We start from the raw sequence: 55523 nt of genomic DNA on the forward strand, positions 1-55523 counted from the left end.
TCGATGACGTCCTCGAGGAACACCACCCCCACGACCGAGCCGTCGGCCGCGACGACCCGGGCCAGGTGCGAGCCGGTGGCCTGCATGACCCCCAGCACCATCTCGACCTCGTCGTCGCGGCGGACGTTGGCCATCCGGCGCACGCGCTTGGCCGGAACCGGCTCGCCCCGCTCCGACTCGTCGGCGTACAGCACGTCCTTGAGGTGCAGGTAGCCACCGAGGTCGCCCGCGTCGTCGCGCACCGGGAAGCGGGAGAACCCGTGCTTGGCCACGAGCCGCTCGATGTCGGCCGGGGTCGCCTCGGGGCCCACGGTCACCAACGACGACACGGGCACACCGACGTCGGCGGCATCCTTGTCGCTGAACTCCAGCGCAGCGCCGAGCCGCTCGTAGTGCTCGTCCTCGACCAGCCCTTCGTCGCGCGACTCGTTGAGGATGTGCGCGACCTCCTCGGCGGTGAAGGCCGTGGCCAGCTCGTCCTTGGGTTCGACGCCGAACAGCCGGATCAACGCCTTGGACAGCCAGTCCATCGCGTGGATGACCGGCGCGACGATCTTGGAGACCATCACCAACGGTGGCACCAGGGCCAGGGCGGAGCGCTCCGGGCGCGCGATCGAGATGTTCTTGGGGATCATCTCGCCGTAGACGACGTGCAGGAAGACGATGAGGCCGAGGGCCAGGCCGAGAGCCACGACGTCCGCGACGACCGGCGACAGACCGAGGCCGGTGAAGAGCGGCGTCAGCGCGTGGTGCAGCGCAGCCTCCGAGATGGCACCGAGCAGCACGGAGCACACGGTGATGCCGAGCTGGCACGTGGCGAGCAGGATGCCGGTGTGCTGCATGGCGTCCAGTGCCGTCTGTGCCCGCTTGCTCCCTGCCTCGGCGAGGGGCTCGAGCTGGCTGCGGCGGGCGGACATCGCGGCGAACTCGGCACCGACGAAGAAGGCGTTGGCGGCGAGCAGCGCCACGGTGAGCAGGATCGTGGTCACACTCATGCCGCACCCCCCGCGTGGGTGCGGGCGGCAGCGGAACCGCTGCGGACGGCATCCTCACCCGGTGGCACCACGGGTGGCGCCAGGCGAAGTCGGTCGACCCGGTGCCCGTCCATGTCGAGCACGCGAACGGTCCAGCCGTCGACGACGACCTCGTCACCCACCATGGGCACGCGGCCGAGCTCGGCCATGACCCACCCGCCGATGGTCTCGTAGGCCGCACCCTCGGGCACGGCGGCCCCGACCCGCGAGCGCACCTCGTCGGGGCGCCAGAGGCCGGGAACGGTCCACGACCCGTCCTTCAGGGCCCGCGCCGTGGTCTGGGAGCGGTCGTGCTCGTCGCTGACCTCACCGACGATCTCCTCGACGAGGTCCTCGAGCGTCACGATGCCCGACGTGCCGCCGTACTCGTCGACGACGACGGCGAGCTGCATGCCGCCCTCCCGAAGCTGGACGAGCAACGGGTCGAGGCGCAGCGTCTCGGGGACGAGCACGGGTGGGACCATCAGCGCCGAGACGGGCACGTCGCCGCGACGGTCGTACGGCACGGCGATGGCCTTCTTCACGTGCACGATGCCGTCGATGTCGTCCCAGTCCGACCCGACGACGGGGAAGCGGGAGTGGCCGGTGCGACGGGCCAGGGCCACCAGCTCAGCCGCGGTCGCCACCCGATCGATCGAGGTTCCCCGCGAGCGCGGCGTCATGACGTCGGCGGCGGTCTGATCGGCAAAACCGAGCGATGCCGTGACGAGCCTCGCGGTGCCGACGTCGAGCGTGCCCGCCTCGGCGGAGGACCGGATGAGCGATGCCAGCTCGGCAGGGCTGCGGGCGGCGGAGAGCTCTTCCTGCGGCTCGATGCCGAGCGCGCGCAGGGTGCGGTTCGCGACCCCGTTGAGCAGGGCGATCATCGGCTTCATCGAGATGCCGAACCACCGCACCGGCGCGGCGGAGATCTTCGCGGTCGCCAGCGGCAGGGAGATGGCGAGCGTCTTGGGCACCATCTCGCCGACGATCATCGAGAACAGCGTCGCCATGACCATGGCCAGCACCGAGGCCGTCGACGCGGCGACGGCCTCGCTGAGGCCGAGGCTGCTCAGCGGCCCGGTGAGCAGGGCACCGATGGACGGGCCCGCGATGAAGCCGAGGATGAGCGTGGTCAGCGTGATGCCGAGCTGGCACGCGGACAGCTGCGTGGAGAGCTGCCGGTGCGAGGTGAGGACGGACCGGGCCCCCTTCTCACCGGCGTCGACGGCCTTCTGCACGGTGGGCCGGTCGAGGGCGACGAGCGAGAACTCCGCCGCCACGAAGAAGGCGGTGCCGACCGTGAGGACGACGCCGAGGAGCAGCAGCAACCATTCGGTCATAGTCGCGCCATCGTAGGCGAGCAGGGACCCTCGCCCGGAATCCCGGGACACCGCTCCACCGCGAGGTGGACCCGGTTCCACCGCCGGGTTGACCCCCTCGCCACGTGAGCCTGACAGGATCGAGGCATGACACCACGAGTGCGCGGATGAGCGCCACCACCAGCGACGGTGCACGAATCGAGGTCCGGGGGCTCACGAAGCGCTTCGGGTCCTTCGTCGCCGTCGACGACCTCAGCTTCGACGTCGAGCCCGGCCGGATCACCGGCTTCCTCGGGCCCAACGGCGCCGGCAAGACCACCAGCCTGCGAATGATCCTCGGCCTCGTGAAGGCCACCAGCGGCACGGCCACGATCGACGGGCACCGGTACGTCGACCTGCCGAACCCCCTGGGCACCGTGGGGGCGGCGCTAGAGGCCACGAACTTCCACCCGGGCCGCAGCGGCCGCGACCACCTGCGCGTGCTGGCCGACGCCGGCTCGATCCCCCTCAAGCGCGTCGACGAGCTGCTCGAGCTCACCGGTATCCCCGCCGCGGCCCGCAAGCGCGCGGGTGAGTACAGCATGGGCATGCGCCAGCGCCTCGGCCTGGCAGCAGCGCTGCTCGGCGACCCGAAGGTGCTCGTCCTCGACGAGCCGTCCAACGGTCTGGACCCCGAGGGCATCCGCTGGCTGCGCGGGTTCCTGCGCCACCTCAGCAGCGAGGGCAAGACGATCCTCGTCTCCAGCCACCTGCTGACCGAGGTGCAGCAGACCGTCGACGAGGTCGTCATCATCGCCAACGGCCGGCTCGTCCGCTCGGGCTCGATCGCCGACCTCGAGGGCACCCCGGGCGCCGTCGTGAAGACCTCGGATGCCGGCCGGCTCGCCGGCGCGCTTCGCGTCGCCGACGTCACGAGCACCATCGACGCCGACGGGACGCTCCTCGCCGACACCACGGACCTGCGCCTCATCGGTGACGTCGCCCTGCGGGCCGGGTTGCCGATCTACGGTCTCCAGCCGAGCAAGGCCGACCTCGAGGCCCTGTTCTTCCAGCTCACCGAGGGCACCAACCGCAACGAGGTCCACGGGGTCGGTGCACCTGCCGAGCAGGATGCCGTCATCGGCCGGGAAGGGGCGAACCTATGATCCCCGCGATCCGCAGCGAGTTCCGCAAGTTCTTCACGACCCGTCTCTGGTGGGGCATGGCCGTCGGCATCTTCCTCGCCGGCGCCGCCTTCGCCGCCCTGTTCGGGTTCCTCCTGACGAGCGAGGCCGCGCTCGAGGGGACCCCCGGCGCCCCGACCGGCGACGCCACCCAGATCGCGAACTCGGTCTACCTGGGCGGACTGGGTGTCGGCTACCTGCTCCTGCTCACCATCGGCGTGCTGCAGATCGGTGGCGAGTACCGCCACAAGACGATCACGTCGACCCTGCTGTCCACACCCAAGCGCCTCAAGGCCATGCTCGCCAAGGTGGTGGCCCTGCTCGGCATCGGCGTCGTCTACGGCCTCATCAGCCTGCTCGGGTCGGTCAGCGTCGGCGCGATCATCCTCAACCTTCGAGGGCAGGACCCGTTCCCGTCGACGGCAGTGCTGCGGGCACTCGCCCTGAGCCTGCTCGTGCTCGGGTTGTGGGCGCTGATCGGGCTGGGGATCGGCATCCTCATCCCCAACCAGGTCGCGGCGCTGCTCATCGGCATCGGTGTCGCCTGGATCGTGGAGCCGTTGCTGAACTTCGCGATGACCTTCTGGGAGTTCGGCCGAGAGAACATCGTCCAGTACATGCCGACGTCCGCCACCAATGCCGTGGTCAACGCGGTGCAGTCATCACCCGACGAGGTCCGGCTCGAGTGGTGGGCAGCCGCGCTGGTGCTGGCCGGGTACGCCGCGCTCCTCTCCGGGTTCGGCATCTGGCGCACGACCCGGGCCGACATCAGCTGAGACCCGTCAGCACCGGTGCGACGGCCGGTATGCCGCCCGTGCGGCATACCGGCCGTCGCACGTGGTCAACCGCTCATCCTTTCGGGCCGCTGTCGCCCCGGGAGCGGGGATACCCTAGGCCGGACCACCCTCAGAGCCGAGCCCAGAAAGAGGCGCATCCTCCGTGGCCGAGCAGTCCCCGTCCAGCGACCCCCTCACGACCTTCGGACCCAACGAATGGCTGGTCGACGAGCTGTACGAGCAATACCAAAAGGACAAGAACAGCGTCGACCGAGCGTGGTGGGACTTCTTCAAGGACTACGCACCGGGTGAGGCCGCGCTGGGTCGGGGCGCCGCGGCCGCGGCCACCCGTGCCGCGCCGGCTGCTGCTGCTCCCGCTGCTCCGGCTGCCGCCGCACCGGCTCCTGCGGCCCCGCCCGCCGCACCGCCTGCCAACGGTTCGGCGCCGGCTGCCAAGGCCGCCACTCCCCCACCCGCAGCGGCGCCCGCGCCTGCAGCGGCAGCCGCGCCCGCGGCATCCGCGCCTGCCCCCGCGCCCGCCCGCAGCGAGCCCGCGCCTGCGGCATCCACGCCCAAGCCTCGCGAGGCGGCCGCGCCCCAGGCCTCGGGTCCACTCGGCGACGCGGCCCAGACCCCGATCCGCGGGGCGAGCGCCCGGGTCGTCACCAACATGGAGTCCTCGCTCGAGGTGCCCACCGCGACGTCGGTGCGAGCGGTCCCGGCGAAGCTGCTCATCGACAACCGCATCGTCATCAACAACCACCTCGCCCGCAGCCGCGGCGGCAAGGTGAGCTTCACCCACATCATCGGCTACGCACTCGTCAAGGCACTGGGCGTCATGCCCGCGATGAACAACGGCTTCGGCCACGACGGCGCGGGCAAGCCGGTGCTGATCACCCCGGCGCACGTCAACCTCGGTCTGGCCATCGACCTGGCCAAGCCCGACGGCACCCGCAGCCTGCTCGTGCCGTCGATCAAGGCCGCCGAGACGATGGACTTCGCCCACTTCTGGACCGCCTACGAGGAGATGGTCAAGAAGGCCCGTGCGGGCAAGCTGACGGTCGAGGACTTCCAGGGCACGTCGATCTCGCTGACCAACCCGGGCACCATCGGCACGGTGCACTCGGTGCCGCGGCTCATGCAGGGCCAGGGCACGATCATCGGCGTCGGTGCACTCGAGTACCCGGCCGAGTGGGCCGGCGCGAGCCTGGAGACGCTCAACCGCAACGCCGTGAGCAAGATCCTCACGCTGACCAGCACCTACGACCACCGCATCATCCAGGGCGCCCAGTCCGGCGACTTCCTGCGCATCGTGCACTCACTGCTGCTCGGCGAGCACGGCTTCTACGACGAGATCTTCGAGAGCCTGCGCATCCCCTACGAGCCGATCCGCTGGGTGCAGGACGTCGACACCTCGCACGACGACGACATCAACAAGGTCGCGCGCGTCCAGGAACTCATCCACGCCTACCGCGTGCGCGGCCACCTCATGGCCGACACCGACCCGCTGGAGTACAAGCAGCGCCGCCACGAGGACCTCGACGTCACGACCCACGGCCTGACGCTGTGGGATCTCGACCGCACTTTCGCGACCGGTGGCTTCGGCGGCCAGCCGTTCCTGAAGCTGCGCAAGATCCTGGGCATCCTGCGCGACTCGTACTGCCGCACCATCGGCGTGGAGTACATGCACATCCAGGACCCGGAGCAGCGCACGTGGATCCAGCAGAAGATCGAGGTGGGCTACGCCAAGACCACCCGTGAGGAGCAGCTGCGCATCCTTCGCCGCCTGAACGCGGCCGAGGCGTTCGAGACCTTCCTGCAGACCAAGTTCGTCGGGCAGAAGCGCTTCTCCCTCGAAGGTGGCGAGTCCGTCATCGCGCTGCTCGACCGGGTGCTCTCACGAGCCGCCGAGGACAAGCTGCACGAGGTCTGCATCGGGATGCCGCACCGCGGCCGCCTGAACGTCCTCGCCAACATCGCGGGCAAGTCCTACGGGCAGATCTTCCGTGAGTTCGAGGGCAAGCAGGACCCCCGCTCGGTGCAGGGTTCGGGTGACGTGAAGTACCACCTCGGCACCGAGGGCACCTTCACCGGCGAGGACGGCTCGACCACCAAGGTCTACCTCGCCGCCAACCCCTCCCACCTCGAGGCCGTCAACCCGGTGCTCGAAGGCATCGTGCGGGCCAAGCAGGACCGCCTCAACCTCGCGGGTGAGGACTTCACCGTCCTGCCGGTGCTCCTGCACGGTGACGCCGCCTTCGCTGGGCAGGGAGTCGTCGCCGAGACGCTCAACCTCTCGCAGCTGCGCGGCTACCGCACCGGCGGAACGGTGCACGTCGTCATCAACAACCAGGTCGGCTTCACCACCTCGCCGAGCTCGTCACGGTCCTCGACGTACTCCACCGACGTGGCCCGGATGATCCAGGCGCCGATCTTCCACGTCAACGGCGACGACCCCGAGGCCTGCGTGCGCGTGGCCGAGCTCGCCTACGAGTTCCGCAAGGAGTTCCGCAAGGACGTCGTCATCGACATGGTCTGCTACCGCCGCCGCGGTCACAACGAGGGCGACGACCCGTCGATGACCCAGCCGCTGATGTACAACCTCATCGAGGCCAAGCGCAGCGTCCGCAAGCTCTACACCGAGTCCCTCATCGGCCGTGGCGACATCACCGTCGAGGATGCCGGCGTGGTGCTGCGCGACTACCAGCAACAGCTCGAGCGGGTCTTCGTCGAGACCAAGGCGGCGCTGAAGGAAGCCGAGGCCGAGCCGGCCGACACGGCGTACTCGGGCACCGACGTCGAGGGCCACACCGGTCTGGAGCCGCCGGCGGCACAGACCCGCGGCGCCGACCGCACCAAGCACTCCTCGACGCACACCGCGATCAGCCCGGAGATGCTCACCCGCCTCGGCGACGCCTTCATCGACATCCCGGCCGGGTTCACCGTGCACCCCAAGCTCAAGCAGATGCTCGAGAAGCGCGCCACGAGCACCCGAGAGGGTGGGATCGACTGGGGCACCGGTGAGCTGCTCGCCTTCGGTTCCCTCCTCATCGACGGCACCCCCGTGCGCCTCGCTGGCCAGGACAGCCGCCGCGGCACCTTCGTCCAGCGCCACGCGGTGCTCATCGACAAGGAGAACGCCGCCGAGTGGACTCCGCTGCTCTACCTCGGTGAGGGCCAGGGCAAGTTCTGGGTCTACGACAGCCTGCTGTCGGAGTTCGCGGCAATGGGCTTCGAGTACGGCTACTCGGTCGAGCGGCCCGACGCCCTCGTGCTGTGGGAGGCCCAGTTCGGCGACTTCTTCAACGGCGCCCAGACCATCGTCGACGAGTTCATCTCGAGCTCGGAGCAGAAGTGGGGCCAGCGGTCCTCGGTGGTCCTGCTGCTCCCCCACGGCTACGAGGGACAGGGTCCGGACCACTCCTCGGCCCGCATCGAGCGCTTCCTCACGATGTGCGCCGAGGGCAACATGACGGTGGCCTACCCCTCGACCCCGGCGTCCTACTTCCACCTGCTGCGTCGTCAGGCCTACGCCCGCCCCCGCCGCCCGCTCATCGTCTTCACGCCGAAGTCGATGCTGCGCCTGAAGGCCGCGAGCTCGGCCCCGGAGGACTTCACCACCGGCGGCTTCCAGCCGGTCATGGCCGACCGGGAGGGCGCGACCTCCGGCGAGGTGACCCGCGTACTCATCGCCGCCGGCAAGGTCGTCTACGACCTGCTCGCCGAACGCGAGCAGCGCGGTGACACCTCGACAGCGATCCTGCGCCTGGAGCAGTACTACCCGCTGCCCGCCGCCGACCTCGCCGAGCAGTTGGCGAAGTACCCGAACGCCGAGATCGTCATCGTCCAGGACGAGCCGAAGAACCAGGGTGCCTGGCCGTTCCTCGCGCTCAACCTGCCCGAGGCCCTCCAGGCACTCGGTGAGAACCGGCTGCCCACGGTGGTGTGCCGCCCGGCATCCGCCTCTCCGGCGACCGGATCGACGAAGAAGCACCAGATCGAGCAGGCCGACCTGATCGCCCGCGCCTTCGACCGCTGAGGGTCGACACGCCGGATGCCGTGCGCCGCCCGGGCGCACGGCGTCCGGCTGCGGGCGGGTAACCTCACAGCGTGTACTTCACCGACCGTGGTATCGAGGAGCTCCAGACCCGGCGCGGCGACGAGGAGGTCACGTTCGACTGGCTGGCGGAGCAGTTGCGCACGTTCGTCGACCTCCACCCGGACTTCGAGGTGCCCGTGGAGCGGCTGGCCACCTGGCTGGCCCGACTGGACGATGAGGACGAGTGACCCGCTGATGTCGTACGAACTGCCCGACGAGGGCCAGGCCCCCATCGAGTTCCGGCCGAGCGCCGAGGCCCAGGTGGTCGCTGAAGGTCCGCGCGACCTCGCCCTGGTCTTCCTCGGTGGCTCGCTCGTCGCGGGTGTCGGGGACCCGAAGGGTCAGGGGTGGGTGACCCGGGTGGTCGGCCGCACGCAGCATCCCGACCTCGAGCTCACGGCCTACAACCTGGGGGTGCGCGGCGACACCTCCGCCGACGTCCTGCACCGGTGGACCACCGAGGTCCCGTCACGGTGGTCGGGTCGCAGCGAGCGGCGCATCGTCGTCTCCGTCGGCACCAACGACGTGCTCCAGGGCATCTCCCTCGCCCGGCACCGGCTCAACCTGGCGAACCTGCTCGATGACGCGGCGACCGCGGGGGTCGGCACGTTCGTCGTCAGCCCCCCGCCGACCGACGACGCCGACCTCAACTCCCGACTCGAGGTGCTCGTCGAGGCGCAGGCCGACGTGTGCGGTCGACGCGACGTCCCGTTCGTCGACTCGTTCACCCCGCTGGCCGGCCACGACCAGTGGCGAACCGACCTGGCTGCGAGCCGGGTCGCCCACCACCCGGGGCAGGCCGGTTACGGCCTCATCGCGTGGCTCGTGCTGCACCACGGCTGGGGCCCGTGGCTGCAGATCTCCTGACGCTCGCGCTCACGCAGGCAGGGTGACGAACTCGCGCACCAGGTCGGCGAACCGGTCGGGGTCGTCGAGGTGCGGGAAGTGCCCCGCCCCCTGGAACAGCTCGACCCGGCACTCGGGGATGGACGTCGTCGCCGATGCCGCGTGCCACGCGGGGATCATCCGGTCCTTGGTGCCCCAGACCACGAGGGTGGGCGTGGGGGCGACCTCAGGCAGGTAGTCGTGGGCCGTGACGCTCTGGCCACCGGGGTCGATGACCGCGCGGGTCGTGGCGAGGAAGGCCCGGCGGGTGTCAGCGTCACCGAGGGAGGTGAAGCCATGCCACACCTGGGTGATGTCGGAGCCCGGGTGCACCCCGACCTTCTGCAGGGCGCGGCCGGCCGAGGCCAGGCGGTCGCGCATCCACCCGGACGCGATGACCGGCAGCACGTACTCAGCGCCCGGGAGGGTGGCCGAGCGCAGCAGGGGGCTGACCTCGCGCCCGAGCCCACCACTGGCCACGAGCACGAGCCGATCGACCCGCTCGGGGAACAGGTAGGAGAACACCATGGCGATGCCGCCGCCCAGCGAGTGCCCGACGAGCGTCACCTGCTCGATCTCGAGGCGATCCAGAAGGTCGCGAAGGGTCGCAGCATGTGCCCCGAGGGAGTAGTCCCCCATCGGCTTTGCCGACTCACCGTGGCCGAACAGGTCCGGGACGATGACGCGGTGGTCCTCGTCGAGCCGGTCGACGAGGTGGGTCCACTGGCGCTGGCTCCCGAGCAGGCCGTGGATGAACAGCAGTGCCGGGCCGCTGCCGCTGTCGCTGTAGGAGAAGGTGTGCCCGTGCAGGGTCACCGTGTGCTCGGTGGACGTCGCGTTCACGATGGCTCCTGATGGCAGGCATGGGGTGGGAACGCCTCAGGTTACCGCTGAGTAGCCTCGCGTGTGACCGGGTGTGATCAGATCGTGAAGACGACCTTGCCGCTCACCCGCCCGGCCACCATCGCCTCGAAACCTTCCCGGGCATCCGCGAGCGGCAGCACGGAGTCCACGAGCGGCTCGATGCCGGCGTCGACGACGAACCGGGACAGCCGTTCGAGCTCGTCACGCGTGCCCATCGTCGACCCGACGACGCGGAGCTGCTTGAAGAAGATCTTGGTCAGCTCGGCCTTGGCCGGTGCGTCCCCCGAGGTCGCGCCGGAGATGACGATGGTGCCCCCGGGGCGCAGGCTGTTGACGGAGTGCGACCACGTCGCGGCGCCGACGGTCTCCATGACGGCGTCGACCCGCTCGGGGAGGCGGGCGCCGCTCGAGAACGCCTGGTCGGCACCCAGGGCGAGCGCCTGCTCACCGCGAGCCTCGTCGCGGCTGGTGACCCACATGCGCAGTCCGGCAGCCGAGCCCAGCTGCACCAGAGCGGTGGCCACGCCACCGGCGGCCCCCTGGACGAGCACGGTCGAACCGGGCTGGACGTCTGCGTTCGTGAACAGCATCCGGTAGGCCGTGAGCCACGCGGTGGGCAGGCAGGCCGCATGCTCCCAGGACAGCCCTGCGGGTTTTGGGACGAGGTTGCGGGCTGGCACCGCGACGACCTCCGCGAGCGTGCCGTCGTACACCTCGGAGAGCAGGCTGCGCCGCGGGTCGAGCGTCTCGTCGCCGGCCCACCCGGGGGAGGAGACGACCGCGTGCACGAGCACCTCGTTGCCGTCGGCGTCGACCCCCGCACCGTCACACCCGAGCACCATCGGCAGTCGGTCGGCAGGCAGCCCCACCCCGCGCAAGGACCACACGTCGTGGTGGTTGAGCGCCGCAGTGCGCAGCCGCACCGTGGTCCACCCGTCGGGGACACTCGGCTCGGGCCGTTCACCGACGGTCAGGCCGGTCAGGGGGTCGGACATCGACTGGCTGGTGCAGGTCACGGCGAGCATGACCTGACCCTACGACCCCGCCGCATCCTGCGCCCCGTTCCGGGTCACACGGAACGCGTTCTGGGCGCCAGGACCGTCGGGGCCGACCGGTGCAGGGCATCGCGCCAGTGCGGCAAGGGCTGCACGCCGGCCGTCTCCCACATGTCATGCGACAGCACGCTGTACGCCGGTCGCGGCGCCGGCAGCGGGAAGTCCTCGGTCGCGATCGGTGTCACCCGCTGCGGGTCCAGGCCGAGTTCCTCGAACACCGCACGCGCCAGGTCGAACCACGAGCACTCGCCGGACGACGTCCCGTGCCAGATGCCGAAGGGGGCGCCTGCGTCGACGATCCTCACGATGGCCTCAGCGAGGTCGACGGTCCACGTCGGTTGCCCGACCTGGTCGGCCACGACGGTCAGGGTCTCGCGCTCACCGGCCAGTCGCTGCATCGTCGCCGGGAAGTTCTTGCCGCCGGCGCCGTAGAGCCAGGCGGTGCGCACGATCCACGAGCGCGAGCAGTTCGCGCGAACCGCCCACTCCCCCGCGGCCTTGGTGCGGCCGTAGGCGGACGCCGGGGCGACGGGTGCGTCGGCGGCGTACGGTTCGTCGCCCGAACCGGCGACGACGTAGTCGGTCGAGATCTGGACCATGGCGGCGCCCGCCCGCTCGGCCGCGGTGGCGAGGTTCGCGGCACCGACCGCGTTGACGGCGAAGGCTCGGGCCTCGTCGCTCTCAGCGGCATCCACCGCGGTGTACGCGGCGCAGTTCACGACGACGTCGTGTCCGGCCACCTGCTCGGCACACTGGGCGGGGTCGAGGATGTCGAGGCCGGGGAGGTCACCTCGGGTGACCACGTGCCCGGCGTCCTCGAGGACCGCGCACAGGTCCTGACCGAGCATGCCTGCGGCACCGGCGACGAACCAGCGAGCCATCAGGGGGCCACGACCTTCTGGGTGCGGGCATACCTGGCCTCGGTGGCGTCCTTCTGCGGGCGCCACCACGCCTCGTTCTCGCGGTACCACTCGATCGTCGCGGCAAGACCGTCGCGGAAGCTCTCGTAGCGGGGCGACCAGCCGAGTTCGGAGCGCAGCCGACCCGCCTCGATGGCGTACCGCATGTCGTGCCCGGCCCGGTCGGTCACGTGGTCGTACGCGTCGGGCTCCTGGCCCATCAGCTCGAGGATCATCCGCACGACGTCGCGGTTGTTGACCTCACCGTCGGCCCCGATGAGGTAGGTCTCGCCGATGACGCCCTTGTCGATGATCGTCCAGACCGCCTCGTTGTGGTCGTCGACGTGGATCCAGTCGCGCACGTTGAGTCCGGCGCCGTAGAGCTTGGGCCGGACCCCGTCGAGGACGTTGGTGATCTGGCGCGGGATGAACTTCTCGACGTGCTGGCGCGGGCCGTAGTTGTTCGAGCAGTTCGAGATCGTCGCGCGCAGACCGAACGAGCGCACCCACGCCCGCACGAGCAGGTCGGAGCCGGCCTTGGTCGAGGAGTAGGGCGAGCTCGGGTTGTACGGGGTGTCCTCGGTGAACTTCTTCGGGTCATCGAGCTCGAGGTCGCCGTAGACCTCGTCGGTGGAGATGTGGTGGTAGCGCACGTCGTGCCGGCGGGCTGCCTCGAGCAAGGTGAAGGTGCCGATGAGGTTGGTGCGCACGAACGGGCTCGGGTCCTCGAGCGAGTTGTCGTTGTGCGACTCGGCGGCGAAGTGCACGACCACGTCGGCGTCGGCGACGAGCGGGTCGACGACAGCGGCATCCGCGACGTCCCCCTCGACGAACGTCACCCGGTCGCCGACCCCGGACAGCGAGTCCGTCGACCCGGCGTAGGTGAGGGCATCGAGCACCGTGACCTGCACGTCGGGACGGGTCGCGAGGGTGAGGTGGACGAAGTTGCTGCCGATGAACCCGGCGCCGCCGGTGACGAGGACCTTCATGGCGCCAAGGGTAGTGGCCCGCGCGCCGTCGGCCCCGCCGACTAGGCTCGGGCCCATGAAGGGCATCATCCTCGCCGGCGGCTCCGGCACGCGACTGCACCCGATCACCCGGGGCATCTCGAAACAGCTCATGCCGGTCTACGACAAGCCGATGGTGTACTACCCGCTGTCGACGCTGATGATGGCCGGGATCCGCGAGGTCCTGCTCATCACGACCCCGCAGGACCTCGAGCAGTTCCAGCGCCTCCTCGGCGACGGCAGCGCCTGGGGCATCGAGCTGTCGTACGCCGTGCAGCCGAGCCCCGACGGGCTCGCCCAGGCCTTCGTCATCGGCGCGGACTTCATCGGCAGCGACTCGGTCGCCCTCGTGCTCGGCGACAACATCTTCCACGGCACCGGCCTCGGCACCGCGCTGCGCTCGCTCACCGACGTGCGCGGGGGCCACATCTTCGCCTACCACGTGAGCGAGCCCTCGGCCTACGGCGTCGTCGAGTTCGCCACCGACGGAACCGTGCTCTCCATCGAGGAGAAGCCCGAGAACCCCCGCTCGGAGTACGCCGTGCCGGGCCTGTACTTCTACGACAACGACGTCGTCGAGATCGCGCGCAGCCTCAAGCCCAGCCCCCGAGGTGAGCTGGAGATCACTGCGGTCAACGAGACCTACCTGCGCCGCGGCGACCTCACCGTGACCGTGCTACCCCGCGGCACGGCGTGGTTCGACACCGGCACCTTCGAGGGCCTGATGGACGCCAGCCAGTTCGTCCACGTCGTCGAGGCCCGGCAGGGCTACAAGATCGGCTGCGTCGAGGAGATCGCCTGGCGGGCCGGCTGGATCGACGACGAGGCGTTCGCCGCCCTCGGTGACGACCTCCTGAAGTCGGGGTACGGGACCTACCTGCACGCCTGCCTCGCGCGGGGACGGTCGGGCTCCTGATGCACATCGAGCCGCTGTCCATCGCTGGCGCCTTCGTCGTCACCCCGCGGCAGTTCCCCGACGACCGGGGGGTCTTCCTCGAATCCTTCCGTGGCGACCGCCTCGCCGAGCACCTCGGGCACCGGCCGGACATCGTGCAGACCAACGTCTCGGTCTCGGCGCGGGGCACGGTCCGTGGCATCCACTTCGCCGACGTCCCCCCCGGGCAGGGCAAGTACGTGACGGCCCTGACCGGGTCCCTCGTCGACTACGTCATCGACGTGCGGGTGGGCTCCCCCACGTTCGGGCAGTGGGAAGCGGTCACCCTCGACACCACCGACCGGCGGGCGGTGTACCTCTCCGAGGGGCTGGGGCACGCGTTCTGCGCGCTCGAGGACGACACCACGGCCATGTACCTCTGCACGGCCACCTACAACCCGACCGGCGAGCACGGCATCCACCCGCTGGACGCCGAGGTCGGCCTCACCCTGCCCGACGGCATCGAGCCGCTGCTGTCGGCCAAGGACGAGGCGGCCCCGACCCTCGCCGACGCGGCGGCATCCGGCCTCCTCCCGACCTACGCCGCGTGCACGGCCTGGGCGGCCACCCTCGCCGAACGCCCCCGCTGACGGCGGACGGACGGCATCCCTGGTCCGGATGCCGTCCGCTCACCACCCGGGTCAGCTCACCTGCCGCTCCTGGCCAGGGCCACCACGGCTGAGGCAACGGAGTCGGTGACGCCCTCCTGGAACACCGAGGGCACGATGCACTCGGCACTCGGCTCCTCGACGAGGTCAGCGATCGCGTGGGCGGCCGCGAGCTTCATCGCCTCGGTGATCCGGGGGGCTCCGGAGTCCAGGGCGCCACGGAAGATCCCGGGGAAGGCCAGCACGTTGTTGATCTGGTTCGGGAAGTCCGAGCGGCCGGTGGCCACGATGGCCGCGTGCCGGTGCGCGACGTCCGGGTGCACCTCAGGCGTCGGGTTGGCGAGCGCGAAGATCATGCCGCCCGGCGCCATGAGAGCCACCTCGTCCTCCGGGACGGTGCCACCGGACACCCCGATGTAGACGTCGGCGCCGGTCAGGGCGGTGCTGATCCGGCCCGAGAGGCCGCGTGGGTTGGTCGAGGCCGCCAGCCGGCTCTTGTGGCCGGTGAGGTCCTGGCGGGACGGTGAGATGATGCCGCGCGAGTCACAGACGACGACGTCGCGCACGCCGGCACGCTGGAGCAGCTTGGTCACGGCGACCCCGGCCGCACCCGCCCCGGAGACGACGACCCGCTGCTCGGGCAGGCGACGGTCCAGCACTCGCACGGCGTTCAGCAGCCCCGCGAGGACGACGATCGCCGTGCCGTGCTGGTCGTCGTGGAAGACGGGGATGTCGAGGCGCTCCTTGAGTTGCTCCTCGATGTCGAAGCAGCGCGGGGCCGAGATGTCCTCGAGGTTGATGCCTCCGTATGACGGCGCGATGCGGGCGATGGCGTCGACGAGCTCGTCGACCGTGCCCGTCTCCATGACCACCGGCACCGCGTCGATGCCGGCGAAGTGCTTGAACAGCACCGCCTTGCCCTCCATGACCGGCATGGCCCCGAGCGGGCCGATGTCGCCGAGACCGAGCACCGCCGTGCCGTCGCTGATGACGGCCACGGTGTTGCCGCGTGCGGTGTACCGGCTCGACAGGGAGGGGTCGGCCGCGATGGCCAGCGACACCTCGGCGACGCCGGGCGTGTAGAGCAGCGAGAGGTCGTCCCGGTCGCGCAACGGCTTGGTCGCGTGTACCCCGAGCTTGCCGCCCTCGTGAGCACGAAAGACCGGGCTCTCCGGGTCGACGAAGGGGACGAGGGGCGACGCAGCCATGGGAGGCAGCTCCTTCGGGGCGACGCGTCAGAAGCAGACGCGCGGGGGGTGGAAGCGCCCACGACGACGGTGGGCGGCGCGGCATCCGGGGAAGGGGTGAGGTTCCGAACGGCTCGCAGGGCGCGGGGGTGGCTGCGCTGCGCGCCATCATGACACGCTCGCCGGGTCCAGCACAGGGTCCACGGTGTGACCCCCGTCGCGTCCCCGGACCACGGAATCCGTTGCGCATGTTGTTACCGAGGCGTGACGTGCGCAGGGCCCGGCGGTGGCAGTATCGCCCTCGTACCCCCGTGCCGCGTCGCACCCCTGCGGCACGCCCCCGTGAAAGGACGCACATGTTCCGCACCCGCGCGCTGGCCCTGGCCGCCGTCGCCTCGACCGCCCTCGCCCTGACCGCCTGTGGTTCCGACTCCCTCTCCGAGGGTGACGCGAGCGCCACTCCCGAAGCGTCGACGAGCGCCCCGACCGTCGACGAGGCCCTGGTCGCCAAGCTCCCCGAGAGCATCAAGAGCGCCGGCGTCATCAAGATCGGCACCGACGCCACCTACCAGCCCAACGAGTTCCTCGACGCCGACGGCAAGACCGTCATCGGCATGGACGTCGACCTCTTCGACGCGGTCATGGCCAAGTTCGGGGTCAAGACCGAGTGGGTTCCCTCCGCCTTCGACGCGATCATCCTCGGCGTCCAGAGCGGCAAGTACGACGTCGGTGTCTCGAGCTTCACGGTGAACAACGAGCGCATGGCGCAGGCCACGATGGTCAGCTACTTCAAGGCCGGCACCCAGTGGGTGACCCAGAAGGGCAACCCGAAGGCCATCAACCCCGACGACGCGTGCGGCAAGACCGTGGCCGTGCAGAAGGGCACCGTGCAGGCCGACGTCGACCTGCCCGCCCGCCAGAAGGCGTGCACGGATGCCGGCAAGCCGGAGATCAACGTCCTCGTCGACGCCGACCAGGCCAAGGTGACCGCCAGCGTTCAGTCGGGCAAGGCCGACGCCATGCTCGTCGACCTCCCGCCGGCCATCGCCGCGGTCGACCTGACCGGTGGCCAGCTCGAGCTGCTCGGTGAGCAGTACGACTCGGCCCCGTACGGCTACGTCCTCAAGAAGGAGGACACCGCGTTCGGTGAGGCCATCGTCGAGGCGCTCAAGCAGCTGGAGTCCGAGGGCACGTACCTCGAGATCCTGACGAAGTGGAAGACCGAGGGCGGCGCGATCAACGACTTCGCCGTGAATCCGACGGTCTCCTGACGCCATGACGTCGACCACGCAGGACCGGCCGGGCCGCATCGAGGCCCGGCCGGTCCGGCACCCCTGGCGGTGGGTTGCCATGGCCGTCATCGCGGTGCTCGCCGCCATGATGGTCAGCTCGTTCCTCACGAACGACAAGTGGAACTTCCCCTTCGCGTTCGAGATCATGCAGCAGAGCCCCGTCATCGAGGGCCTGTGGAAGGGCACCATCTTCGGCACGGTCGGGGCGATGATCCTCGGCATCGGGCTCGGGGTCGTGCTCGCCGTCATGCGGCTGTCGACCAACCCGGTGCTGCGCGGGGTGGCGTTCGTCTACACGTGGTTCTTCCGGGCCATCCCCCGCTACGTCCTGCTCGTGCTCCTCGGCACCGGCATCGGCTTCCTCTACCCCGTGTTCGACATCGGGGTGCCGTTCGGTCAGCAGATCGGCAACGCCCTGGGCATCGAGGGTGGTCTGACGTTCTTCACGCTCGACTACAACAGCATCTCGAGCACCATCTGGGTCGGCATCCTCGGTCTTGGCCTGTCCGAGGCCGCCTACATGGCCGAGATCGCCCGCGCCGGCATCATGTCGGTCGACAAGGGCCAGACCGAGGCCGCCCAGGCCCTCGGCATGCCCCCCGGCAAGACGATGCGGCGCGTCGTGCTGCCCCAGGCGATGCGGGTGATCGTGCCGCCGACGGGTAACGAGACCATCGCGATGGTCAAGGACACCTCGCTGCTCGCCGCGGTTCCCGTCATCGTCGAGCTGTTCTACCAGAGCTACCAGTTCGGCCAGCGCAGCTTCCAGATCATGCCCGGCATCGTCGCGGCGACCATCTGGTACCTCATCGTCTGCTCGATCCTCATGGTCGGTCAGTCCCGCCTCGAGCGCTACTACGGCCGTGGCTTCGGAGCCGTCCCCAAGAAGACCCAGCACAAGCTCACCAAGATCGGGGCGGACCACTGATGGCAGACTCCACGGACCGAACCGGCTCGGATGCCGCGCCGCTCGTCCACGCCGTCAACGTCACCAAGGCGTTCCACGGCAACGAGGTGCTCAAGGGCATCGACATGGACGTCGCCCGCGGCGAGGTCGTCGTCCTCCTCGGCCCGTCCGGGTCGGGCAAGACCACCTTCCTGCGCTGCATCAACCAGCTCGAGACCATCGACGGCGGCCGCATCTGGGTCGACGGCGACCTCATGGGCTACGAGGACCGCGGCGGGGTGCTGCACCACCTCACCGACAAGCAGATCGCTGGACAGCGCCGCGAGATCGGGATGTGTTTCCAACGGTTCAACCTGTTCCCGCACAAGACGGTGCTCGAGAACATCATCGAGGCGCCCACCCAGGTCAAGGGCGTCAGCAAGGCCGAGGCGAAGGCTCGTGCCGTGGAACTGCTCGAGCAGGTGGGGCTGTCCGACAAGCCGGCCGCCTACCCGTCGCAGCTGTCCGGCGGGCAGCAGCAGCGAGTGGCGATCGCGCGGGCGCTCGCGATGGACCCCAAGCTCATGCTCTTCGACGAGCCGACGAGCGCGCTCGACCCCGAACTCGTCGGTGAGGTGCTCAAGGTCATGCGTGACCTGGCCGAAGGCGGTATGACGATGATCGTCGTCACCCACGAGATGGGCTTCGCCCGCGAGGTCGCCGATCGCGTCGTCTTCATGGACGCCGGCGTCGTCGTCGAACAGGGCCCCCCGTCGGAGGTCATCGGCAACCCCCAGCACGCCCGCACCCGGGCCTTCCTGTCCCGCATGCGCCAGGAGGAGGCCGCACACGCCGCCGCCCAGGACCCCATCGCATAGCGGTGAGACCCCGGTCGCGGATGCCGCTGCCCGCCCTCGTGCGGGTACGCGGCGTCTCGATGCTGCCCACCCACCGCGAAGGTGACGTCCTGCTCGTGGTGCGTGGGCGGCATCCGCGCCCCGGCCAGGTCGCCGTCGTGCGCCTTCCCCCGGACGCCTCGGGCACCCCGAGACCGCTGTCTGTCAAACGGGTCACCGGCCCCGATCCGCACGATCCGACCCGGTGGTGGATCGACTCCGACAACGCCGCCCAGGGGCTGACCTCCTTCGACGTCGGTTCGCTCGCGACCGACGACATCGTTGCCGTCGTCGTCGGTCGACTCTGGCGGCCGCTGAGGTAGGTTGACGGGGACCGCGAGATCCCCACATCTTCAGGAGAGAGACCATGCTGTCGCTGTTCCGCATCACCGATGTCTCCGCCCACTGCGACCTGCCCTGTGGCGTGTACGACCCGGCTCAGGCACGCATCGAGGCCGAGTCGATCAAGGCGATCATCGCCAAGGTCGCCGACAACGACGACCCCGACTTCCGCACCCGTGCGATCGTCATCAAGGAGCAGCGCTCCGAACTCGTCAAGCACCACCTCTGGGTGCTGTGGACCGACTACTTCAAGCCCCCGCACTTCGAGAAGTACCCCGAGCTGCACACCCTGGTCAACGAGGCCACGAAGCTTGCGGGCGCGTCCGGCACCAAGGGCGAGCTCGACGCGGCGAAGGCGGACGAGCTGCTCGCCAAGATCGACGAGATCGCCAAGATCTTCTGGGAGACCAAGAAGGCCTGACCCGGCCTTCCTGACCTACCTGTCGGCAGCCGACCGACATGCCGCTTCGCGGTGTGTCGGTCGGCTTGCTGCAGGAAGGGTCAGGACGACGGTGGCGGAACGCTCGCCACGTAGACCTCGCCGGATCCCTCGAGAGCGACCGTCCCCTCACCCGCAGGCAGGAACGCGGACTCGGCGTCACGCAGGTCGAGCACCCGGGAGCCCGAGCGAAGGGTGACCGTGCCCCGCAGGCAGAACGCGATGCGAGGCCCCCTGCCACCGGGCAGGACGCGCCCGGGCGTCACCCGATAGAGCACGAACCGGTCCGACATGCTGTCAAAGACCTCGAGGCCCGGCTCCACCACGCGTCCACGACCGGCGATGCCACCCGCGCGCGGGTCGACGATCCGCAGGAGCTCCGCGACGTTGACCTCCTTGCTGGTCAGTCCGGCGCGCACCACGTTGTCGGAGTTGGCGAGCACCTCGATCCCGAGCCCTCGCACGTACGAGTGCAGCACTCCTGCCGCGACGTCGACGTACTCCCCCGGCTCGAGGACGCGGTAGTGCATGAGCAGCAGGACGACGAGCCCGATGTCGTCGGGGTGCTCCTCGGCCACCCCGACGATGGCGGCGGCCTCGTGGCCGAGGTCATCTCCCGACGCCTCGAGCCGGACACAGGCGGCCACGATCGATCGTGCGAACTCGTCGACCTCCTCCGCCGGGGTCGCGAGCACGAGTGCCAGCGCCTCGTGCACCGGGTCCGCCGCCGACGACGCCTGCTCGACGATCGTCGTGAACCGGTTGACCTTCAGGCGCCGAGCCAGCTCGACGACCTCGACGAAACTGCGCATGCCGACGAACACCTCGAAGGGGGCCAGCGCCAGCAGCAGCTCGGGTTTGGCCCAGTCGTCGACGTAGACGGCATCGCGGGTCCGGGCGCGCTCCGCGCACGCCTGCTCGGCCGTGGGGTGTGCCTGGATCGAGATGGCCCGCCCCGGGGCCAGCACCTTGAGCAGGAAAGGGAGTCGAGGGCCGAACCGATCGATGCAGTCAGCCCCCAGCTCCTGGACGGCATCGGCGGCGATCACGGCGGCGAGGTCCGGGTTGCCCGGGCGATCAGTGCCGCTCGCACCTCCCTCGTGGGCCCCCATCCACAGTTCGGACTCCGGTTCCGGGCTCGGGATGTCACGGCCCTGCAGGCTGGCGATCGAGACGCGCGATCCCCACGCGTCGGAGAAGACGACGGGCGTCAGACGATCCACGGCAGAGCAACTCTCGGGGTCCGGGGTCCCGCTCGGCGTGCACTGGCCGAAGCGGGTGGAAGAACGACCTCAGATGCTAACGCGGATCACGGTGCCCGGGGCCGGACCGGCCGGGGGCAGTGGCCGACGTCACCACCGCAAGTGCCGTCACGACGTCCGGGTCGTACTCGTAGCCCAGTCCCAGTTGGATCCGCTCGAGCGCGGCGTCGACGGCCGACGCCCCCGAGTCCTTCTGGGTGAGGTCGTCGTACGCGTTCGCCACCTTGATGATCCGACTCCCGAGGGCGACGTCCTCCCCGAGTTCGCGCACCCGCCGGTACGGAGTGGGCACCGATTCGACGATCGAGGCGATGTTCTCCAGCCCCGAGGCCCGGCGGATGATGCGAGCGCCCTCGCTGGAGATCTCCAGCTGGTCACTCGGTGCAGCCAGCACCGTGGCACCACCGGGAATGGGCTCGGTCAACGAGATCTGGCCGAGATCGTGCAGCAGGGCTGCGTATTCGACGTCTCGCAGCTCACGGCCCGACAGGCCGAGCACCCGGCCCATCCGCACGCTGGAGACCGCGACCCGCTCAGCGTGCCCCGAGGGGGTGTACCCACCAGCCTCGGTGAGCCCGGAGAGGATGGCGATCGTCTGTCGGTAGATCTCTCGGTTCCTCGAGGCCCGGTCCACGGCCACGTACGTGATGGCGAGCGGGAACAGCGCAACGGGCAGTGCCAGGAGTCCCAACTGCGGTGCCATGAGCGCAACCATCGGCCCCGTGGTGATGACCGCATAGGTGAGCGGGGCCACCTCTCCGGCCTCGTCCCGCAGCGCGGAGGACCACGCCGTGCGCTGACGTTCCGAGCGCACCGCGGACGACAACCCGATCTCGACGGTGAGACCGATGGCGGCGATGACGAGGAACCCGGCAGCCACGACGGCGAGCGGCACCTGCTCGCCGACATCGAGGTCCCAGAGCGGTAGGCCCCACGGGCTCGCTGCCCGCGCCAACCAGGCGGCCACACCGACGCCGACGAGGCGGGCCGCCATCTGGTCGACGCGCACCGCACGACCGAAGGCCAATCGCACCACCGCCGCGAGGACCAGCCCCGCCGCCACGACCAGCACGACGACCCCGGAGGGCACGTCGAAGGTCGGCTCGCCTGCGATGTCCCCGACGAACGCGAGCGCCAAGGCTGACGCCGACGCGAGCGGCGCCGCCTCCCGCCGGCTCGGCATCCGCAGTCGCACCAACTCTCCGGCCACGAGGGCGACGACGAACACGACGATCGTCCGGTAGTGCAGGCCCGACGCCCAGCCAGCACTGCCGAATGCCGTCGTGAGGGCTGCCGCGGCCGTGAGGATGCCGAGTGCGAGCAGGGCGGCTGCTCGGGGTCGCTCGAGGAGCGGACGCGGGACGCTCATGCGCCGGCCACGTTTGCTCGGCGCACGAGAGCCTGCTCGAGGGTCGGCAGCAGGCCGTGGTCATCCGGGGAGCGTGCTCGAAGGGCCGCCATGGCCTCGTCATGGGTGAGCACACGGCCATCAGGGCTACCGACCTCGGTGAGGAGGTCGTACTCGTCGGCCAGTCCGACCACCAGCGCTGGCAACCCCAGGGCTGCGCCCTCGGCGCCCGACCCGACGGCCTCGCGGTGGTGGGCGACGGCATCCACCGATCCGGCGAGGAAACCGACTTCCTGCACCAGGCGAGCACCTCGCTGCGGATAGTCGCCCAGCGCGACGCTGGCACCGACGGATTCGCGGCGCACCGTCGCCGTCGGCAGCGTCGTCAGGCCCAGATCGTGAAGCATGCCCGCGGCGCGGATGTCGGCGACGACGGCAGGGCGCAGTCCGAGCGACTCAGCCATGTGCACACTGAGCTGGGCCACCCGCGCGCTGTGTCCGGCCAGGTGCGGCGCCTTGGACTCCACAGCGCCGACCAGCACCCCGAGGGCCCGCTCATGGCCCTTGACCTCGTCGCTGTACTGGTTGAAGGCCCACCGGGCCACGAGCAGTGGTGGGAGCACGAGGACGACCCCGAACGGGCCGAGACCCACCGGCTCCCAGAGCACCACCAGGATGAACGCGATGACGCCGTAGCCGAGCTGGTTCGGGCCGCTCGTGACCAGCAGGCGCCAGATCTGGGTGCGCATCGGGACACCCTGGGCCAGCCTGACGACCATGGCGATGAGCAGCAGGTTGGCAAGCGCCTGCGCGACATCGGCGACCAGGATCGGGAGACCGACGGCGCGAGCGATCTCCCACGGACCCGTGAGGCCCGCACCCCCGACCACCCCGCCGGCAGCCCGGTACACGACGCCCCCGAAGACCCCGAGCAGGGAGAACATGCCGGTGTTGAACAGGCGAGCCCGCCACGGCTGTTTGCCCCTCTGGAGCGGGCCCACGAGGATCCCGACGATGCCGGCCCCGGCGGGGCCGAGGAGGGCCATGGACGCCACGAGGACGATGCTGGAGAACGACAGACTGACGCTGTTCGTCGTGAGTCCGATGCTCCCCTGCCACCACGTGAGCACGGCGAGGACCAGCAACACGGCCAACGCCACGTCCATGACGAGGCCGTCGATGCGGATGGCGGCTGCCGTGGCACCCAGCCCGGCCGTGAAGACGACGGCGACGAAGACGCTGAGGGCTGACGGCTGCACCACCCGCCCGAGGATGGGGCGATGTCCAGCAGAGCCAGTCATCGACATCCGCACACGATGGGTCAGCCGCCCCAGCCCCACCCGAGGCCCGTGTCGGTCCCGGACCTACCGTTCCCGCCCGGGACGACCAGGTCTTCACCGGCGGTCGCAGGCGCCTCACCAGACGCGCTCACGACGACCGTGGGCCCGACCGTGACGCCCTGCGACGCGGACGCCCCCGCAGGGGCACCGAGAGCCACCGCGACGAGTGCGGCGACAGCACACATGCTCCGAAGTCTGGTCATGCCACGTCCTTTCATCCAGCGCCTCTCAACGTCCTTGCGGCGCCCTGAACCTCGAGTGTCCCACGACCGCGGAGGACCTCGGGTCTCCAACTGCCGCCGGTGTGCGACAATCGTGCGTGAACGTTGCTGCCCTTCGAGGCAGTCACGCGTATCGACTCCCCCGACGAAAGGCAGCCTGATGAGCAAGCGCGCCCGCAAGCGTCGCTCGCGCAAGGGCAACAAGGCCAACCACGGCCGCAAGCCCAACGCCTGAGCGCACGCACCGCACGACGAAACACCCGGCACGCCATGTGGCATGCCGGGTGTTCTGCGTCGCGGGTGGTCTCGCCTGAGCCCTCGGCCCGGACCTGCTGGCGTCAGCGCTCGTTCTCGACCTGGATCATGGTGATCCGGGCCATGATCTGGGTCCTGATGGCCATGGGGGCGGTCTCGCCCTGGCAGGAGCGCCGCACCACCTGCTTGAGGGCGACGTCGAGGTCGTGCTCGGCCAGACAGGGCTGGCACTCACCGAGGTGCGCGGCGACGCGGCGCACGTCGTCCGCGCTCATCTCGCCGTCGAGGTACTCGAAGATCCGGTGCAGGACCTCGGAGCAGTCGCCGTGGCCGGCGTGGGTGTCGTTGGCGTCAGGGGTCATGACTCCTCCTGGGTCCCGAAGCCACGCTCGCGGGCGTAGTCGGTGAGCAGCGCACGCAACTGGCGGCGGCCACGGTGCAGACGAGACATCACGGTGCCGATCGGCGTGCCCATGATCTCCGCGATCTCCTTGTAGGCGAAGCCCTCGACGTCGGCGAGGTATACCGCCATCCGGAAGTCGTCAGGAAGCTCCTGCAGGGCCCGCTTGACCTCGGAGTCGGGAAGGTGCTCCAGCGCCTGGGTCTCCGCGGACTTCAGCCCGGTGCCGGTGTGGGACTCGGCCCGTGCCAGCTGGTAGTCCTCCACCTCGGCCGCGTCGGACTGCAACGGCTCGCGCTGCTTCTTGCGGTAGGTGTTGATGTAGGTGTTGGTGAGGATGCGGTACATCCACGCCTTGAGATTGGTCCCCGGCTGGTACTGGTGGAAGGCGGCATACGCCTTGGCGTAGGTCTCCTGGAGCAGGTCCTCGGCGTCGGCAGGGTTGCGGGTGGTGCGCATCGCTGCGGCGTACAGCTGGTCGAGGAGCGGCAGGGCCTCACGCTCGAAGCGGGCCTGACGGTCTGCCGTGGACTCGGTGGCGACGTCGATGGGCTCGGCAGGGCTCTCGTCGACGGGCGTGGTTGGAGTGGTCATCACTTCCCAGCCTATCCGGGCCCGGCGCGGGGCCGTGGTGTCGAGGACGAGCACGGTGTCGAACCTTTCGGACGGCGAACTTCGGAACAGGTCGGTCAACACCACCTCTCCGTGGAGCATTCCCCCCGACGTCCGAGATTCAGGGGTCAGCACCGCGAGAGGGCGGAGGTCACCGCCGTCGCCACGAGGGCCGCGGAGCGCTCCAGGGAGTGGGTTCCCGCAACCTCGTGAACGGCTGCGCCCGTGAGGACCTCGCGCACCTCCTCGGGGGTTCCGAACGGGTCACTCACCCCCTGGATCACGTGAACGGTGATGCCGTGCCGGCCCGGTTCGCGCAGTTCCTCACCTCGCGATCGCTCGGGACGACCGGGCGGGTGCAGGGGGAACGACAGCGCCAGCACCGCGTTCGCCCCGACCGCGGCAGCCGTGCGGCAGGCGACCCGGGCGCCCGCGCTGCGCCCACCGACGACGAGCGGCCCCCCGTTCGGACGGTGGGCGTGGAGTGTCGGGAGCACCGCGAGCCAGGCGCGGTCCAGGGATGCCGGCTGGCCACCGATCCGCCGCCCGGCCACGCGCCACGGTTGGTCGACGAGCGCGACCGTCCACCCGGCATCCACGGCTGCATCCCTGCTGGCGGTGACGTCGTCGGTCCAGCGCAGTCCGCCGGCACCGTGCCCGAGGACGAGCAGACCGACCGGGATGCCGTCGGGCTGGGTCACGGTGGTTCGCGCCGGCCCCTCGGGGGTCGCCACGAGCGCGGTCGTCTCTGAACGGGTCACCTCGGGGCCCCGATGACCTCACCCGTCACCGGATCGACCACGCCGACGAGCTGGTCCTCGGGCAGGGGGTCGAGCAGCTGTGGGCCGTTCGCGCGGTTGCTGCTCACAGCGGGTGACACCGGCCAGGCGGTGAAGCGGCCCGGTGGGTAGGGCTCGAGCAGTCCCAGCACCTCGGCAGCCCCGGTTGCGGGATCGAGCCAGGCGTCCCAGTGGCGTGGTTCGAGGACGATGGGGGCTCGGTCGTGGATCCGGTCGAGCCCCGGCTCTGCGGGCCCGGTGATCACCGTGAAGGTGGTGAGCCACGCCATCGGATCGTCGGGGTCGGCCACCGAGGGGTCGCGCCAGAACTCGTAGAGCCCCGCCATGGCGACGCTGGCGCCGTCGACCCGCGAGGTGAAGAACGGCTGCTTGCGGGGTTTGCCCTTGGCGTCCAGGGCGGTCGGCGAGACCTGCCACTCGTACCACCCGCGCGCCGGGACCAGTGCGCGCCTCGTCGCCAGGGCCTTGGCGAACGACGGCTTCTCGGCCACGGACTCGACCCGGGCGTTGATCATCCGGGCAGCGCCCCGGGTGTCCTTGGCCCAGCTGGGGACCAGACCCCACGTGAGCAACCTCAGCTGGCGAACCGCAGGGGCGTCCCGGTCATCGCGCGGTGGACGTTCCAGCACCACGGGGGCCTGCTTGGTCGGGGCGACGTTGTGGTCGGGTCGCCCCGGGGGCGGCTCCTGCGGGGAGACGAGGATGCTGCGCGTGGGCTCCCCGGTGCGGTCGTCGTCGACCTCGAACTCGAGGACGAGTTCGTCCGGATTGGCTGTCGCGGCATAACGACCACACATACGCTCAATCTACGCAGGGGCTGCGGGAGCAACTACCGTAGGAAGAGCACGTCCTCAATCGACGGAACCGACCGGAGACCCCATGACACTCGTTCGTCGAGTCGCCAGACCCCTGCTCGCCGCGATCTTCATCGCCGGCGGCCTGGACCAGTTCAAGCACCCCACGGCGAAGGCGAAGACCGCCGGCCCACTGCTGGCGAAGGTCGGCCCCCGCGTCGGGCTCCCCGATGACCCCGAACTGCTCATCCGCGCCAACGGGATGGCCATGGTCGGAGCAGGCGCGCTGCTCGCGACCGGGCACCTCCCCCGCGTGGCCTCGAGTGTCCTTGCCGTCACCCTGGTGCCGACGACCGTTGCGGCACACGCGTTCTGGAAGGAACAGGATCCCGAGGTGCGCGAGCGCCAGAAGGTGCAGTTCCTGAAGAACCTCGGCCTCCTTGGCGGCCTGCTCCTCGCGGCCGTCGACACCGAGGGCAAGCCCGGGCTGGCCTATCGGGCCCACCTCGCGAGCGACAGCGCCCACCGGGCGGTGCGCACCACGCGCCGCGAAGCCCGTCACGCGGCACGTGCCGCCGCTCGGGAGACGAAGCTGAAGGCGGTCCAGGCCCAGCATGCCCTCAGCTGATTGGGCCGCGCCGAGCGCCCACGGGCCGGTTGACGCACACGTCGTCCTCCCCGGCAGCAAGTCCCTCACCAACCGCTACCTCGTGCTGGCTGCCCTCGCGAATGACACCTCCCGCCTGCGGGCGCCGTTGCGGTCCCGCGACACGCTGCTCATGGCCGGGGCGCTGCGCACGCTCGGCGCCGAGATCGAGGACGTCCCCGGCGGCGACTGGATCGTCAGCCCCGGCCCGGTGCGCGGAGGTGGCCAGGTTGACTGCGGCCTCGCCGGCAACGTCATGCGCTTCGTCCCCCCTCTCGCCGGACTCGCGTCCGGGCCGGTCCGCTTCGACGGTGACCCCCACGCCCGGCAGCGGCCGATGGCTCCGGTGATCGGCGCGCTGCGAGCCCTCGGCGTCGATCTCGACGACGGCGGCTCCGGCAGCCTGCCGTTCACCGTGAACGGGCGGGGCCGGGTGCCCGGCGGCTCCGTGACGCTGGACGCCTCGGCATCCTCGCAGTTCGTCTCCGGGCTGCTGCTGTCTGCGGCGCGCTTCGACGAGGGCGTCACCGTGCACCACGACGGTGGGGCCGTGCCGAGCCTGCCGCACATCGAGATGACGGTCGAGACGCTGCGCGATGCCGGGGTCGTGGTCGACGACGGCGAGGTGCACACCTGGCGGGTCGAGCCCAGTGAGATCAATGCGCTCGACGTCCAGGTCGAGCCCGACCTGTCGAACGCGGCCCAGTTCCTCGCGGCAGCGCTCGTCACCGGCGGCCGGGTCCACGTGCCCGGCTGGCCGCAGTACACGACCCAGGGAGGCGACTTCCTGCGTGACGTCCTCGACATGATGGGGGCCGAGGTCGTGCTCGACCGGGGCGGCCTGACCGTCACGGCCGGCGACGGCATCGCCGGCATCGACGTCGACCTGCACGACTCGAGCGAGCTGACCCCGGTGGTGGCAGCGCTCTGCGCGCTCGCCGAGGCACCGAGCGTCATCCGAGGGGTCGCGCACATCCGAGGCCATGAGACCGACCGGCTTGCCGCCCTGCGCACCGAGCTGACTGCGCTCGGGGCACACGTCGTCGAGACCGAGGACGGGCTGAAGATCACCCCGGCGCCGCTGCGCGCAGGCCTTTTCCACACCTACGCCGACCACCGCATGGTGATGGCTGGGGCCGTGCTCGGGCTCGTCGTGCGGGGCGTCGTCGTCGAGGACGTGGGCACCGTCGCGAAGACGATGCCCGAGTTCACGACGCTGTGGGAGCGCATGCTGTCCGAGCGGGCCACGGCGGAGCGGTGATGGCGCGCTCCTCGCGGGACTACGACGAGTCCGACGTGCGGATTCGCCCCAACCGCAGGGGCTCTCGACCCCGCAGCAAGGACCGCCCGGCCCACGAGGACGCCGTGCCCGGTCAGGTCATCACCGTCGACCGTGGCCGCTACACCACGCTCGTCGGAGACGGCGGCGACCGGCACGTCGTCATGGCCATGCGCGCGCGTGAACTCGGCCGCAAGGGCATCGTCGTCGGCGACCGCGTCGACGTCGTCGGCGACACGAGCGGGGCTGATGGCAGCCTTGCCAGGATCGTGCGGGTCCAGCCCCGCGAGACCGTCCTGCGCCGTACGGCTGACGACACCGACCCGGTCGAGCGGGTGCTCGTCGCCAACGCCGACCAGCTCGTCGTCGTCTCCGCGTTGGCGAACCCGGAACCGCGACCCCGCCTCATCGACCGCTGCCTGGTCGCCGCCTACGACGCCGGCATGGAGCCGCTGCTCGTCCTCACCAAGGCCGACCTCACCGATCCGGGCCCCTTCCTGGAGCAGTACGCGCCGCTGTCGGTCCGACACGTCGTCACCGCCCGCCGCGACACCGGCACCGACGGCCTCGACGCGCTGCGTGAGGCGTTGTCGGGGCGGGTCAGCGTGCTCGTCGGTCACTCCGGAGTCGGCAAGTCCACGCTCGTCAACGCGCTCGTCCCGCAGGCCCTGCGTGCGACAGGTGTGGTCAACGACGTCACCGGGCGGGGTCGGCACACCTCCTCCTCAGCCGTCGCGCTCGCGCTGCCGGACGACGACGGGTGGGTCATCGACACCCCCGGGGTGCGCTCCTTCGGGTTGGCCCACGTCGACCTCAGCCGCATCGTGCAGCACTTCGCCGACCTCGAGCCGGGCACGGCCACCTGCCCGAGGGGGTGCACCCACGACGAGCCCGAGTGCGGTCTCGACGCCTGGGTCGCCAGCGGGGATGCCGGGCCGGCCGGCGCCGCGCGACTGGACTCCCTGCGCCGGTTGCTGCGGGCCCGCTCAGCCCCCACCACCGACTGATTGCACTGCAGCCACCCGGATCCGGGTGGCTGCAGTGCAATGAGTCGCAGAGCGGGGGTCAGACCGTGGGGGGCCGGTGGTCCCCGCGCTGCTCGTCGATGAGGCGGGTGACGTCCTGCGGCGCGTACGCCTGGTCGCCGGAGGACGCCTCGGACCGGTCGATCATCCGCTGGAGGTCTGCCGGTGCGTCGTCGGAGGCGACGGTGTCGCGCACGTCAGTGGACGCGAACCGCTCGTCGGGCACGACGCCAGAGACGTCGACGGTCTCGACGATGACCCGCGGCTCGGCGAAGTGACACGCCGAAAGGTGCGCCCCGACCCCGTCCGGGCGCTGCTCGAGTTGGGGTTCCTCGGTCTTGCAGCGGTCCTGGGCCTTCCAGCAGCGCGTGTGGAAACGGCATCCGGACGGCGGGTTCGCCGGCGACGGGACGTCGCCGACGAGCACGATCTGCTCGCGCTTGCCACGCAGAGTCGGGTCCGGCACCGGCACCGCGGAGAGCAGCGCCTGCGTGTACGGGTGGGTCGGACGGGTGTAGACCTCGTCCTCCTCGCCGAGCTCAGCCATCCGGCCGAGGTACATGACGCCGACCCGGTCGGAGATGTGCCGCACCACCGACAGGTCGTGGGCGATGAACACGTAGGCCAGCCCGAGCTCGTTCTGGAGCTTTTCCATGAGGTTGACGACCTGCGCCTGCACCGAGACGTCGAGCGCCGAGACCGGCTCGTCACACACGAGCACCTTGGGATTGAGCGCGATACCGCGGGCGATGCCGATGCGCTGACGCTGGCCACCCGAGAACTGGTGCGGGTACCGGTTGATGTGCTCGGGGTTCAGGCCCACGAGGTCGAGCAGTTCCTGCACCCGCTTGCGTCGACCACCCTTGGGCACGACGTCGCTGTGGATCTCGAAGGGTTCTCCGACGATGTCACCGACCGTCATCCGAGGGTTCAGCGAGGTGTACGGGTCCTGGAAGACTATCTGGATGTCGCGCCGCATCCGCCGCAGGTCACGCCCGCTTGCACCGCTCCAGTCGTCACCGCCGAAGATCACCTTGCCCGACGTCGGCTCCTCGAGGCGCATGAGCAGGCGGCCCAGGGTGGACTTGCCACACCCGGACTCGCCGACGATGCCCAGGGTCTCCCCCTGGTGCAGGTCGAAGCTCACGCCGTCGACGGCCTTGACGTGCCCGACGGTGCGCCTGAGGATGCCCTTCTTGATCGGGTAGTGCTTCACCAGATCCTGAGCGCTGAGAATGACCTCAGGCATTGATGACCTCCTCGGCGTAGTGACAGGCCGAGAACCGGCCGGGCGTGACCTCGTGCAGCGGGGGAAGATCCGTGCGGCAGACGTCACGAGCCATGTGGCAGCGCGGGTTGAACGGACAGCCCGGTGGGATGCGCAGCAGGTTCGGCGGCAGGCCACCGATGGCGGCCAGCGTCTGCCCCTTCTGGTCCAGGCGCGGGATCGAGTCGAGCAGGCCCTTGGTGTACGGGTGCGCCGGTCGGGCGTAGAGCTCGTGCACCTCGGCGGTCTCCACGAGCCGACCCGTGTACATGACGGCGATCCGGTCGGCGACGTCGGCGACGACGCCGAGGTCATGGGTGATGAGGATGAGGCCCATGTGGCGCTCTTCCTGCAGCTCCTGGAGCAACGCCATGATCTGGGCCTGCACCGTGACGTCCAGGGCGGTGGTCGGCTCGTCGGCGATGAGGACCGCCGGGTCGAGCGCGATGGCCATCGCGATCATGATGCGCTGGCGCATGCCCCCGGAGAACTGGTGCGGGTAGGCCTTGACCCGCTCGCGGGCCGCGGGGATCGAGACCCGCTCCATGAGGCCGATGGCCTTCTCGAGGGCGTCGCTCTTGTTGAGGCCACGGTGCACCCGGAACATCTCGGCGATCTGCCACCCCACCGGGAAGACGGGGTTCAGCGAGCTCAGCGCGTCCTGGAAGATCATCGAGATCTCCGGGCCACGCGTCTTGCGGCGCTGCTCCTCCGGCATCGTCAGCAGATCCTGACCGCAGTAGCGGATGTGGCCGCTCGGGATGACGGCCGGGGGCATGTCGAGGATGCCCATGATCGCCTGGGCGGTCACCGACTTGCCGGAACCGGACTCACCGAGGATCGCGAGCGACTCGCCCTGGCGCAGCTCGAAGCTGACGCCGTTGATCGCCGTCGCGACCCCGTCGGGGGTGTGGAACTCGACGAAGAGGTCTTCGACCTCGAGCAGCAGACCATCGACCGGCTGGTACTCGCTGCCGGCTGTCTGGGTGTCCTGAATGGTGGTCATGAGGCCTCCGTCGGCTCAGCGGTTCTTCGGGTCGAGGGCGTCGCGCACGGCATCCCCGAGGAGGATGAAGCCGAGCACCGCCAGCGACAGGAAGAGACTGGGGAAGAACAGCATGTGCGGGGTGGTGCGCAGACCGACCAGCGCGGCACTGATGTCGATGCCCCATGAGACGGCAGGCGCCTGCAGGCCGATGCCGAGGAACGACAGGGTCGCCTCGGCAGCGATGTACCCACCCAGGGAGATCGTCGCCACGACGATGAGCGGCGCCACCGAGTTGGGCAGGATGTGCGAGCGCACGATCCGTGAGGGGCTGGCGCCCAGGGCCCGGGCCGCCTGCACGTAGTCATTGGGCTTGACCTGGATGACGCTGCTGCGCATGAGTCGAGCCATGCTCGGCCAGCCGAGCACGGCCAGCGCCAGGGACACCTTGAGCGCCCCGAGGAACGCGTTGGAGCTGAAGAAATCCGGCAGCGAGACCAGGAAGATGATGGCGCCGAGCAGCAGGGGAATGGCGAAGAAGACGTCGCCGACCCGCGACATCACGGCATCCGCGGCACCGCCGAGGTAGCCGGACATGACTCCGATGAAGCCGCCGATGCTGACGGTGAGGATCGTGGTCAGGACCCCGACGAGGATCGAGGCTCGAGCCCCGTAGATGCACCGGGCGTAGATGTCGTAGCCCTGGATGTCCCGGCCGAACCAGGTGCCGTCACCAGGGCGCGAGCGCGACTCCGCGAGCACCGCCTCGCGGGGGTCGGTGCTCGTGAACAGCGAGGGGAAGATCGCCATGAGCACGAAGATCGAGATGAGCACGGCGGAGGCCCAGAAGATCGGGTTCTTGCGCAGTGATCGCCAGGCGTCCGACGCGAGGGAACGGTTCTCGTCCGAGGACCCGTTGGGAGCGACGGTCTCGGAGACGACGGCAGCAGCTTCAGTCATGGCTGATCCTCGGGTCGAGCAGGCCGTAGAGCAGGTCCACGAGCAGGTTGACGAACAGGTAGACGATGACGAGCACGGTGACCGTGCCGACGACGGAGGCGCCGTCACGGGCCCGGATGGAGCGGAAGAGGTATCCGCCGATGCCGGGGATGTTGAAGATGGCCTCGGTGACGATGGCACCACCGAGCAGGGCACCGAAGTCGAACCCGATGAACGTGATGACGGGGATCATCGAGTTGCGCAGGGCGTGCAGACCGATGGCGCGACGCTTGGTCAACCCCTTGGCGACGGCCGTGCGCAGGTAGTCGGCGCGCAGGTTCTCGACCAGGCTCGTGCGCATCAGGCGGGACACGTAGGCCAGGGAGAGTGAGCCCAGCACCATGGCCGGCAGCATCAACTCGTAGAAGGTGGGGTTCGAGGAGGTCACCGTCACGGGGAACCAGCCGAGCTTGACCCCGAGGAAGTACTGGCTCACACCACCGATGACGAAGACCGGGATGGAGATGACCACCAGGGTCGAGATGAGCACCAGGTTGTCGAGGAACCCCCCTCGCCGGATGCCTGTCAGCACACCGACGAAGATGCCGATGATCGCCTCGAACGCGATCGCCATGAGGGCGAGCTTCGCGGTGACCGGGTAGCGCGTCTTCAACTGGTCGAGGACCGGGATGCCGTTGGTCGTCTCCCCGAGATCCCCCTGGACGAGGTTGCTGACGTACTTGGCGTACTGGACGGGGAGCGGGTCGTTGAGGTTGTAGCGCTCCCGGAACTCCGCGGCGTACGCGGGCGGGCACGGGCGCTCCCCGCACTTGCCGGCCAGTGGGTCGCCGGGGAGTGCGAAGACCATCGTGAAGATGAGGAACGTCGCTCCCAGGATCACCGGGATCATCTGCAGCAGTCGACGAATGATGTAGGTGCCCACGTCACCTCCTTGCGTGTGGAGCCGTCAGTGCGTTGTCAGACGGCGTCGTCTCGGATGTACCCGGGGATGAACCTAGCCCACTCTCGGGGCTGCCGACACCCGGGGCGCCCCGGGCGCCGTGAGTGCAGGTGGGAACGCTCGTCGGCCTGCCAACACGGGGTGCTGGCAGGCCGACGACGGGTGCGAAGCCGGACCTTAGCGGCCCGACGAGGTCACTTCATCGACACCGACGAGAAGTCGATCGTGCCGAAGGCGGTGATCTTCACACCGGTGACCTTCTCCGACCAGCCCATGGTGGTCTTGCCGTACCACATGGGGATGGAGGGCATGTCGGCCGCGAGCAGGGCCTCGGCCTCCTGGTACTTCGCGTTGGACGCGGCAGCGTCGGTCTCGGCAGCAGCCTCGTCGAGGAGCGTGTCGAACTTCGCGTTGGAGTAGTCGCCGTCGTTGGACGAGGAGCCCGTGGCGAAGATCGGGGAGAGGAAGTTCTCGATCGACGGGTAGTCCATCTGCCAGCCGGTACGGAACAGGCCCTTCATCTTGCGCTCGCCGATCTCGGTACGGAACGTCGCGAAGTCGACGACACCGGTGGCGACACACTCGACACCGAGGGTCTGCTTGATGCTGTTGCAGGTGGCCTCGGTCCACTCCTTGTGAGCGGCGTCGGCGTTGTAGGACAGCGTGATCTTGTCACCCTTGAAGCCGCCGGCCTCGGCGAGCTTGGCCTTGGCCTTCTCGGGGTCGAAGGTGCAGTACTCGCCACACTGGCCGGCCTTGTAGCCGTCGACGACCGGGGAGACCCAGCCGGTGGCGGGGACACGGGTGTTGTTGAAGATCTTCTCGATGATCGTCTCGCGGTCGATCGCCATGGAGATCGCCTGACGGATCTTCGGGTCCGCGTAGTTCGGGTCGACCTTGACCGGGGCGACGGTGACCGTCTGGATGACGCCGGTCTCCTTCTGCGCGTTGCGGTCGGGCAGGTCCGACTTGTACTTGTCGTCGATCAGGGCGCTCGCCGGGATCTCGTCGGTGATGTCGAGGTTGCTGGCGATGACGTCGTTGTACGCGGCGTCCGGGTCGGCGTAGATCTTGAAGGTGATCTTGTCGACCTTGCCACCGAAGTCACCGGCGTAGTCGGCGAACTTGGACAGCTCGATCGACTGCTCCTTGGTCCAGGAGTCCAGCTTGTACGGGCCGGAGCCGATCGGCTTGTCACCGAAGCCCTCCGGGTCGGCGAAGAACGCGTCCGGCAGCGGGGAGAAGGCGGAGTAGCCGACGCGCACCGGGAAGTTGGCGACCTTGAGGGTGGTCTTGACCGTGAAGGTCAGGTCGTCGACGACCTTGAGGCCGGACATCTCCTTGGCCTTGGGCGTGAAGCCCTCACACGGGTCGTCCGGGTTGGCGGTACCGGCGCACTGCAGGTCGCCGTAGCCCTCGATGGGCTCCATGAAGTAGCCGGAGCTCTGGGCGTTCGGGCCGTACGCGGCGTAGTTCCACGCGTCGACGAAGTTCTTGGCCTTGATGTCGGTGCCGTCGTGGAACTTCCAGCCGCTCTTGAGCTTGATGGTGAAGTTCTGGTTGTCGGTGGTCTCGATCGACTCAGCGACGTCCATCTCGGGCTTGGCGGTCTCGGAGTCGTAGTGGACGAGCTTGGCGAAGACCGCGTCGATGACGTTGCCGCCGCAGGTCTCGGTCGTGTTGCTGGGAACGAGCGGGTTCTCAGGGTTGCAGCCGCGGACGGTGATCTCGCCGCCCGTCTTGGCTTCCGTCGTGGCCTCCGGCTCGCTGTCGCCGCTACCGCAACCAGCGGCGAGCAGGGCGACTGCAGACATTGCCGCAACCGCGACCGTGCGAGTGGTTCCTCGCATGGGTGTCCTCCTACGTGAAAGTGGTGTCGCCATCCGGTGTCGGATGGCCATAGTTCATGAGAGCCCCCCGATCGGGTGCCTCCCACCAGTGCGCGCTCTCTTGCAGCAAGCGTGCGCTCACCATAGAAGCCCATCCATTCCCCCAACGGAAGCATTAGGTGCCGCCGAGATGGGATTGTGACCGAAGCGCTACCAGATCGGTGCGGGGCCGAAGAATCTTCGGCAGCGGCCGCTAAGTTGGGCCTCGTGCGCGCCTACGACGACGACCTTCGACTCGCCCACGTCCTCGCGGATGCCGTGGAGCGGGTCACGACGGCACGGTTCCGGGCCGAGGACCTGCGGGTCGAGGCCAAGCCGGACCTGACCCTGGTCAGCGATGCCGACCGCGACGCCGAGGAGCTCATCCGGGGTCAGCTGGCCCGCACCAGGCCCCGCGACGCGGTCATCGGGGAGGAGTTCGACCCTACGGGCAACAGCGCCCGCCAGTGGATCGTCGACCCGATCGACGGCACCCACAACTACGTGCGTGGCGTCCCGGTGTGGGCGACCCTCATCGCCCTCGTCGACGACGGGGTGCCCGTCATCGGTCTCGTGGCCGCGCCCGCACTGGGCCGGCGCTGGTGGGCGGCCCTCGGCTCGGGCGCCTGGGCTGGCAAGAGCCTGACCTCGGCCAAGCGCATCCACGTCTCGTCGGTCTCGCGCATCGAGGACGCCTCCATCTCGTGCTCGAGCTGGACCTCGTGGGCCGACGTCGACCGCGAGCGCGAGGTGCTCGACCTGGCCCGCGAGTGCTGGCGTGAGCGCGCGTTCGGCGACTTCTGGTCCTACATGCTCCTCGCCGAGGGCTGCGTCGACATCGCCGCCGAACCCGAGCTCGGCCTGCACGACATGGCAGCCCTGGTGCCGATCGTCACCGAGGCCGGTGGACGCTTCACGTCACTGGCCGGGGTCGACGGTCCCTTCGGAGGTAACGCGGTGGCGACCAACGGCATCCTGCACGACGAGGTGCTGCGCCGCATCGGCACCCCCTGAGCACGACTCATTGCACTCCAGCCACCTGGCATGGCCGCCAGTAGGTGGCTGGCGTGCAATGAGTGCGTCAGAAGAGGGAGGCCTGGTCGGCCTCGCTGGCCACACCCTCGAGGCGCAGCAGCATCGCCTTGCGCTCCACACCGCCCGCGTACCCGGTGAGCGTGCCGTCGGAGCCGATGACCCGGTGGCACGGCAGCACGATCGGGATCGGGTTGGCCCCGTTGGCCGCCCCCACGGCCCGTGACGCACCCGGCGGCAGCCCCAGCCGGTTGGCGATCTCGCCGTAGGTCGTCGTGGCACCCCAGGGCAGCGTCGCGAGCACGTCCCAGACCCGCCGCTGGAACTCGGTTCCCGCGGGGCGAAGGGGCAGGTCGAACTCCCGGCGACGGCCCTCGAAGTACTCGCTGAGCTGGCGGTGGGCCGCCGTGAGGACCGGCGACCCGCCGCGCTCGTGGCCGGCGGTGCCGTCGGCAGGCGCATCGAACCGGATGCCGGTGAGCGCACCGTGCGCTTCGATGAGCTCCAGTCGCCCGATCGGCGAGGCCATCACGACCGAGCGTGAGGCCCCGGCATCCGAGGAGCTCGGCCCACGCACGGCGCCCGGCACGACGTCAGAGGGCAACCGTGCTCACCGAGCCCGGGACCCGACCGTCGAGCTGCGGCACCACCTGGGCGGCGTCACCGACGAGGACCACGGTCCACTCCCCCGTGACGACCCGGCCGTACGCGGCGTCGAGGTCGGCCAGCGTCAGGGCGTTGACCGCGAGCAGGTTGCGCGTCGTGAAGTCGCCGGGAAGACCCTCGAGCGCCAGCGTCGCGCTCTCGTCGGCCACCGCATCCGCCGTGGCGTAGCGGCCGGGCGCGGTCATGGCGACGTAGTCGACCCCGGTGCGCAGTTCGGCGTCGGTGAAGCCGTCGCGCGCGCCGTCGAGAATGCCGAGCAGGATCTCGACGGACTCCCCGGTGACCTCGGACCGCACCGATCCCGACGTCACGAAGGTGCCGCCGGCCACCCGCGGTCGGAAGGTCGAGCGGATGCCGTAGGTGTACCCCTTCTCCTCGCGCAGCACCGCGTCGATCCGGGCGCTGGGCGAGCCTCCGAGCACGAAGGACAGGACGGGGTGCGGGGCCCACCCGTGAGGCGTGGAACGGTCGGGGCCGGGGCGACCGACGACGATCTCGGTCTGCACCGAGCCCGGACGATCCACCACGACGACGCGGGCCGCATCCGCTGCGGGAAGCGGGGGCACCGGGCGGGCCGACGGGGTGTGCCGCGGTGCCGACCACGTGCCGAGGGTCGCCTCGAGCACCGCCAGAACGTCGACATCGGTGAGGTCGCCGGCGACCACGACCGTGGCCCCGTCGGGCCCGACGTGGGTGGCGTGGAACTCGACGAGGTCGTCGCGGGTGAGCGCACCGATCGACTCGGGGGTGCCACCCGTGGGCCGACTCGCGCGGTCGGCAGGGTCCCACAGGGTGCGCGCGAACTCCTTGCTGGCCCGGTGCGCGGAGGAGGCCCGCTCCTGCTCGATCTCGGCGAGCCGGTTGCGCAGGATGCGGCGCACCTCGTCCTCGGGGAAGGCCGGTGCGGCCAGGGCCTGGGTGAGCAGCCCGGCGGCGGTGGCGAGGTGGCGCTGGGAGACGTCGACGTCGACGAGCAGGCCGCCGTCGGAGACCCCGGCACCGAGCACCATGCCGTGGCGCTCCATGAGCTCGGCGAACTCGTCGGACCCGAGCGACGCCGTGCCCTCGTCGAGCAGGCGGGCCGTCATGGAGGCGATGCCCTCCTGGCCGGCGGGTTCGGCGGACACCGCCAGGGGGACGACGACCCGCAGCGACAACACGTACTGACCCGGGAGATCGTGGAGCAGCACCCGCACCCCGTTGCCGAGCACGTGCTCGGTCGGGACGGGGAAGGCCCACGGCTGGGGCGGGGTCACCTGCGGTCGGGCGGTGCTCACGCGACCTCCTCCTCGTTCGCACCGGCATCCGAGTCGCCGGCAGAGTCTTCGGCAACGTCGCCGACAGCCTCATCGTCAGCCGGGGCTGACAGGTAGGCGACGACGGCGCGGCTCTGCGGCTGCAGCCAGCGGCGCGCCGCGGCGAGCACCTGCTCGGCCGTCACGTCCTGGAGCCGGTCGAGGTGGGTGTTGACGACCTCGGGGTCGTCGTGGAGCAGCAGGTGGTGGCTGATCGCGTCGGCCCGCTCCTCCTGGCTGGCCAGCGCCGACAGCCACGACCGCTCGGACTGAGCCAGGGACGCCTCGAGCTCGACGGCCGTCGGCCCACCCGCGAGGAAGGCGGTCAGCTCCTCGACGAAGGCGGCTTCCACGGCATCCGGGTCCTGGCCGGGGGCGACGTCGAGCACGACGAAGCCCAGGGACGCGCCGTCGACGAACCCCCACGCGGTGGCGTGGGCGCCCAGGGCGATCTGGTCGCGCCGCACGAGGCGACGCACGAGCCGCGACGTGCTGAGCCCACCGATCGCGTCGAGCGCCACGGCAGCCGCGAGGAACTCGTCGGTCTCGTCGACGGGCAGGCGGAACGCGATGTGCAGCCGGTCGTTGGGCACGCTCTCGCGCCGCTCGACCCGCACCGGCTGGGCCAGGGGTTCGAGCTGCGGGTGGTTCTCCCGGCGCGGTTCGGCGCTCGCGGGCAACGGCCCGAAGTGGCGCTCGACGAGCTCGAACCCGTGCTCGGGCGTGATGTCACCGCACAGCGTGAGCACCGTGTTGTCCGGCCCGTAGTGGGCGCGGAAGAACGCGTGCACGTCGGCCAGGCTCGCGGCGTCGAGGTCCTCCATCGACCCGATGGTCGGGTGGTGGTAGGGGTGCCCCTGCGGGAAGGTCGCGGCGTAGACGTCGATCAGGGCGTTGCCGTAGGGCTGGTTGTCATAGCGCTGGCGCTTCTCCTCCTTGACCACGTCGCGCTGGTTGTCCAGGTTCTCCTGGGTCACGGCGTCGAGGAGGTGCCCGTGCCGGTCGGCCTCGAGCCACAGCGCCAGCTCGACGGCCCCCTTCGGCACGGTCTCGAAGTAGTTCGTGCGATCGAACCAGGTCGTCGCGTTCAGCCGACCGCCCTGGGCCATGAGCGCCTCGAAGTGCTCACCGCTCGGCACGTTCTTCGAGCCCTGGAACATCAGGTGCTCGAAGAGGTGGGCGAACCCGGTGCGACCGGGCGACTCGTGGCGCGACCCCACCCCCACCCACAGGTTGACCGTGACGTTCGGGACGGTGTGGTCGGGGCTCACCACGACGCGCAGCCCGTTCGGCAGCGTGCGGCGGTGGATCGGGTAGTCCAGCGGCATGGCGTCACCCTACGTGCCCACGAACGGCGGTGAGCCGGATGCCGGGGCGCACCCCCGGCATCCGGCTCACCGCCGTTCGTGCTCGGGTCAGGCCGAGGCTCGGTGCTGCTCCTCGATCTCGGCCACTCCGGCCACCTGCGTGTCCGCGGGGTTGGTCGGGATCGAGGGCTGCTCGTCCTGCGACATCGCGTCCATGGCCCGGCGGGCGAAGACCTGTTGCTCGGTGGCCACGCGCTCGGCCCGACCCCGGCCGAGGAAGCTGACGGTCCAGTGCAGCAAGGTCGTGACGCGGTGCTTGAACCCGATGATGTAGACGAGGTGGATGGCCAGCCACAGCAGCCAGGCGACGAACCCCGAGAAGCGGAGCTTTCCGATCGAGGCGACTGCACTGAACCGCGAGATCGTCGCCATCGACCCCTTGTCGAAGTACTGGAACGCGGGCTCGGGCTCCTTGCCGTCCAGGCGCCGCTTGATCTGCTTCGCCGCGAAGCGCGAGCCCTGGATCGCGACCTGCGCGACACCCGGGAGGTTGTCGAGCGAGATCATGTCGCCGACGACGAAGACCTCGGGGTGCCCGGGGAGGGTGAGGTCGGGGAGCACCTTGATGCGCCCCGCCCGGTCGAGCTCGGCCCCGGTCTGCAGGGCGAGCTGCTGGCCCAGCGAGCTCGCCTGGACCCCGGCTGCCCACACCTTGGTCAGGGCCTCGATGCGGGTGGAGGAGCCGTCGGCCTCACGCACCGTGATGCCGGCCGCGTCGACGTCGGTGACCATCGTGCCGGGTCGGACGTCGACGCCCATCTCCTCCAGGCGGCGCTTGGCGGCCCCACCGAGGCGTTCGCCGAAGCTCGGCAGCACGGTCGGCGCGGCGTCGACGAGGATGATCCGCGAGTTGCGCGGGTCGATGCGCCGGAACTCCTTGCGCAGGGTGCGGTGCGCCAGTTCGGCGATCTGCCCGGCCATCTCAACGCCGGTGGGGCCGGCGCCGACGACGACGAAGGTCATCGCCCGCTCGGCCTCGGCGGGGGTCTCGGCGAGCTCGGCCAGCTCGAACGCCCCGAAGATGCGGCCGCGCAGCTCGAGGGCGTCGTCGATGGACTTCATGCCCGGGGCGTGGCGGGCGAAGTGGTCGTTGCCGAAGTAGGACTGGCCGGCCCCGGCGGCGACGAGCAGGGTGTCGTAGGGGGTCACGAGCTCGCGGTCCAGCACGTGCGAGGTGACCGTGCGGTCGTGCACGTCGATGCTGGTCACCGTGCCGAGCACGACCCGGGCGTTCTTCTGCCGGGCCAGCACCTCACGGGTGCTCGGCGCGATCTCGCCCTCGGAGAGGATGCCGGTCGCGACCTGGTAGAGCAGCGGCTGGAAGAGGTGGTGGGTGGTCTGGGCGATCAGGGTGACCTCGACGTCGTCCCGGCGCTTGAGCGCCTGGGTACCGAAGAGACCTCCGAAGCCGGAACCGATGACGACGACGCGGTGGGGGGTACTCACGGGCGGTCCAACACGGCATCCACGCCGGGTATGCCGTGTCGCGGCGACGTGGTGGAGGTCACCCCCACGAGGTCTGGCGGTTCGCTGGGAGAGAATGGTGTCGATGCCCCCACTCCCCCGCGACGCGTCGACGCTGGACCCGGGTGCGGTGCTCGCCGAGCTCGGCACCGATCCGGTCGGCGGGCTCACCACGCGGGAGGCCCAGCGCCGCCTCGCGCAGGTCGGGCCGAACGAGCTGGAGGCGACGGCACCCGTCCCGACGTGGCGCAAGGTGCTCGAGCAGTTTCGCGACCCCCTGGTGTACCTGCTGTTCGCCGCCATCGTCGTGTCGCTCGTGGCGTGGGCCGTCGAGGGCGCCGACGGGGTGCCCGTCGACGCGCTCGTCATCGCCGTCATCGTGGTGCTCAACGCGGTGCTCGGCTACGTGCAGCAGGCCCGGGCCGAGGACGCCGTCGCGGCCCTGCGGCGCCTCGGCGCGACCTCGGCGACGGTGGTGCGCGACGGTGACCGCGTCACGGTGCCCACCCGCGAGCTCGTGCCCGGCGACCTCGTCGTGCTCGCGGAGGGGGACACGGTGGCCGCCGATGCCCGCCTGCTCAGCGCGGCGGCCCTCACCGTCTCCGAGGCCTCGCTGACGGGCGAGAGCGAGCCGGTGCTCAAGGACCCCGCCACCCTGGCGGCCCCGGCGCCGCTCGGGGACCGGCTCGACATGGTCTTCAACGGCACGTCCGTCACCCAGGGCGTCGGCCGGGCCGTGGTCACCGCGACCGGGATGTCGACGGAGATGGGACGCATCGCCCACCTGCTCCACGACACCCGGGAGACCCCGACCCCCCTCCAGGTGGAGATCACGCGGGTCGGGCGCACGCTCGGCATCGCCGTCGTCGTCATCGCCGTGGTCGTCGTCGCCACGATCGTGGTCTTCCTCGGTGTCGAGACGCCGCAGGACATCGTGACGACGCTGCTCCTCGGCGTCTCCCTCGCCGTCGCCGCGGTTCCGGAGGGACTGCCCGCGGTCCTGTCCGTCGTGCTCGCCCTCGGGGTGCAGCGGATGGCGACCCACCAGGCCGTGGTGCGGCGGCTCTCCTCGGTCGAGACCCTCGGGTCGGCGTCGGTGATCTGCACCGACAAGACAGGAACCCTGACCCGGGGCGAGATGACGATCGGGCGGGTCGTCACCGCGGCGGGCGAGGTCGTGGTGACGGGTGCCGGCTACCGCCCTGAGGGCACGCTCGAGCACGACGGCATCCCCCTCGAGCACGGCAGCGCGGCGTGGCGCCAGACCGCACTGGTCGTGGGCGGGGGCAGCCTCACCAACGACGCGGCGCTGACGCCGGAGGCGGACGGCGGCTTCGGCGTCCAGGGCGACCCCACGGAGGCCGCGTTCCTCGTGGCCGAGGCCAAGCTCGGCACGCGAGCGCTGCGGGAGGGGCGCTTCGCCCGGGTCGGCGAGATCCCGTTCACCTCGCAGCGACGGCTCATGTCGAGCCTGGCCACCGACGGCGAACGAGGCGGCCGGATCGCCGTCGTGACCAAGGGTGCCCCCGACGTCCTGCTCGAGCGGTGCACCCACCTGCAGGTCGGCGACGACGTCGAGCCGCTCGACGACGGGTGGCGCACGGGGATCCTCGCCGACGTCGAACGACTCTCGGGCGAGGCGTTCCGCACCCTGGCGGTCGCGTACCGCCCGCTCGACGTGACCGACCCGCCCGAGGCCGTGGAGTCTCTCGAGGAGGGGCTCGTCTACACCGGCATGGTGGGGATCATCGACCCACCCCGCGACGAGGCCGCGACCGCGATCCGCGAGGCGCGGCGGGCCGGCATCCGCGTCGTCATGATCACCGGGGACCACCCGCGCACCGCCGCCCGCATCGCCCGCGACCTCGGCATCGGGCCGCACGAGCCGGTCGCGGTCACCGGTGCCGAGCTGGAGGCCCTCGACGACGACGGCCTGCGGGAGACCGTGCGCCACCGGTCGGTGTACGCGCGGGTCGCGCCGCAGCACAAGCTGCGGATCGTCGCTGCCCTCCAGGGGGACGGCAAGGTCGTCGCGATGACCGGGGACGGGGTGAACGACGCCCCGGCGCTCAAGGCGGCCGACATCGGGATCGCCATGGGGCGCACGGGGACCGAGGTCACGAAGGAGGCCGCCGACATGGTGCTCGCCGACGACGACTTTGCCACCATCGTGCGCGCGGTGCGTGAGGGCCGCGGCATCTTCCTCAACATCAAGAAGTTCCTGCGCTACCTGTTGTCCTCGAACATGGGCGAGGTCCTCACGGTCTTTCTCGGCGTCGTCCTCGGGGGCCTCATCGGCCTCTCCCACGGCAGCGACGGACTCGTGCTGCCCCTGCTCGCCACCCAGATCCTGTGGATCAACCTGCTCACGGACAGCGCCCCCGCCCTGGCGATGGGCGTCGACGACGAGACCGAGGACGTCATGGGGCACCCCCCACGGCCCCTGACCGAGCGGGTCATCGACCGGCGGATGTGGCGCGGGGTCGTCGGGCTCGGCCTCGTCATGGCCGCTGCGGTGCTGGTCACCCTCGACCTGCATCTGCCCGGCGGCCTGATCGAGGGCGACGAGAGCATCGACACCGCCCGGACCGCGGCGTTCACCGTGCTCGTGCTCGCACAGCTCTTCAACGCCCTGAACGCCCGCTCGGAGAGCGTCTCGGCGTTCCGCCACCTGTTCGTCAACCGCTGGTTGTGGCTTGCCCTCGCCACGTCCGTGCTGCTCCAGGTGGCGGTCGTCCACCTGCCGGTGCTCAACGAGGCGTTCTCCACCGTGCCCCTCACGGGCCAGCAGTGGCTCGTCTGCGTCGCGATGGCGAGCACGGTCCTGTGGGCGTCCGAGGCGCGCAAGCTCATCGCACGGCTCACGGCGGGCCGGCGCTGACCCGCCTCGGATGCCGTTCGCGCGCCCGTCGCGCCCCTCGGGATGCCGTCCGCGCGCCAGGTCGCGCGCTCGGCACCCCAGCGGACCCGACAGCACGACGTGAAGGGAAGCGAAAGGGCCCCCGATCAGCACTTCTGCTGGTCAGGGGCCCTTCTTCGTAGCGGGGGCAGGATTTGAACCTGCGACCTCCGGGTTATGAGCCCGGCGAGCTACCGAGCTGCTCCACCCCGCGTCGGGTGCACACCTGCGAACAGGCGTGCTCGGTAGTGACAACCGTACGTGACACGCACGCTCGCACCAAATCGGCGCTGCCCTGAGCAGTGTCAGGGCAGCGCCGATGTGCCTTACGGCTGGGCGTCAGCCGGTGGGCGACGGGGACGGGCTGGGCGTCGCTCCCGCCCCGTCGGGGTTGAGCTGCGGAGCGAGCGCCGCGGCCTTCTTCAGCGCTGCGTCGAGGCGCTTCTGCGCCTGGTCGTAGGCCGTGAAGTCACCGGACTTCAACGCCTCCTGCCCGGCCGTGTACGCCGCCTGCATCTCGGCCAGGGCGGCCGTGAGCTGCGCTGCGGCCGATCCGGTCGGCTGACCGGTGTCAGGCGGGGTGGGTGTACCCGTACCGGGATCGGTCGGCGTCGTCGGCGTCTCGCTGCCGTCGCCCTGACCGAACAGCCCGCTCACGGCCTGTTCGAGGGTGTCGCCCCAGGCGACGGTGGTGCCGTAGACGGCGACGGTGATCTTGTTCTGCGGGAACGAGCCAGAACCGGCTGCCGCCTGCACGTAGATCGGCTGGACGTAGAACATCCGGCCCTCGAGCGGGAAGGTCAGCAGGTTGCCGAAGGTCAGCGTCTTGCCACCACCGGAGTTGTTGGTGATGTACTGCGCCAGCGACAGCTGCTCAGCGGCGTTCTGCGATCGCACCGGCGAGTTCTGGATCTGGTTGAGCACCTGACCCGGGCCGGCCGGGGTCGCTGATCCGTACTCGAGCAGTCGCAGGGACCCATAGTCCTCCGCCGGTTTGCCGGCTTCGGAGCCCGCGTCGGCATCGACGGCCAGCAGACCACGCAGGATCTCGCGGCCGGCCTCGTTGTTGCTCGCGGGCACGAACGGGGTCGTGATCGAGAAGGCTGCCTCGTCCTCCCCCGGCATGGCGATGGACTGGAAGACCACCGGCTGGTCCTGGGCGGTCTGCGCCGGGTCACGCGGAACGCGCCACTTGTCGGAGTTGGAGTAGAAGTCACCCGGGTTGGTCACGTGGTACTCGTTGAGCAGCTCGCGCTGCACCTTGACGAGGTCCTGCGGGTAGCGGATGTGCGACATGAGGTCACCGGAGATCTCCGAGAGCGGCCGCACCGACCCGGGGAACGCCTTGCTCCACGCCTTGAGCATCGGGTCCTTGGTGTCCCAGCCGTACAGCTTCACGCTCCCGTCGTGGGCGTCGACCGTCGCCTTGACCGCGTTGCGGACGTAGTTGACCTGGCCGGCACCCACGGTGACGACCGACGAGCGCTGCGTCACGGCATCCGACGTCGCGTCAGCGAGCTCGATCAGTCGTGAGTTGGGGTAGCTCGCGGAGGTGGTGAAGCCGTCGACGATCCACTGGATGCGACCCTCGACGACCGCCGGGTAGACGTTGCCGTCCAGGCGCAGCCACGGCGCGACGCGCTCGACGCGCTCGGTGGGGGTGCGGTGGTCGAGGATGCGCGACTCGCTGTTGACGGCGTCGGAGAGCAGGAAGTTGGCCTCGCGGTACTTCACGGCGTACGCCAGGCGGCGCACCAGCGACCCGACCTCGACCCCTCCCGCACCCTCATAGGTGTTGTTGACGGCGACGTCGCCGTCACCACCGGCGGGGTAGTCGAACTCACGAGGCGAGTCGCCCTCGGGGGCACCGACGATCGAGTAGGTCGGGGAGAGCTCACCGAAGTAGATGCGCGGCTCGTACTCACCGAGCGAGGTACGCCCACCGCCCTCGAAGAAGACGGGGTCACCCTCGGCAGTGCGCTGGTTGCCGTAGGCGGCGTAGAACCCGTAGCCGTGGGTGTAGACGGTGTGGTCGTTGAGCCAGTTGCGCTGGTTGTCGGGCAGCCCGTCGAGGTTGATCTCGCGCACGGCGACGACGGCATCGCGGGTCTGGTCGTTGATGGTGTACCGGTCGACGTCGAGGGTGTCGGGGAACGCGTAGTAGTCACGCTGGCCCTCGAGCTGGCGGAACGTGGGGGCGACGACGTTGGGGTCGATGATCCGAACGCCCGGGATGTCGTTGGCGGCGGTGCGCAGCACGTCCTTGTCCTCGGTCGCCTCCGGCGCCGGGTTCTGGATGCGCTTGACCCGGTCGAGGCCGAATGCCGTGCGGGTCGCCGTGATGTTGCGTTCGAGGTACGGCGCCTCGAGGGACTTCTCGGAGGGCTTGACGCGCAGGCTCTGGATGAGCGCCGGGTAGGCGCCGCCGGCCACGACGGCTGTGACGACGAGGAGGGCGACACCGGTGAGCGGCAGCCGCCAGCTGCGGCTCCAGATCGCCGCGAGGAAGAAGGCGGCACACATCAGCGCGGCGACCGCGAGGATCGCCTTGGTGGGCAGCACCGCGTTGTCGTCGGTGTAGGTGATGCCGGTGAGGAGCGAGCCCTTCTGGGTCGCCAAGGTGTACCGGTCGAGCCAGTAGGAGGCAGCCCGGGTGAGGGCGATGAGGGCACCGAGGATGCCGAGGTGCACGTAAGCCGCTCGCGTGGTCGGACCGCGCCCGGGAAGTTGCAGACCTCCGTACACGTAGTGGGTGAACGCACCTGCCACGAAGGCCAGGACCAGCACCACCGTGATGAAGCTCACGACGAAGCGCAGCCACGGGAGGGTGAAGACGAAGAAGCCCACGTCCATGCCGAACTGGGGGTCTGGGATGCCGAACGGCTCGCGGTTCATCCAGAGCAGCAGGGTGCGCCACGCGCCCATGGCCCCCGACCCGGCGAGCACGCCGAGGATGATGGGGATGGACCACACGGCGAGGCGGCGCAGCGGCTCGATGGCCTGTCGGTACTGCTCGAGCACCTGCTGGGCCTGCGTCATCGGGATGTAGAGCGGGCGGGTTCGGTAGGCGGCCACCAGGCTGATCGCGACAGCGGCACCGGTCAGCAGCCCGGCCCCGATGAACAGGCCCGCCTTGACCGCGATCTCCTTGACGAAGACGCCGCGGAAACCGACGGAGTCGTACCACCAGACGTCGGTGATGACGTCGGCGGCGATCCCTCCGACGAGCGCGAGAACTGCCAGCACCGCCAGGGTCGGCCCGAGGGGACCGCGCCGCTTGCGCGTCGCGGTGGCGGCAGGCCGACCGGCCCCACCGCCGTCACCCGGGACGCCCTGCGGGGGCGGCGAACCATCACCAGGGCCCGAAGGCCCGTCGAACCACTCCGAGCGACTCACTGCTCTCCCTTGTCCTCATCGCGCAGGGTTGTCCCGCGCCGACGCTGGACCGACAACGTACCCCGGCCTGCTGGAGGTTCCATCAGGCACCATGGTGCGGTGAACTCCCCCACCGACCCCGCCCCCGCCGCGCCCCAGCCCGTGACCGACCCGCTCACCCTGGCCGCCCTGGACACCGAGCGACACGTGGCAAGGAGCGGCTGGGACCAGCCGGTGCGCCTGTTCGCGCTCGTCCCGACCGCCGACCTGCTCGCCCACGAGCCCCAGCTGGCCCAGGGGCTCGCCTCACACGACGCCGTGGCCGGAGCCCTCAGCGCGGTGGAGCAGGAGGACCTGCCGAGAAGTGACGGACTCGAGGACCTCCTCGCCCAGATCGCCTGGCCCGAGCAGGTGCTGGGATGCGCCCTGGCGGTGGAGCGCATCGTCGTGCCCCCCGAGGCAGAGCGTGACCTTCCGAGCGACGACGCAGCAGCCCTGCAGGCGATCGCCGAGCACCCCGACCGCGCCGACGTCCGCCTGCTCGTCGCCGTGACCCGTGACGGTGCTGCCCGGTGCCTGCTGCGTCAGCGGGCCCACGACACCGACGACCGCGTCGCCCTGGGCGAGGACATCGCCCCGGGGCTGGTCCACGCGCTGCGGGCCACCCTCACGCCGTAGCCGAGCGAGCCCCCGACACAGCGGAGGGGGTCAGCCGCAGGTCGGCAAACCTTCGACAGAACCCTTGGCGATGCCGTTCGCCGCGGCCAGCCCGTCGTCGAAGGTGGCGACCTTGAGCACCTCGAGCCCGTCGGGCACGTGACCGACGACCTCGTCGCAGTTGTCGGCGGGCGCGAGGAAGTAGCTGGCCCCGGCCCGCTTGGCACCGACGAGCTTCTGGCGGATGCCGCCGATGGGTCCGACGCTCCCGTCGTCCTGCATGGTGCCGGTCCCCGCGATGTTCTTGCCACCGGTGAGCTCGCCGGGGGTGAGCACGTCGTAGATCGCCAGGCTGAACATCAACCCGGCCGACGGGCCGCCGACCCGCCCGGTGTTCAGCGTGACGTCGATCGGCAGGTCGTAGTCCATGCGCAACCCGACCCCGATGACGGTGCGGCCGCCTGCCTCGGCGGTGCGCGCCGTCACGGTGCGCTCGCTGCCGCCGCGCTCGATGACGACGGGAAAGGTCTCGCCGGGCTCGTGGCGCTGGACGGCGGCGCGCACGGCATCCGACGACGTCGCGGGGTCGCCGTCGACGCTGACGAGCACGTCACCCGCCTCGAACACACCCGTGGACGGGCCGTCCTCGAGCACCTCACCGATGGTGACGGTCTGCTCGACGTCACGCCCGAGGGCACGCAGGGCCGTCGCGGTCGCCACGCTCTGCGAGTTCGCCATCTCGGCAGCGCCCTCCTGCTCGACCTGCTCCTGGCTGGCCTCGGGTGGGAACACCTGCTCGACGGGCAGCACCTCGTCGGACCCCGAGAGGCGGGCGCCGACGACGTCGAACACGGTGACCTTGACCCCTGGGCCGCCGGTCACGCTCACGGTGGTGAAGTCCAGGGAGCCGCTCGTGGGGTAGGTCTGCGCGCCGTCGACCGTGAGCAGGGGCTTGCCGTCGTTCTCGCCGAGGATGTTGGTCGCCGGGCCGGGTGACATGACGACGTAGGGCAGCCCGACGAAGGTGAGGGCGGCGGCCACGGCGATGACGAGGAACGAGCCGACGAGCAGGGCGGCAGAGATTCTCCCGGGGCGCATCCTCGGGTTCTCCGGTTGGATCACGGAAGGCCCACCCACTCGGTCGAGCCGTCCTGAAGGCTCTGGTGCTTCCAGATCGGGGTCTGCGCCTTGAGCGTGTCGATCAGGTCCCGGCAGGCATCGAAGGCCTGCCCGCGGTGCGGAGCGGATGCCGCGACGACGACCGCCAGGTCACCGATGGCCAGCGACCCCGTGCGGTGCACGGCGGCGACCCGCCGGGCCTGCGACCGGCCGAGCACCTCGGCGCAGACGCGGTTCAGCGTGTCGAGGGCGCTCGGGTGGGCCTCGTAGTCGAGCGACGTCACTGCCGCACCGTGGTCGTGGTCGCGCACGACGCCGACGAAGAGGGCGATGCCGCCACAGCTCGGATGCCGGACGGCATCGAGCACCTCGTCGACGGACAACGGCTGGTCGCGCAGGGCGACGAGGGCGACCGGGTCAGGGTCGGTCGTCAATGGTGCTCCTCGGCAGCGGTGACCGGCGGGAACCATCTGGGCCGGATCGTGGTTGGCTTGTCTCGAGACGACATCCTCTCACCCGAATGCCAGGAGCCCCGCGTGAACGACCCCGCCGACGACGCCTCCGCACTGCCCCCCGAGATCGAGAAGCTGCTGCGGGACCTCACCGGTGGTGCACCCCTGGACCCGCAGCTCGCCTCGATGATGCAGGGCATGGGCCTGGACAAGGTCGACCCGCAGATGCTCGCGATGGTCATGGGCCAGGTCCAGGCGATGTTCTCCGCCCCCGAGAGCGAGCACGCCGTCAACGCCACCCTGGCCACCGACATGGCCCTCAAGACGGTCTCGGCCCAGGGCGACACCCTCGCGACGAGCGCCGACCAGCGCGAGGCCGCCGAGGCCGTCCAGGTCGCCGGGCTCTGGCTCGACGCCGTCACCGACCTCACGACGCCCGGCCTGCACGGTGTCGCCTGGAGCGCGGCCGAGTGGGTCGAGGCGACGATGCCGGTCTGGACCGACCTCGTCGAGCCGATCGCCGCGGGAGTCACCGATGCCGTGACGACCGCCCTCGGGTCGCAGCTCGAGCAGCTGGGCAACCTCGAGAACCGCGGCGACGCCGGCATCCCGGGGCTGCCGGGCGGCATCCCCGCCGGCATGCTCGACCAGGCCGGGCCGATGCTGCGCCGCATGCACGGCTCGATGTTCTCCATGCAGCTCGGCCAGGGCACGGGCACCCTCGCGGGTGAGGTGCTGACCGGCTGCGAGGTCTCGCTCCCCCTCGTCCCGGCCCCCACCGTCGCCCTCATGCCGGCCGCGCTGCGCACGTTCGCGCAGGGCCTCGAGGTCGACGAACCGCAGGCCCGGCTCTACCTCGCGGTGCGCGAGGTGGCCCGGGTGCGGCTGTTCGGCGCCGTGCCGTGGCTGGCCCCCGCCCTGCTGGCCGCGGTGCGCGACTACGCGGCGGACATCACCATCGACACCAGCGCCATCGAGGAGGCCGTGCGCTCCATCGACCCCTCCGACCCCGAGGCCGTGCAGCAGGCCCTCCAGGGGCGGATGTTCGCCCCGCAGCCCTCCCCCGCGCAGCAGGCTGCCCTGACCCGCCTCGAGACCTGGCTGGCCCTGGTCGAGGGCTGGGTCGACGTCGTCACCGATCGCGCCACCCGCGAGCACCTGCCCCAGGCCGACGCGCTCGGTGAGGCCGTGCGCCGGCGCCGGGCAACGAGCGGCCCGGCCGAGAAGGCCTTCGAGGCGCTCGTCGGGCTCGAGCTGCGCCCCCGCCGGTTGCGTGACGCCGCCAACCTGTTCTCCGCCCTCGAGGACTCCGGCGACGCCGCCACGCGCGATGCCCCGTGGCGCCACCCCGACCTCGCCCCGTCTGCCGCGGACCTCGACGACCCCCTCGGCTACGTCGAGCGCACGTCCTCGCCGACGACCGACGACATGGACGCAGCGCTGGACGCCCTGCTGCGCGGCGAGGACCCCGCGTGAGCGAAGGCGGCTTCGCTCACCTTCGAGCGGATGCCGTCGACGTCCTGTCGCGGTGGACGGCACCGGATGCCGGGCAGGCTCGCCTGCGCGAGGAGTACCTCGCCCATCTCGCCGCCCACCCCGACGGCGTCGCCAAGACCGGCCCACCCGCGCACCTCACGGCGTCGTGCCTGGTCGTCGACGCGGCCCGCGCACAGGTGCTGCTGACGCACCACCGCAAGGCCAGGGCGTGGTTCCAGTTCGGCGGCCACCTCGAGGCCGGTGACGCATCGGTGTGGGAGGCGGCACGGCGCGAGGCACGCGAGGAGTCCGGGATCGGTGCGCTCGAGCCCTTGCCCGACCCCGTGCAGCTCGACCGGCACGAACTCGTCGGTGCCTTCGGCCACTGCCGCGAGCACCTCGACCTGCGCTACGTCGCGCTCGCGCCCGACGGGGCGGCGGGGGTCGTCAGCGAGGAGTCGCTCGACGTGCGCTGGTGGCCGATCGACGCCCTGCCCGCCGGCACGCGGGCCGAGCTCGCGCCACTGGTGTCACTCGCGTTGCGTGCCCTCGACGCCGGCTGACTGCTCGACGGCTGACTGCTCGACGGCTGACTGCTCGACGGCTGATTCGACGTCGGCTGGCCCGTCGACAGGGTCCTCGTCCGGCCCGGGGGCCAACCCCTCGGCGTGCGCGAAGCCGTCGAGGAACCCGCGGGCCCGGTCGAGCTTGGGGTAGGACGCGAGCAGGCGCCAGAACGCCGGGCCGTGACCCGGCACGAGCAGGTGCGCCAGCTCGTGGAGCAGCACGTAGTCCAGCACGTGGTTCGGCACGTCACGCAACCGGTCGGAGACCCGGATGGTGCCGTCGCCCGGTGTGCACGAGGCCCACCGGCGACCCATGGTCGAGACCCAGCGCACGCTCGTGGGCCGCGCGTGCCCCCCGAGGTACTTCTGCGACAGGTGCGCCGCCCGGGCCTGCAGCTCGTCGTCCCCGCGAGCGCGGCGGCGGTCACCGGCGGTGAGCCGGGTCAGCATCCGGGTCACCCACCGCTCCTCCTCGGCGGCGCTGAAGGATGCCGGGATGAGCACGACGGTGCGCTCGCCCTCTCGATACGCGCTGACCGTGCGGCGCCGGCGGCGACTCCGGCGGACCTCGACGTCCTCCCTGCTCACACCCGCAGACTAGGCCCGGAGCGCTCGGGGTGGGGCGGATGGTGCCGAAGTGGTGTGCGGTGCGGGAGTGGCTGCGTCCCCCTCGCGGGACCCGCGCGTCCGCCTGATCCGCAGCGGGCACGTGGCTAGGGTTTGAGCCACCCTGCCGCCTGCGCGGCACCCACACCTGATCGACGCGGCTGCCCAGCCGGGCGTCGACGACAAGGAGAGATCATGGCTGACGAGACCTACAAGGGCGAGTTCTACTGCGTGAAGTGCAAGGAGAAGCGCCAGGCCGAGGGCAAGGTCGTCGTCTCCGAGAACGGCCGCCGGATGGCCAAGGGTGTGTGCCCGGTCTGTGGCACCAACCTCAACCGCATCCTCGGCAAGGCCTGACCGAACCTCCACCCGCGGCCCCGGTCCTGGTGGGACCGGGGCCGCGTGCTGTCCGGGGACCCTGCGGTGCGTGGGCTGCGCGACGAACAGCCTGTGGACGACGGTTTTCAGCCCTGCGGGCAGGGCAGGATGGCACCGGCGGCCGGGGTGGCTCCGGTCGGGGTCGCACCGGTCGCATCGGACCGGTCAGGTCGGGCCAGTCAGGTCGGGCCAGTCAGGTCGGGGGTGGAGATGCAGGGACGGTCAGGGGCCGGGCACGTCATCGTCGACGGAACCGGCCTCTTCGCGGACGAGCTCGTGGCGCAGTTGCGCCGCTGCGAGGTGCCGGTCGTGGGGGGAGCGCACGCTGCGGACGGTGCCGAGCTCGCCCTCGCCGAGGGCGAGCCGGCCCCGACTGCGGTCGTCGTGGTCGCCCGTGACCGCCCCCCTCGCTGGGCGGGCACCCCGTGGCAGGCCCGCGGCATCCCTCACCTGCCAGTGGTGGTCGGTGCCGGCCGGGTCGTCGTCGGCCCGCTCGTCCTTCCCGGCAGCACGGCGTGCCTGCGCTGCTGCGGCGACGCCTGGGCCGAGGCCCGGGGCGGTGCGTCGCCACGCACCCGTGCGGCCGCTGGGGCACCCGGTGCCGACGGCATCCGGCCCGACCACCCGGCATCCGACACGCCGTCGGGCACGGTGGTCCTGGCCTGCGCCGTCGCCACCGTCATCGTCCTGTCGACCCTGCGAGGAGACGTGTCTCTGGGCGGAATCTCGACCGAGATCGGCCTCGCCGACGTGACCTTGACCCATCGTCTGTGGAACGTGCGTGCCGACTGTGGGTGTGCGCGGGTGAGAATGGCAGGGTGACCGACATCCCGCGGAGCTCCATCGCCCGCACCGCCAAGCTCGTCGGCCTGCCCCTGGGGCACGCCGGCCGGGTCGCCATGGGCGTGGGCAAGCGGGTGGGTGGGCGACCGGCCGAGGCCGTCGCCGCCGAGCTGCAGGCCCGCACGGCCGAACAGCTGTTCACCGTTCTCGGGCAGCTCAAGGGCGGCGCGATGAAGTTCGGTCAGGCCCTGTCGGTCATGGAGGCCGCGATGCCCGAGGAGCTGGCCGGGCCGTACCGGGCCACGCTCACCAAGCTCCAGGAGTCCGGGCCGCCGATGGGCGCCGACCGGGTGCACGAGATCCTCGCCCGCGAGCTCGGCCCCCGCTGGGCCAGCACCAAGCTCGTCGAGTTCGACGACGTCCCGGCTGCGGCGGCCTCGATCGGTCAGGTGCACAAGGGGGTCTGGCGCGATGGTCGCGAGGTCGCCGTCAAGCTCCAGTACCCGGGAGCGGCCGAGGCGCTGCTCTCCGACCTCAACCAGATCTCGCGGGTGGCCCGGATGGCCGGGTCGTGGGTGCCCGGCATCGACATCAAGCCGATCATGGCCGAGCTCAAGGCCCGCATGAGCGAAGAGCTCGACTACCACCTCGAAGCGCGCAACCAGCGGCACTTCGCCAACGCCTTCCGCGGCGACGAGGACGTCCTGATCCCCGAGGTGCTCGTGGACTCCAAGCACGTCATCGTCACCGAGTGGATCGACGGCACGCCCCTCGCGAGCGTCATCACGAACGGCACCACGCAGGAGCGCGACGAGGCCGCGACCCTCTACCTCGAGTTCCTCCTGCGCGCCCCGAACCGGGCTCGCATGCTGCACGCCGACCCCCACCCCGGCAACTTCCGGATCACCGACGACGGCCGGCTCGCCGTGTTCGACTTCGGGGCCGTCAACCGCCTTCCGCACGGGCTGCCCGCATCGCTCGGGCGCGTGCTCACCGAGGCGCTGGCCGGTGACGCCGTGGCCCTCGAAGCCGTGCTGCGCGAGGAAGGCTTCATCCGCAAGGGCATCGCCATCGACCCCGACGCGCTGCTCGAGTACCTCAAACCCCTGGTGGAACCCCTCCTGCACGACCAGTTCACCCCGACCCGCGAGTGGCTCCGCGGGGCCGCGGCCACCCTTCAGGACCCCCGCCGCCCCCAGTTCCTCATCGGCCTCAAGCTCAACCTGCCGCCGGAGTACCTGCTCATCCACCGGGTGTGGCTCGGCGGCATCGGTGTGCTCAGCCAGATCGGCGGCACCGTGCCACTGCGCGAACTCGTCTGCGCGCACCTGTCCGGCATCGACGAGTCACGTCTGCCCCCCTCCCCCAGCTGAGCAGACCCGCCTCACCACCAGGAGGAGTCGAGCTTCCCCTCGATGCTGCGCAGGAACCGGCGGCTGCACTGCTCGCAGGTCCAGGTGTCCCGCCCGTTCTCGACGCCCCTGGCCCAGGTGATCCGCGCCAGGGAGAGCGCCTCGGCGCCGTCGGGTGTGGCACCGCACGACGCGCAGACGATGTCGGATGCCGGTCGGCCGGCATCCGCCGTCGGTGCCGTGTCGTCGGGCCCGGCCATCGGGCTCAGGCCCCGGCCTTGGCAGCGGCCTTCGCGGCCTTCTTGAAGTCGCGGACCTTCTGCAGCGACTCGGCATCGACGACGTCGGCCACCGAGCGGAAGGAGCC

General features: G+C 70.6%; 52 protein-coding genes, 1 tRNA gene and 1 pseudogene. 24 read left to right on the plus strand and 30 right to left on the minus strand.

The window, feature by feature from the left end:
* Together PLL68_RS00005 and PLL68_RS00010 are read right to left on the minus strand one after the other, a co-directional pair.
* Positions 1-995: hemolysin family protein (locus tag PLL68_RS00005; RefSeq protein WP_324530426.1), on the minus strand; the 995-nt coding region annotated here is incomplete at its 3' end.
* Positions 992-2356 (minus strand): hemolysin family protein, encoded by a 1365-nt coding sequence (locus PLL68_RS00010; protein WP_324530428.1) that lies wholly within the window; start codon positions 2354-2356, stop codon positions 992-994. The genes PLL68_RS00005 and PLL68_RS00010, both read right to left, overlap by 4 nt.
* Positions 2357-2502: 146 nt before the next feature.
* On the opposite strand from PLL68_RS00010, the gene PLL68_RS00015 reads away from it, so the two are divergent.
* The 5 genes from PLL68_RS00015 (at position 2503) to PLL68_RS00035 (ending at position 9240) form a co-directional block, all read left to right on the plus strand.
* Positions 2503-3480: an ABC transporter ATP-binding protein gene (locus PLL68_RS00015; protein ID WP_324530430.1), complete on the plus strand. Its 978-nt coding sequence runs from the start codon at positions 2503-2505 to the stop codon at positions 3478-3480.
* A complete protein-coding gene (locus tag PLL68_RS00020; RefSeq protein ID WP_324530432.1) occupies positions 3477-4274 on the plus strand; it encodes an ABC transporter permease subunit in 798 nt (265 codons plus the stop codon). Before PLL68_RS00015 ends, PLL68_RS00020 begins: the two co-directional genes overlap by 4 nt.
* Positions 4275-4437: 163 nt before the next feature.
* Complete coding sequence (locus tag PLL68_RS00025) at positions 4438-8313, plus strand: multifunctional oxoglutarate decarboxylase/oxoglutarate dehydrogenase thiamine pyrophosphate-binding subunit/dihydrolipoyllysine-residue succinyltransferase subunit (protein ID WP_324530434.1); 3876 nt, start codon at positions 4438-4440, stop codon at positions 8311-8313.
* Positions 8314-8384: 71 nt separating this feature from the next.
* Positions 8385-8561: a DUF6104 family protein gene (locus PLL68_RS00030; protein ID WP_170296268.1), complete on the plus strand. Its 177-nt coding sequence runs from the start codon at positions 8385-8387 to the stop codon at positions 8559-8561.
* A 7-nt stretch (positions 8562-8568) separates the two neighbouring features.
* Positions 8569-9240, plus strand: coding sequence for a GDSL-type esterase/lipase family protein (locus tag PLL68_RS00035; RefSeq protein WP_324530438.1), 672 nt, complete (start codon positions 8569-8571; stop codon positions 9238-9240).
* A 9-nt stretch (positions 9241-9249) separates the two neighbouring features.
* Here PLL68_RS00035 and PLL68_RS00040 read toward each other — a convergent pair whose 3' ends face one another.
* The 4 genes from PLL68_RS00040 to rfbB all read right to left on the minus strand — a co-directional run bounded on the left by PLL68_RS00040 (position 9250) and on the right by rfbB (position 13065).
* Positions 9250-10101 carry an alpha/beta fold hydrolase gene (locus PLL68_RS00040; protein WP_324530440.1) on the minus strand — a complete coding sequence of 284 codons (852 nt, stop codon included), beginning with the start codon at positions 10099-10101 and terminating at the stop codon, positions 9250-9252.
* Between the two features lie 77 nt (positions 10102-10178).
* On the minus strand, positions 10179-11147 hold the full coding sequence (locus PLL68_RS00045; RefSeq protein ID WP_324530442.1) for a zinc-binding dehydrogenase: 969 nt from the start codon (positions 11145-11147) through the stop codon (positions 10179-10181).
* A 44-nt stretch (positions 11148-11191) separates the two neighbouring features.
* A complete protein-coding gene (rfbD, locus tag PLL68_RS00050; RefSeq protein ID WP_324530444.1) occupies positions 11192-12058 on the minus strand; it encodes a dTDP-4-dehydrorhamnose reductase in 867 nt (288 codons plus the stop codon).
* Positions 12058-13065 carry a dTDP-glucose 4,6-dehydratase gene (rfbB, locus tag PLL68_RS00055; RefSeq protein ID WP_324530446.1) on the minus strand — a complete coding sequence of 336 codons (1008 nt, stop codon included), beginning with the start codon at positions 13063-13065 and terminating at the stop codon, positions 12058-12060. The genes rfbD and rfbB overlap by 1 nt, the downstream gene beginning before the upstream one ends.
* 55 nt (positions 13066-13120) lie before the next feature.
* Between rfbB and rfbA the strand changes: the two genes are divergently transcribed.
* Both rfbA and PLL68_RS00065 read left to right on the plus strand, forming a co-directional pair.
* On the plus strand, positions 13121-13999 hold the full coding sequence (rfbA, locus tag PLL68_RS00060) for a glucose-1-phosphate thymidylyltransferase RfbA (RefSeq protein WP_324530449.1): 879 nt from the start codon (positions 13121-13123) through the stop codon (positions 13997-13999).
* On the plus strand, positions 13999-14607 hold the full coding sequence (locus PLL68_RS00065) for a dTDP-4-dehydrorhamnose 3,5-epimerase family protein (protein ID WP_324530451.1): 609 nt from the start codon (positions 13999-14001) through the stop codon (positions 14605-14607). Before rfbA ends, PLL68_RS00065 begins: the two co-directional genes overlap by 1 nt.
* A 56-nt stretch (positions 14608-14663) precedes the next feature.
* Here PLL68_RS00065 and PLL68_RS00070 read toward each other — a convergent pair whose 3' ends face one another.
* Positions 14664-15833: an NAD(P)-dependent malic enzyme gene (locus PLL68_RS00070; RefSeq protein WP_324530452.1), complete on the minus strand. Its 1170-nt coding sequence runs from the start codon at positions 15831-15833 to the stop codon at positions 14664-14666.
* A 335-nt stretch (positions 15834-16168) separates the two neighbouring features.
* Between PLL68_RS00070 and PLL68_RS00075 the strand changes: the two genes are divergently transcribed.
* Genes PLL68_RS00075 through sodN form a run of 5 tightly spaced genes read left to right on the plus strand, consistent with a single transcriptional unit; the run spans position 16169 to position 19649 of the window.
* Positions 16169-17083, plus strand: coding sequence for an ABC transporter substrate-binding protein (locus PLL68_RS00075; RefSeq protein ID WP_324530453.1), 915 nt, complete (start codon positions 16169-16171; stop codon positions 17081-17083).
* 4 nt (positions 17084-17087) lie between these two features.
* Positions 17088-18032 carry an amino acid ABC transporter permease gene (locus PLL68_RS00080; protein ID WP_324530455.1) on the plus strand — a complete coding sequence of 315 codons (945 nt, stop codon included), beginning with the start codon at positions 17088-17090 and terminating at the stop codon, positions 18030-18032.
* Positions 18032-18868, plus strand: coding sequence for an amino acid ABC transporter ATP-binding protein (locus tag PLL68_RS00085; RefSeq protein WP_324530457.1), 837 nt, complete (start codon positions 18032-18034; stop codon positions 18866-18868). Before PLL68_RS00080 ends, PLL68_RS00085 begins: the two co-directional genes overlap by 1 nt.
* 2 nt (positions 18869-18870) lie before the next feature.
* Positions 18871-19209, plus strand: coding sequence for a S24 family peptidase (locus PLL68_RS00090; RefSeq protein WP_324530459.1), 339 nt, complete (start codon positions 18871-18873; stop codon positions 19207-19209).
* A gap of 44 nt (positions 19210-19253) precedes the next feature.
* Entirely contained in the window at positions 19254-19649 is a 396-nt protein-coding gene (gene sodN / locus PLL68_RS00095) for a superoxide dismutase, Ni (protein ID WP_324530460.1), read from the plus strand.
* A gap of 80 nt (positions 19650-19729) precedes the next feature.
* Here the strand turns inward: sodN and manA are convergent, their stop codons facing one another.
* From manA to PLL68_RS00110, 3 genes are all read right to left on the minus strand, one after another.
* Positions 19730-20890, minus strand: a complete 1161-nt coding sequence (manA, locus tag PLL68_RS00100; RefSeq protein ID WP_324530461.1) for a mannose-6-phosphate isomerase, class I — start codon at positions 20888-20890, stop codon at positions 19730-19732.
* A gap of 76 nt (positions 20891-20966) precedes the next feature.
* Positions 20967-22298 (minus strand): HD-GYP domain-containing protein, encoded by a 1332-nt coding sequence (locus PLL68_RS00105; RefSeq protein ID WP_324530462.1) that lies wholly within the window; start codon positions 22296-22298, stop codon positions 20967-20969.
* Positions 22295-23539, minus strand: a complete 1245-nt coding sequence (locus PLL68_RS00110) for an HD-GYP domain-containing protein (protein WP_324530463.1) — start codon at positions 23537-23539, stop codon at positions 22295-22297. Before PLL68_RS00110 ends, PLL68_RS00105 begins: the two co-directional genes overlap by 4 nt.
* Positions 23540-23998: 459 nt before the next feature.
* Between PLL68_RS00110 and PLL68_RS15855 the strand changes: the two genes are divergently transcribed.
* The gene (locus PLL68_RS15855; RefSeq protein WP_009775747.1) at positions 23999-24073 is read left to right on the plus strand and encodes a 50S ribosomal protein bL37; all 75 of its coding nucleotides are present in this window, start codon (positions 23999-24001) and stop codon (positions 24071-24073) included.
* Positions 24074-24176: 103 nt separating this feature from the next.
* On the opposite strand, the gene rsrA is transcribed toward PLL68_RS15855, so the two are convergent.
* The 4 genes from rsrA to PLL68_RS00130 all read right to left on the minus strand — a co-directional run bounded on the left by rsrA (position 24177) and on the right by PLL68_RS00130 (position 26702).
* Positions 24177-24455 (minus strand): mycothiol system anti-sigma-R factor, encoded by a 279-nt coding sequence (gene rsrA / locus PLL68_RS00115; RefSeq protein WP_324530465.1) that lies wholly within the window; start codon positions 24453-24455, stop codon positions 24177-24179.
* Positions 24452-25087 carry a sigma-70 family RNA polymerase sigma factor gene (locus PLL68_RS00120; RefSeq protein ID WP_324530467.1) on the minus strand — a complete coding sequence of 212 codons (636 nt, stop codon included), beginning with the start codon at positions 25085-25087 and terminating at the stop codon, positions 24452-24454. Before PLL68_RS00120 ends, rsrA begins: the two co-directional genes overlap by 4 nt.
* Positions 25088-25233: 146 nt before the next feature.
* Positions 25234-25839: an alpha/beta hydrolase family protein gene (locus PLL68_RS00125; protein ID WP_324530469.1), complete on the minus strand. Its 606-nt coding sequence runs from the start codon at positions 25837-25839 to the stop codon at positions 25234-25236.
* Between the two features lie 23 nt (positions 25840-25862).
* Entirely contained in the window at positions 25863-26702 is an 840-nt protein-coding gene (locus tag PLL68_RS00130) for an SOS response-associated peptidase (protein ID WP_324530471.1), read from the minus strand.
* Between the two features lie 82 nt (positions 26703-26784).
* On the opposite strand from PLL68_RS00130, the gene PLL68_RS00135 reads away from it, so the two are divergent.
* From PLL68_RS00135 to rsgA, 3 genes are read left to right on the plus strand one after another with little or no spacing between them, the layout of a single operon-like run.
* Entirely contained in the window at positions 26785-27327 is a 543-nt protein-coding gene (locus PLL68_RS00135) for a DoxX family protein (RefSeq protein WP_324530473.1), read from the plus strand.
* A complete protein-coding gene (aroA, locus tag PLL68_RS00140) occupies positions 27314-28606 on the plus strand; it encodes a 3-phosphoshikimate 1-carboxyvinyltransferase (protein WP_324530475.1) in 1293 nt (430 codons plus the stop codon). Before PLL68_RS00135 ends, aroA begins: the two co-directional genes overlap by 14 nt.
* Complete coding sequence (gene rsgA, locus PLL68_RS00145; RefSeq protein ID WP_324530477.1) at positions 28606-29631, plus strand: ribosome small subunit-dependent GTPase A; 1026 nt, start codon at positions 28606-28608, stop codon at positions 29629-29631. Before aroA ends, rsgA begins: the two co-directional genes overlap by 1 nt.
* Before the next feature lie 58 nt (positions 29632-29689).
* On the opposite strand, the gene PLL68_RS00150 is transcribed toward rsgA, so the two are convergent.
* The 5 genes from PLL68_RS00150 to PLL68_RS00170 all read right to left on the minus strand — a co-directional run bounded on the left by PLL68_RS00150 (position 29690) and on the right by PLL68_RS00170 (position 35615).
* On the minus strand, positions 29690-30898 hold the full coding sequence (locus PLL68_RS00150) for an ABC transporter ATP-binding protein (protein ID WP_324530479.1): 1209 nt from the start codon (positions 30896-30898) through the stop codon (positions 29690-29692).
* Positions 30891-31922, minus strand: coding sequence for an ABC transporter ATP-binding protein (locus PLL68_RS00155; RefSeq protein WP_324530481.1), 1032 nt, complete (start codon positions 31920-31922; stop codon positions 30891-30893). Before PLL68_RS00155 ends, PLL68_RS00150 begins: the two co-directional genes overlap by 8 nt.
* A gap of 15 nt (positions 31923-31937) precedes the next feature.
* Positions 31938-32861: an ABC transporter permease gene (locus PLL68_RS00160; protein ID WP_324530483.1), complete on the minus strand. Its 924-nt coding sequence runs from the start codon at positions 32859-32861 to the stop codon at positions 31938-31940.
* A complete protein-coding gene (locus PLL68_RS00165) occupies positions 32854-33783 on the minus strand; it encodes an ABC transporter permease (protein WP_324530485.1) in 930 nt (309 codons plus the stop codon). Before PLL68_RS00165 ends, PLL68_RS00160 begins: the two co-directional genes overlap by 8 nt.
* 212 nt (positions 33784-33995) lie before the next feature.
* The gene (locus PLL68_RS00170) at positions 33996-35615 is read right to left on the minus strand and encodes a peptide ABC transporter substrate-binding protein (protein ID WP_324530487.1); all 1620 of its coding nucleotides are present in this window, start codon (positions 35613-35615) and stop codon (positions 33996-33998) included.
* Positions 35616-35897: 282 nt separating this feature from the next.
* On the opposite strand from PLL68_RS00170, the gene hisN reads away from it, so the two are divergent.
* The gene (hisN, locus tag PLL68_RS00175) at positions 35898-36683 is read left to right on the plus strand and encodes a histidinol-phosphatase (RefSeq protein ID WP_324530489.1); all 786 of its coding nucleotides are present in this window, start codon (positions 35898-35900) and stop codon (positions 36681-36683) included.
* 67 nt (positions 36684-36750) lie between these two features.
* Here hisN and PLL68_RS00180 read toward each other — a convergent pair whose 3' ends face one another.
* The 4 genes from PLL68_RS00180 to PLL68_RS00195 form a co-directional block, all read right to left on the minus strand.
* Positions 36751-37230, minus strand: a complete 480-nt coding sequence (locus PLL68_RS00180) for a methylated-DNA--[protein]-cysteine S-methyltransferase (protein WP_324530491.1) — start codon at positions 37228-37230, stop codon at positions 36751-36753.
* Between the two features lie 64 nt (positions 37231-37294).
* Entirely contained in the window at positions 37295-38644 is a 1350-nt protein-coding gene (locus PLL68_RS00185; protein ID WP_324530493.1) for a M16 family metallopeptidase, read from the minus strand.
* The gene (locus PLL68_RS00190; RefSeq protein ID WP_324530495.1) at positions 38641-39990 is read right to left on the minus strand and encodes a M16 family metallopeptidase; all 1350 of its coding nucleotides are present in this window, start codon (positions 39988-39990) and stop codon (positions 38641-38643) included. Before PLL68_RS00190 ends, PLL68_RS00185 begins: the two co-directional genes overlap by 4 nt.
* 87 nt (positions 39991-40077) lie before the next feature.
* The gene (locus tag PLL68_RS00195; protein ID WP_324530497.1) at positions 40078-41475 is read right to left on the minus strand and encodes an NAD(P)/FAD-dependent oxidoreductase; all 1398 of its coding nucleotides are present in this window, start codon (positions 41473-41475) and stop codon (positions 40078-40080) included.
* Between the two features lie 103 nt (positions 41476-41578).
* On the opposite strand from PLL68_RS00195, the gene PLL68_RS00200 reads away from it, so the two are divergent.
* Positions 41579-44374, plus strand: a complete 2796-nt coding sequence (locus tag PLL68_RS00200) for a cation-translocating P-type ATPase (RefSeq protein ID WP_324530498.1) — start codon at positions 41579-41581, stop codon at positions 44372-44374.
* A 158-nt stretch (positions 44375-44532) separates the two neighbouring features.
* Here the strand turns inward: PLL68_RS00200 and PLL68_RS00205 are convergent.
* A tRNA-Met gene (locus tag PLL68_RS00205) sits at positions 44533-44606 on the minus strand.
* A 125-nt stretch (positions 44607-44731) separates the two neighbouring features.
* Positions 44732-47638, minus strand: coding sequence for a UPF0182 family membrane protein (locus PLL68_RS00210; RefSeq protein ID WP_324530499.1), 2907 nt, complete (start codon positions 47636-47638; stop codon positions 44732-44734).
* A gap of 249 nt (positions 47639-47887) precedes the next feature.
* On the opposite strand from PLL68_RS00210, the gene PLL68_RS00215 reads away from it, so the two are divergent.
* Entirely contained in the window at positions 47888-48445 is a 558-nt protein-coding gene (locus PLL68_RS00215; RefSeq protein WP_324530501.1) for a PPA1309 family protein, read from the plus strand.
* A gap of 30 nt (positions 48446-48475) precedes the next feature.
* Here PLL68_RS00215 and PLL68_RS00220 read toward each other — a convergent pair whose 3' ends face one another.
* Positions 48476-49522 (minus strand): YlbL family protein, encoded by a 1047-nt coding sequence (locus PLL68_RS00220; RefSeq protein WP_324530503.1) that lies wholly within the window; start codon positions 49520-49522, stop codon positions 48476-48478.
* A 20-nt stretch (positions 49523-49542) separates the two neighbouring features.
* Positions 49543-49977, minus strand: coding sequence for a molybdenum cofactor biosynthesis protein MoaE (locus PLL68_RS00225; protein ID WP_324530505.1), 435 nt, complete (start codon positions 49975-49977; stop codon positions 49543-49545).
* Between the two features lie 102 nt (positions 49978-50079).
* On the opposite strand from PLL68_RS00225, the gene PLL68_RS00230 reads away from it, so the two are divergent.
* Both PLL68_RS00230 and PLL68_RS00235 read left to right on the plus strand, forming a co-directional pair.
* Positions 50080-51471, plus strand: coding sequence for a zinc-dependent metalloprotease (locus tag PLL68_RS00230; protein WP_324530507.1), 1392 nt, complete (start codon positions 50080-50082; stop codon positions 51469-51471).
* A complete protein-coding gene (locus tag PLL68_RS00235; RefSeq protein WP_324530509.1) occupies positions 51468-52034 on the plus strand; it encodes an NUDIX hydrolase in 567 nt (188 codons plus the stop codon). The genes PLL68_RS00230 and PLL68_RS00235 overlap by 4 nt, the downstream gene beginning before the upstream one ends.
* Here PLL68_RS00235 and PLL68_RS00240 read toward each other — a convergent pair.
* Positions 52002-52625 (minus strand): M48 metallopeptidase family protein, encoded by a 624-nt coding sequence (locus PLL68_RS00240; protein ID WP_324530511.1) that lies wholly within the window; start codon positions 52623-52625, stop codon positions 52002-52004. The genes PLL68_RS00235 and PLL68_RS00240 overlap by 33 nt on opposite strands.
* Before the next feature lie 213 nt (positions 52626-52838).
* On the opposite strand from PLL68_RS00240, the gene PLL68_RS00245 reads away from it, so the two are divergent.
* The 3 genes from PLL68_RS00245 to PLL68_RS00255 all read left to right on the plus strand — a co-directional run bounded on the left by PLL68_RS00245 (position 52839) and on the right by PLL68_RS00255 (position 55177).
* A complete protein-coding gene (locus PLL68_RS00245; RefSeq protein ID WP_324530513.1) occupies positions 52839-53000 on the plus strand; it encodes a DUF5679 domain-containing protein in 162 nt (53 codons plus the stop codon).
* 231 nt (positions 53001-53231) lie between these two features.
* Positions 53232-53843 carry a hypothetical protein gene (locus PLL68_RS00250; protein WP_324530514.1) on the plus strand — a complete coding sequence of 204 codons (612 nt, stop codon included), beginning with the start codon at positions 53232-53234 and terminating at the stop codon, positions 53841-53843.
* Positions 53840-55177 (plus strand): ABC1 kinase family protein, encoded by a 1338-nt coding sequence (locus tag PLL68_RS00255; RefSeq protein ID WP_324530516.1) that lies wholly within the window; start codon positions 53840-53842, stop codon positions 55175-55177. Before PLL68_RS00250 ends, PLL68_RS00255 begins: the two co-directional genes overlap by 4 nt.
* A gap of 11 nt (positions 55178-55188) precedes the next feature.
* On the opposite strand, the gene PLL68_RS00260 is transcribed toward PLL68_RS00255, so the two are convergent.
* Positions 55189-55416 (minus strand): hypothetical protein, encoded by a 228-nt coding sequence (locus PLL68_RS00260; protein WP_324530517.1) that lies wholly within the window; start codon positions 55414-55416, stop codon positions 55189-55191.
* A gap of 5 nt (positions 55417-55421) precedes the next feature.
* A pseudogene (locus tag PLL68_RS00265) lies at positions 55422-55523 on the minus strand (HhH-GPD-type base excision DNA repair protein); the annotation flags it as partial.

The sequence above is a fragment of the Ornithinibacter sp. genome (assembly GCF_035443565.1).
Taxonomy (GTDB): Bacteria; Actinomycetota; Actinomycetes; order Actinomycetales; family Dermatophilaceae; genus Fodinibacter.

Coding starts and splice junctions, on each gene's coding strand:
- PLL68_RS00010 (WP_324530428.1), bottom strand. CDS start 2,356: ATGACCGAATGGTTGCTGCTGCTCCTCGGCGTCGTCCTCACGGTCGGC.
- PLL68_RS00015 (WP_324530430.1), top strand. CDS start 2,503: ATGAGCGCCACCACCAGCGACGGTGCACGAATCGAGGTCCGGGGGCTC.
- PLL68_RS00020 (WP_324530432.1), top strand. CDS start 3,477: ATGATCCCCGCGATCCGCAGCGAGTTCCGCAAGTTCTTCACGACCCGT.
- PLL68_RS00035 (WP_324530438.1), top strand. CDS start 8,569: ATGTCGTACGAACTGCCCGACGAGGGCCAGGCCCCCATCGAGTTCCGG.
- PLL68_RS00045 (WP_324530442.1), bottom strand. CDS start 11,147: ATGCTCGCCGTGACCTGCACCAGCCAGTCGATGTCCGACCCCCTGACC.
- rfbD (WP_324530444.1), bottom strand. CDS start 12,058: ATGGCTCGCTGGTTCGTCGCCGGTGCCGCAGGCATGCTCGGTCAGGAC.
- rfbB (WP_324530446.1), bottom strand. CDS start 13,065: ATGAAGGTCCTCGTCACCGGCGGCGCCGGGTTCATCGGCAGCAACTTC.
- rfbA (WP_324530449.1), top strand. CDS start 13,121: ATGAAGGGCATCATCCTCGCCGGCGGCTCCGGCACGCGACTGCACCCG.
- PLL68_RS00065 (WP_324530451.1), top strand. CDS start 13,999: ATGCACATCGAGCCGCTGTCCATCGCTGGCGCCTTCGTCGTCACCCCG.
- PLL68_RS00070 (WP_324530452.1), bottom strand. CDS start 15,833: ATGGCTGCGTCGCCCCTCGTCCCCTTCGTCGACCCGGAGAGCCCGGTC.
- PLL68_RS00075 (WP_324530453.1), top strand. CDS start 16,169: ATGTTCCGCACCCGCGCGCTGGCCCTGGCCGCCGTCGCCTCGACCGCC.
- PLL68_RS00080 (WP_324530455.1), top strand. CDS start 17,088: ATGACGTCGACCACGCAGGACCGGCCGGGCCGCATCGAGGCCCGGCCG.
- PLL68_RS00085 (WP_324530457.1), top strand. CDS start 18,032: ATGGCAGACTCCACGGACCGAACCGGCTCGGATGCCGCGCCGCTCGTC.
- sodN (WP_324530460.1), top strand. CDS start 19,254: ATGCTGTCGCTGTTCCGCATCACCGATGTCTCCGCCCACTGCGACCTG.
- PLL68_RS00105 (WP_324530462.1), bottom strand. CDS start 22,298: ATGAGCGTCCCGCGTCCGCTCCTCGAGCGACCCCGAGCAGCCGCCCTG.
- rsrA (WP_324530465.1), bottom strand. CDS start 24,455: ATGACCCCTGACGCCAACGACACCCACGCCGGCCACGGCGACTGCTCC.
- PLL68_RS00120 (WP_324530467.1), bottom strand. CDS start 25,087: ATGACCACTCCAACCACGCCCGTCGACGAGAGCCCTGCCGAGCCCATC.
- PLL68_RS00130 (WP_324530471.1), bottom strand. CDS start 26,702: ATGTGTGGTCGTTATGCCGCGACAGCCAATCCGGACGAACTCGTCCTC.
- PLL68_RS00135 (WP_324530473.1), top strand. CDS start 26,785: ATGACACTCGTTCGTCGAGTCGCCAGACCCCTGCTCGCCGCGATCTTC.
- aroA (WP_324530475.1), top strand. CDS start 27,314: ATGCCCTCAGCTGATTGGGCCGCGCCGAGCGCCCACGGGCCGGTTGAC.
- rsgA (WP_324530477.1), top strand. CDS start 28,606: ATGGCGCGCTCCTCGCGGGACTACGACGAGTCCGACGTGCGGATTCGC.
- PLL68_RS00150 (WP_324530479.1), bottom strand. CDS start 30,898: ATGCCTGAGGTCATTCTCAGCGCTCAGGATCTGGTGAAGCACTACCCG.
- PLL68_RS00155 (WP_324530481.1), bottom strand. CDS start 31,922: ATGACCACCATTCAGGACACCCAGACAGCCGGCAGCGAGTACCAGCCG.
- PLL68_RS00160 (WP_324530483.1), bottom strand. CDS start 32,861: ATGACTGAAGCTGCTGCCGTCGTCTCCGAGACCGTCGCTCCCAACGGG.
- PLL68_RS00170 (WP_324530487.1), bottom strand. CDS start 35,615: ATGTCTGCAGTCGCCCTGCTCGCCGCTGGTTGCGGTAGCGGCGACAGC.
- PLL68_RS00180 (WP_324530491.1), bottom strand. CDS start 37,230: ATGGCCTCGCCGATCGGGCGACTGGAGCTCATCGAAGCGCACGGTGCG.
- PLL68_RS00190 (WP_324530495.1), bottom strand. CDS start 39,990: ATGCCGCTGGACTACCCGATCCACCGCCGCACGCTGCCGAACGGGCTG.
- PLL68_RS00200 (WP_324530498.1), top strand. CDS start 41,579: ATGCCCCCACTCCCCCGCGACGCGTCGACGCTGGACCCGGGTGCGGTG.
- PLL68_RS00220 (WP_324530503.1), bottom strand. CDS start 49,522: ATGCGCCCCGGGAGAATCTCTGCCGCCCTGCTCGTCGGCTCGTTCCTC.
- PLL68_RS00245 (WP_324530513.1), top strand. CDS start 52,839: ATGGCTGACGAGACCTACAAGGGCGAGTTCTACTGCGTGAAGTGCAAG.
- PLL68_RS00250 (WP_324530514.1), top strand. CDS start 53,232: ATGCAGGGACGGTCAGGGGCCGGGCACGTCATCGTCGACGGAACCGGC.
- PLL68_RS00260 (WP_324530517.1), bottom strand. CDS start 55,416: ATGGCCGGGCCCGACGACACGGCACCGACGGCGGATGCCGGCCGACCG.